Origin of the sequence: Shewanella gelidii (assembly GCF_014647855.1) — a bacterium.
Lineage (GTDB): Bacteria > Pseudomonadota > Gammaproteobacteria > Enterobacterales > Shewanellaceae > Shewanella > Shewanella gelidii.
Genome location: NZ_BMPZ01000003.1, coordinates 173,015 through 230,685, shown reverse-complemented (window position 1 = coordinate 230,685; position 57,671 = coordinate 173,015). Strand labels below are relative to the sequence as shown.

Sequence of the window (57,671 nt, the reverse complement as noted above, 5' to 3'; positions counted from 1 at the left end):
TTTAAAAGTACCTGCAATTGATAAAATTCGTTACTTAGATGCGCGTATTCAGACACTAGACGGTGCAGCAGATCGATTCGTAACGTCTGAGAAGAAAGATTTGATGGTTGATTCCTACGTGAAGTGGCGCATCAAGGATTTCGAAAAATATTACCTTTCAACGAATGGTGGTATTAAGGCGAATGCAGAAACGCTGTTACAACGAAAAATCAATAACGACCTTCGTACAGAGTTTGGTCAGCGCACGATTCGTGAAATTGTTTCCGGTAAGCGAGATGAGCTACAAATTGCCGCACTGAAGAACGCAACAGAAAGTGCTCAAGATCTGGGTATTGAAGTTGTCGATGTTCGAGTAAAGCAAATCAACTTACCTGATAACGTGAGCAGCAGTATTTATCAGCGTATGCGTGCCGAACGTCAAGCGGTTGCCAAAGAGCATCGTGCTCAAGGTAAAGAGCAGGCTGAAATTATCAAGGCAACAATTGATGCCGACGTGACTGTTAAAATCGCTGAAGCTGAAAAGCAAGCTCTGACCGTTCGTGGTGAGGGTGATGCTGAGGCTGCAAAGATTTATGCGGATGCTTACGGTAAAGACCCTGAGTTCTACGCATTTTTACGAAGCCTAGAAGCATATAAGAAAAGCTTCTCTGGTAACTCTGATGTCATGGTGCTTGAGCCTGATGGTGAGTTCTTCGAATATATTAATAATGCAGGTGTTAAATAGTAAACCTGTGGATTTGACCTAAAAAGACCTAGCATTATGCTAGGTCTTTTTGTTTTTGCGGTTAAATGGGCATATTTCTTCTTTATAATCGCTAAGCTGCTAATTTAGCGAGAGGCAAATCACATTGTTCTTTTCACTTTCCGTCTTATTTTTACGACTTTGGTGTTAAGTTAAGTCGTTTTTTTGAGCTATTTTCAAAAAAAATTCAATATCCCCACTTAAGTGATGTGTTTTCACTATGATCTGCTTCAAATTTTTAGCTATAATGGGCACCGCCTCAAAGTTCATTTCTGTGTCATGAGTCACAGTTGAACGAAAAGAGGTCTCGAACAACAAGAATTCCAACACCCTCTGGGAGAATAGTGGATGAGCAATGCGCCAGTCGATACCGGACGTCGCAGATTCCTGACAGCTGCAACCGCCGTAGTAGGTGGTGCTGGTGCCGTCGCAGTAGCGGTTCCCTTCATCAAGTCATGGAATCCGAGTGCCAAAGCGAAAGCTGCAGGCGCGCCGGTTGAAGTAAACATTAGTAAAGTTGAACCAGGTCAATTAATTCGCGTTGAATGGCGAGGAAAGCCGGTTTGGGTTGTCCGTCGGACTGAGGAAGTGCTGCAACAGCTTCCTGAGAATGACGACCAGTTGAGAGACCCGGACTCGGTTGAAATGCAACAGCCTGAATATGCAAAAAACCCTGGTCGCTCAATTAAGCCAGAATTTTTTATCGCAGTAGGTATTTGTACTCACCTCGGGTGTTCACCAACTTATTTACCAGATTCGTTTGGTGAGCAAGTTGAAGGTGTCACTTCAGGATTCTTCTGCCCTTGTCATGGTTCTAAGTTTGATATGGCTGGTCGTGTATTCCAAGGTGTACCAGCACCATTGAACCTAGTCATTCCACCTCATCAATATGTGGATGATGGAACTGTGCTAATCGGTGTCGATACAGGAGCTGCGTAATGGTTAAGAATATAGTCAGCTGGATTGATGAGCGTATTCCAATGACAGCGACCTACAATCGTCATGTCGGTAAATACGCAACGCCGACCAACTTTAACTTCTGGTACTTTTTTGGCTCATTAGCTATGTTAGTACTCGTTAACCAACTGCTCACTGGTATCTGGTTAACGATGAACTACGTTCCGACCGCTGAAGGTGCGTTTGCTTCAATTGAGTACATCATGCGTGATGTCGAATATGGTTGGTTATTACGATATATGCATTCTACCGGTGCATCGGCATTTTTTGTCGTCATCTATTTGCATATGTTCCGAGGACTGATTTACGGTTCTTATCAAAAGCCCAGAGAGCTATTGTGGCTGTTTGGTATGCTCATTTTCCTTGTGCTTATGGCTGAAGCCTTTATGGGCTACCTATTGCCGTGGGGACAGATGTCATATTGGGGTGCGCAGGTTATTATCTCTTTGTTTGGTGCGATTCCATTCATTGGTGATGATTTAACTCTATGGATCCGCGGTGACTTCGTGGTTTCTGGTGCGACGCTAAATCGATTCTTTGCATTGCATGTCATTGCGTTACCGCTTGTTCTCGTCGTGCTGGTATTTTTGCACTTAATCGCCTTGCATGAAGTTGGCTCTAACAACCCTGACGGGATTGAGATTAAGCAAAACAAAGATGAGAACGGTTGGCCAAAAGATGGTATTCCATTCCACCCTTATTACACGGTGAAAGACATCTTGGGCGTGGCAGGCTTCCTTATTGTCTTCTGCTATGTTCTGTTCTTTATGCCTGAAGGCGGTGGTTACTTCCTTGAGAAGCCAAACTTTGAAGCTGCGAACCCAATGAAGACTCCAGAGCATATTGCGCCTGTTTGGTACTTCACACCGTTTTATGCAATTCTTCGTGCAATTCCAGACAAGCTTGCTGGTGTTATTGGCATGGGTTTAGCAATTGCCGTGCTATTCGTTCTTCCTTGGTTAGATCGCTGTAAAGTGAAGTCAATTCGCTACCGTAGTACGGTCCACAAATTGAACATCACTCAGTTCGCAGTGTCTTTTGTAGTGTTGGGTTATTTAGGTGCTGTTGCGGCCACCCCGGTACTCACCATCGTAGCGCGTATCTTTACCGTGACTTACTTCGGTTTCTTCTTATTCCTGTTCATCTACAGTAAGAATGAAAAAACTAAGCCAGTTCCTGAGAGGTTGACACACTAATGAAGAAATTATTAATTGCTTTAGTCAGTTTAGTGCCAGCCCTTACTTTTGCTGCTGGTAGTAATGTTCCGCTCGAATCAGCAAACATCGACTTGCACGATAAAGCGTCGTTAGAGCGCGGTTTGGATTTATTCCAAAAGTATTGCTCGGGTTGTCATAGTACAAAATACCAGCGGTACAGTCGCGTAGCTGAAGATTTGGATATTTCTATCGATGATATGAAAGCCAAATACAAGTATAACGACAGTAAAGTCGGCTCCTTAATGGAAAATGCTATTCCAGCTAAAGATGCGGCAAAATGGTTCGGCGCTACGCCACCGGATTTAACATTGGTGGCACGTGTACGAGGTGAGGATTGGGTATACTCTTATTTAAAAGGGTTTTATAAAGATCCGAGCCGTCCATTTGGCGTCAATAACCGCGTGTTTCCTTCGGTAGGTATGCCGCATGTTTTGGAAGAGCTGCAAGGTGTCAGTGAGCCAGTATTTGAAACTCAACAAATCGACGGCGTTGAGGTTCAAACGCTGAAAGAATTAACACCTGCAACAGGTGGATCGATGACAGCCGAAGAGTATGACCAAGCCGCGAAAGATATCACGGGTTTTCTTGTGTACTCTGCAGAACCAATCCGCCTTGAGCGTGAAAGTACAGGTGTTTGGGTGATGGGATTCCTATTTATCTTCTTTATTGTGGCCTATCTCTTAAAGAAAGAGTACTGGAGAGATGTACACTAGGTAGCAATAACGGGTAAAATGTAATATCCGCATAATTTAAACGGGGGGCTTTGCCCCTCGTTTACGTTTGTTTTTTTTTGATTTTGGAGGGTACCAATGGCTGTAGCTGCCAATAAACGCTCTATCATGAGCTTGTTCTCAGGTGCTGATGATCTTTATAGCCATCAAGTGCGCATAGTACTGGCTGAAAAAGGGGTCACTGTAGATGTGCTGCAGGTGAATCCGAGTGATATGCCTGAAAACTTACTGGAAGTGAATCCATACAATTCTGTACCCACTCTAGTTGATCGTGAATTAGTACTGTATGAGTCTCGTATTATCATGGAATACCTTGATGAGCGATTCCCACATCCACCACTAATGCCTGTATATCCGGTATCTCGTGGTAAAGCGCGATTGATGATGCATCGCATCGAGAATGATTGGTACACTTTGGTGGATCGTATTCGCAAAGGTGACCGTGCAGAAGCGGCTCGTAAAGAGCTGCAAGAAAGCCTGACTTCTATTTCACCTATCTTTGGTGAAATGCCTTACTTTATGAGTGAAGAGTTTGGTTTAGCTGATTGTTATTTAGGTCCGCTACTTTGGCGCTTACCTGTCCTAGGTATTGAGCTTGATACGCGTGCAACAAAAGACATGAAAGCCTATATGACGCGTATCTTTGAACGTGAATCGTTTAAAGCGTCATTGACAGAGACTGAGCGCGAAATGCGCATGGGTATCTAATGCAAGGTTTGACTCCTAGTCGCCCGTATTTATTGCGGGCTTATTATGACTGGTTGATGGACAACCACCTGACACCACACGTCGTAGTGGATGCTTTCGTGCCCGGCACTGAAGTACCACAACAGTACGTGAAGGACGGACAAATCGTATTAAACATCACGGCAAGCGCCGTGGGTAATTTACAAATTACCAACGAGTTTGTTGAGTTTAATGCCCGGTTTGGAGGCGTGCCGCAACAGGTTGTATTACCGATGGCGGCCATCGTTGCCATTTATGCTCGTGAAAATGGTGCAGGTACAGTATTTGATGTTGAGGATGCTTATAGCCAGACGGCTAAAGATAAAAGTGCTCCTTCGATTTCAGAGACACCAACTCAAGAAAGTAAATCCATTGAAACACCAAAGTCGGCGAAAAAGACTAGCCATTTAACTTTAGTGAAGTAGATTTGCTCGTCGAAGATACCGAAAGCCAGTTGATAACTGGCTTTTTTATTGACTGCGATTCAAAATGTTATAGTTCACCCAAATCTTACATAGTTATGAACAACCGAATGCAAGCCACCACCAGAGACTCAACATGTTGTTGATGATAGATAATTACGATTCATTCACTTTTAATCTAGTGCAATACTTCCAGCAGCTAGGTCAGGAAGTTGTGGTAAAAAGAAATGACGAAGTGACCATCGCTCAGATTGAAGCTTTGCAGCCCTCCCATATCGTGATATCACCTGGGCCATGCTCGCCAAATGAAGCGGGTATTTCTATGGCCGTCATTCGTCATTTCGCTGGCAATATTCCCTTGTTAGGCGTGTGTCTTGGGCATCAAGCTATCGCACAGGTCTTTGGCGCGAAAATTGTAAAAGCCAAGCGAGTCATGCACGGTAAAACCAGTCAAATTAGCCATCACGGCGCTGGGTTATTTGAGGGCTTAAATCACCCGTTGCGCGTGACGCGCTATCATTCTTTGTTAGTCGAGCAGCTTCCTGATGGATTTGTGATGGATGCGTGGCTAGATGACCCTGAGCAGGGTCTTGAGATTATGGCAATGCGTCATCAAAAATTACCGATTTGGGGTGTGCAATTTCATCCAGAATCGATATTGACTGAGCAAGGGTTAAGTTTACTCAAGCATTTTATCGCAGAACAAGCGCTTCCTGTTACAAAGCCTTAAACTTTTTGGCCATTGGTACATTCAAAGTTATGGTATAACAAGATTCAAACAATAAAAGCTAATATAAAGGATATAGGATGAAACTCGCGTTGCGCCATGTTGCACTTGGCCTATTTTCTACGGTCATTATTGCAGGCTGCTCAACTACCCGCCTTGATAATCAAACCGCTCCACAAACCAACACTAAAGTGATGTTGCAAGCGCCATTAGATGCGCAGACATCTTTAACATTGAAGCAAATTATGGCAAACCCAGATTGGATGGGGATTTTGGCAAAAGGCGCCTATTGGAGTGATGACAGTCAATCTGTTTACTTCTATCGTCAAAAAAGCGCATCGCCGTTAAAGGATTATTACCAGCAACCGATTGATTCCGAGGCGGCAAAGAAGCTTGCAATCAATGAGCTGCATAAGGCTGATCAGCAGCGTGGAGTTATCAATAAAAGTGGTACCGAGAAGGCGTACCTATTTCAAGGAAATGTATTTGTTAAGCGCCTTTCGACGGGGGTGGTAAAGCAACTGACTCGATTCAACCGCCCTGCAAACGGCTTACAGTTTTTAGTCGATAATGACATCGCATTTTGGCAAGGGAATGCGGTGTACCGTATTCGTCGAACATCTGGGCTTATTGAACAAATCGCCGATATTAAAATGGCTCAAAAGCCTAAATCTATTCAGGCTCCCCAAAGCTATATCGCGAAACAGCAGCATCGTTTAATTGAATATGTTGCGCTGCAACAAAGTCATGCTGTTGCCCAACAAAACTATAAGCAGCAGCGCCAAGATCTGGACCCTACGGTTGCGAATATGACATGGTATCTCGGTGATACCGAGGCTGTGAACGCAATGAGTGTATCGCCAAGTGGCCGTTATATTATTTTGTCGCTGATTGATAAAAACTATAGTTGGCGAGGTGAGCATGACATCATGCCAAACTATCTAGGGACTAAGGGGTATGTTGATGCTGTCCCTGCTCGTGCTCGAGTTGCAGAAGACAATCCTCCAGGTGAGCGTTTAGTGGTGCTTGATTTAGAGCAGCGCAAAAAAGTGAATGTCACTATTGAAGGCTTAATTGGTTACGATGAGGACGTGCTGGCTTCAGTTAAGTCTGAAAATGCTAACAAGAAAAATCAAAAGTATGATTCGAAGAAACAGCCAAGAAAAATTCAATTGATGCAAGACTGGGGATGGCGCCAAAGTGCTGTTCAATGGCAGCAAGATGATGACCGCGTCGCGTTAATGATCGAAGCTGTTGATAATAAAGACCGTTGGTTAACAACTCTAAACCTCACTACAGGGCAGCTCACAACCCAACATCGGTTGCATGATGATGCTTGGGTCAACTATAACTACAATCAATTTGGTTGGGTCCCAAATAAACAGAGCTTGTACTTTTTATCGGAGCATACTGGATATTCCCAACTTTATACGAAAGCACTTGATGGCAAGCTAGAAGCTTTGACCCAAGGTCGTTACGTTGTGAGTCAGCTTGAACTGGGACCAGAACAAGAGTTTATTTATTATCGGGCCAACAAAGACCATCCCGGAATCGAGAATGTTTATCGGGTTCATCTGAATTCGGGCAAAAGTGAGCAGCTCACAAATTGGCAAGGAAAGCTTGATTATGACCTCAGTCCCGATGGTCAAAAACTATTGCTGCAAGCTTCAAAACGAATCCAGCCAAACGAACTTTACATTCAGCACATCGGCGGTGAGTTAAAGCAGTTAACTCATTATACCAGTGACGTGTTTACACAATACCCTTGGCAAGCCCCAGAAGTTGTTCGGGTACCTTCTACCCACGGCGCTAATGATGTTTATGCAAGGGTCTATTTGCCCCAAGGTTTTGACCCATCGAAGGCAGAACAATACCCAGCGGTTATTTTTAATCATGGTGCCGGCTATTTGCAAAATGCCCACTATGGTTTTTCTGGTTACTTTAGAGAGTTCATGTTCCACAATTTGTTAACGCAAAAAGGCTATGTGGTCATGGATATGGATTATCGGGGTTCAAAAGGCTACGGCAGAGATTGGCGTACTGCTATTTATCGTAATATGGGGCACCCCGAAGTCGAAGATTTGAAAGATGGTGTAAGTTGGTTGGCAACACATGCTAATGTCGATCGCCAGCGTGTGGGTACTTACGGCGGCTCGTACGGCGGTTTCTTAACCTTTATGGCGCTTTTCAACGAGCCTGATTTATTCCAAGCGGGCGCAGCACTACGACCGGTAACGGACTGGGCGCATTATAACGCGCCGTATACTTCCAATATTCTGAATACACCAGATGTAGACCCTATTGCTTATGAGAGAAGCTCTCCTATAGAGCATGCTCAAGGCTTAACGAAACCGCTTTTGATTATGAGTGGGGTGCTCGATGATAACGTATTCTTCCAAGATAGCGTCCGGCTAGTTCAGCGACTCATCGAACTTGAGAAGCCGATGTTCGAAACGGCAATTTATCCAGTTGAGCCTCACGGCTTTAAGCAGCCATCGAGTTGGCTAGATGAATATCGTCGAATTTTTAAATTGTTTGAACAAAATCTTAAAAACAACTAAAACCGAGTAAAGGCCTCCTCTAGAGGCCTTTTTATTGGTCGCAATTCAGTTATATAATTCAAAAAGATAAAGTAAGCCTAAGCGCGTCAATCGTGAGGATAACTATAACGTGGCAATCTCAGTAGCTGGTGGTCTAAAAACAGGAAAAATAGTGGATGTTGAAAAAAGACTCTACCAGCAGCTGATTGTGGGCAAGCAAAAATCAAATGCCATGTTTGATGAACTCGATGCAGAGCTAGAAGCGAGTGCAAGTAAATTAGATATTGAGCGTGAAGCGATTTTAGCGCGCCTACAAAAACAAATTGATGCTAAAGCCATTTATGAGGCGATATCCACACAGCTAACCGATACCGTGTGCAATGCTATTGAGCATCAGTTATCGCAACCTGAGCTTGTATTAAAAAGCGCTACTGTTGATCAAGCACAATTGATGTTGCTTGAGATTTTGCAAGCGAAGAATCTCGATTTAAACCGCTTACGCCCGATGATTGCTGGGCAATCTTGGATAGCTAAAGATTTGCTCACGATGGTCAATAGCCCAGCATTTCGCGCCAAACGCCCACAACGAGCAGATGTAAAAGTGACCGATATTAAGTTGGTTCTCAACTTTGTCGGCATTGAAAGCCTCAAAACCATCATTCCTTATTATTGCCTGCGACACTGGTTACCCAGCGGACATGCAAGTTTACTGTGGACAAAGCGTAAGCTGTGGCGTTATAGCGTGGTGAGTGCGATTGCGGTGAAAGCGCTTGCCAATTTACATCGCCGTAACGAGTGCTTGCTATATTGCGTATCTTTATTAAGCCAGCTAGGCACTTCAGTGATCCTAGGTAATAGTGCGCGTTTATTTGAAAAGACTTGGGGAACTTGGTTAAGAGAAGCCAGTGGTAGCCGAGATAAAGAAGTGTATGACGCAATCATTGCCACCGAATTTCCAGCACAAGCGGTTTTGGAGCAAGTGCTTAATCGTGGCTCAGAGCTAAACTGGCAGCTGCTCAATTTACTTGATTTTAAAGAAAGTAAGCTTTCCTCACTTCTCACCGAGATAGATCAAACCATGGTGTTTCGCGAGCTTTCTGAAGATGCAAAACTTATTGCCAAGGCGAGCTGTTACGCAAAAGTGATGCTGTTAGAGGAAATGCGGCAAATCGAGCCCCAAGAAAAGCGCGTCATGTTTGATTACTATGAATTTACAGAGCAAGAGCTAATTCGACTTAAAGGGCAAAATTATCGTAAATTGGAGCTGCTATAACTACTGCGCCGATGACTGGAGTGTAGTGTCTGAGCTTCAACTTTTAGCAAGGTTACGGCTTGAATTAGTGTGATTCTGTACCGTTAGTTATTCAATTATGCTGAATAACTAAAGGTAACTTCTTGAAACAGCTTTTTTTATGACTAAATATGCTGCGACACCCGCCCTTATTCGCTTGCTTAGTATTAAAACGACAAACTTTATGCAGTCCTGTGTAACTTGGTGTTAACAGGGTGTATGAAAAACTAGTATTTTGATCACAATTTCGCTATTAATGACCCCCTAATAAAAATAACTACCCTAGGCGCCACAAAGGCAAACCTAGACAGGTAGCCGCTATCGGCGCGGTTTAGCCGTGCAATACAATTGAAAGGAACCTAGATTATGAGCGTTGAGATGAACCTAACCCGAGCCCAGTTCGATGAAGTTATGGTGCCTAATTATGCGCCGTCCGCTGTGATCCCTGTTCGAGGAGAAGGCAGCCGAGCTTGGGACCAAAACGGTAAAGAGTTTATCGATTTTGCAGGTGGTATTGCGGTGAACTGCTTAGGTCACTGTCACCCAGCTCTCGTGTCGGCACTGAAAGAACAGGGTGAAAAGTTATGGCACCTTTCAAATGTGATGACCAATGAGCCTGCGCTGGAATTAGCAACTAAACTTGTTCAATCAACATTTGCAGAGAAGGTCTTTTTTGCGAACTCAGGTGCAGAAGCAAATGAAGCGGCACTGAAATTAGCGCGTCGTTATGCTCAAGATAAGTATGGTGAAGATAAAGACCAAATTATTGCGTTTACCCATGCATTCCACGGCCGTACGTTTTTCACCGTAAGTGTTGGTGGCCAGGCGAGCTATTCAGATGGTTTTGGACCAAAGCCGCAGGGGATTACCCATATTCCTTACAATGATATAGAAGCATTAGAAGCACTTATTTCTGATAAAACTTGTGCCATTATGCTTGAGCCTTTACAGGGCGAGGGTGGCATTATTGATGCGGAACCGGAATTCCTAAAGGCTGTTCGTCGTCTCGCAGATAAGCATAACGCCCTAGTTGTCTTTGATGAAGTACAGACCGGTGTTGGTCGTACTGGTGAGCTCTATGCTTATATGGACACCCCTATTGTTCCAGACATCCTCACTACCGCAAAAGCGCTGGGTGGCGGATTCCCGATCGCTGCAATGTTAACCACAACTGACATTGCCACTCACCTTAAGATTGGTACTCATGGTTCGACGTACGGTGGTAACCCACTTGCCTGTGCTGTCGGTAATGCTGTGCTAGATGTAGTGAATACGTCAGAAGTACTTGATGGTGTAAAAGCTCGTGAGCAGATTTTACGGGATGGTTTAAACGCAATTAACCAGAAATATCACGTGTTTTCTGAAGTCCGTGGTAAAGGTTTGCTTATGGGGGCTGTGTTAAACAATCAATTCCAAGGTAAAGCCAAAGACTTTCTTGTTGCTGCTGCAGAAGAGGGGCTAATGTGTCTCGTCGCTGGGGCCAATGTGATTCGCTTTACGCCATCTCTTATTATTCCTGAAGCAGATTTAGCGGAAGGTTTGGCCCGCTTTGAGCGAGCGGTAGCGAGTATCGCGTCTAACTAATTGGACGTGTGAACACAAAAGTTCACTCAAGGTTTAGTGCGCTTGAGGAGAGTCAAGCGCGCTTTGCTGTTAGAGAGGAAATATCTAGATGCTAATTATCCGTCCGATTTGCGCCAGCGATATTGATGCGCTGATGCAAATCGCCGTCGAATCAGGGCATGGGTTTACATCCTTGCCGGTAAATGAAGAGTTATTGACTAAAAAAATTGCACGCGCAGAATCTTCATTTAATAAGACGGTAACTCAGCCTGGGGATGAAGGCTATTTCATGGTGCTGGAAGACACCGAAACAGGAGAGGTTGTCGGTACCTGTGGTTTAGAAGCCGCAGTAGGCACAGCCGATGCCTTTTATCACTATAGACTCGGTACCGAAGTCTATCATTCAGGGCAGATTGGTGTTCGCAACGAAGTTGAAACCCTAAGCTTGTGCCATGACTATACGGGTGCAGCAGAGTTATGTTCTTTGTTCCTGCGTCAATCTTATCGCCAGGGAAACAACGGGCGTTTATTGTCTCGAAGCCGCTTTTTGTTTTTAGCGCAACATAAAGCGCGTTTTGGTGAACCTGTCATTGCGGAGATGCGAGGTGTAAGTGATGACCGCGGTAACTCACCATTTTATGGGTGGTTACAAGAGAACTTTATCGGTATCGATTTTGTGCAGGCGGACTATTTATCTGGCCTAGGTCAGAAGTCATTTATGGCGGAGATGATGCCTAGAGGTCCGGTCTATGTTTGCATGTTACCTAAAGAGGCACAGGAAGTGATTGGTGAGGTGCACTCAAGTACGGTGCCCGCCTTGAAACTATTGAACTCTGAAGGTTTCAGGAACCGAGGTTATGTTGATATTTTTGATGGTGGTCCAACGGTTGAGTGCCGCTTAAATGATATTCGTTCTGTGCGCGAGAGCCAATCTCTTGTGGTCGAAGTCGGTGAACAAGAATCGACGGGTGCAAGTTATATTATTGCCAACTCTGAAGTTGCGCAATACCGAGCGACAGAAGCGCAATTGGATGTAACTGACGAATCTGAGTCTGTCGTCATATCTGCAGAATTAGCTAAGGCCTTGAAGGTCAAGTCTGGTGATACGGTTCGTATCCTAGCAATGTAAGGAGCTTTAGATGACACAATTTATAAATGGCCAATGGCAAGCTGGGGCTGGACATTCAATGACGTCTAGCAATCCTGCAAATCAACAAGTAATTTGGCAAGGTTTAACGGCCACCAACGAACAAGTCCAGCAAGCCGTGATGGCTGCGCGAGAAGCGCAATTCGATTGGTTCATGTTGGGGTTTGACGCTCGCGTAGCAATTATTGAAGCCTATAAAGCACAGCTTGAGGAGTCCAAAGGCTTGATCGGCGAAACAATTGCACAAGAAACAGGGAAGCCTCAATGGGAGACTGCGACTGAAGCGGGCGCCATGATAGGAAAAATTGGTTTGTCTATTAGTGCGTATCATAAGCGTACGGGGCAAACAGAAAGTGATATACCTGCAGGGCGTGCTGTACTTCGACATAAGCCACATGGTGTTGTAGCTGTATTTGGCCCCTACAATTTTCCTGGTCATCTTCCTAATGGTCATATTGTTCCAGCCTTAATTGCTGGTAACACGGTTGTATTTAAGCCGTCAGAATTAACTCCGAAAGTTGCCGAGCTTATGGTGCAGCTTTGGGAGAAAGCCGGGTTACCCAAAGGTGTGCTTAATCTCGTTCAAGGCGAAGTCGAAACTGGTAAAGCTCTTGCGGCGCACCCTCAAATTGATGGCCTCTTTTTTACTGGGAGTTCAAGAACCGGTCACCTGCTACATCAACAGTATGCTGGTGAGCCAGGAAAAATTCTCGCGCTTGAAATGGGGGGGAATAACCCGCTGATCGTGAAAGATGTTGCAGATACTCAGGCTGCGGTTCATGACATTATTCAGTCTGCGTATATTTCAGCAGGCCAGCGTTGCACATGTGCCCGTCGTCTCTACGTTGAAAAGGGTGCAAAAGGCGATGAACTCATTTCGCAACTGGTAGAAGCGGTTAAGAAGATCCACGTGGCACCTTGGAACGCTACACCGCAACCATTTATGGGCTCTATGATCTCTGAAACTGCGGCAAAAGGAATGGTGGAAGCTCAGCGCAACTTAGTTAATTTAGGTGGCACCGCCTTGGTTGAACTCAAGCATCTTGAGCCTGCAACGGGGCTTGTCTCTCCAGGTCTCATTGATGTGACGCAAGTGATAGAGTTGCCTGATGAGGAATACTTTGGCCCGCTATTACAAGTGATTCGTTATAGTGAGTTTGATGAAGCGATTGAGCTGGCGAACAATACCCGCTATGGATTATCCGCGGGGCTTCTTGCTGATAGCCGCGATGATTACGACTATTTCCTTGCACGCATTCGTGCGGGGATTGTGAACTGGAACAAGCAGATTACAGGCGCTTCTGGTGCTGCACCGTTTGGTGGGGTGGGTGCTTCAGGGAATCACAGAGCTAGCGCATTTTATGCTGCTGACTATTGTGCGTACCCAGTCGCTTCAGTCGAAGCTGATCAAGTGAGCATGCCAGCGGCATTGAGCCCCGGATTGTCACTATAAATTGAGAAAGGGAAGTGCAAATAGCGCTTCCCTTTTTTGTATCAAACAGATTTGCGCCCTGTTGTAGGCAGAGCTTCAAGCTCAATGGCCATTGCGGTGTATTTTTTATCAAATGTAGTAAAGGAGAATACTATGCATACTGATGTAAATGCATTGTTTGACGCTCTATGGCAAGACTATATCGAAATGACGCCTTCTGCGGCGAAAGTGCATGCGTTATTAAGTGAAGGCCAGCCGATAGTGAATGATCACATTGCACTGCGAACCTTCAATATTGCTAAAGTGAACCTTGACGTGCTGGCAGCTCATTTTGAAGCACTCGGTTATAAAGCTTGTGGTGATTATCGGTTTGAAGCCAAGAAATTAGTCGCAAAACATTTTGAGCATCCAGATCCAACCCAGCCGAAAGTTTTTATTTCTGAGTTAATAGTGGAAGCATTTAGCCCTGAACTGCAGGCTACGGTTCACGCTTTAATTGAGCAAGTGGATGTTGAGGCCACTACAGCGGATAATTTCATTTATTCTGGTCCCCACTGGCAGGTCGATTATAAAACTTATCAGTCGTTACTCGCTGAAAGTGAGTATGCGGCCTGGGTTGCTGCTTTTGGTTATCGTGCGAATCATTTTACTGTATCGATAAACCATTTAGAAAAGTACGACACAATTGAAGCGGTAAATGAATCGTTAAAGCAAGCCGGTTTTGTGCTGAATAGTGCTGGTGGAGAAATTAAAGGTTCAGCGGAAGTTCTCTTGGAGCAATCGTCAACAATGGCCGACAAGATCAATCTTGAGTTTGCCGATATGTCAGCTGAGATCCCCAGTTGCTTCTATGAGTTTGCACTACGCTACCCAAAGCCCGACGGTGACATCTATACTGGTTTTGTTGCAGCGTCGGCAGACAAAATATTTGAGAGTACAAATGCTCAATAAGAGCGAATCTAATCGGTTGGTTTGTAACAGTGAAGTATTAAGGTGATGCCTTCAGCATGCACTAGCCTAATGACCGACAAATTTTCCGATTAAATCCAAAAAGCTAAGCCCTGCTTAGCTTTTTTACGTTTAACCTTGAATGATAGTGTTACGGCCTGCATGTTTTGCTTGGTACATTAATTCATCGACTGTTGATACCGTGGTTTCTACATCAATATCACCCCCTCGAAATGTGGTGATACCAATGGAAACTGTGATTTGAGTTTTCTCCCCGTTAAACTCAAACGGCGCTTCTGCAATTTTTTGTCGCAATTTTTCTGCGAGATCGTAAGTGGTTTCTTCGTGGGTTTCTGGCATTAAAACCAAGAATTCCTCTCCCCCCCAACGGCAGACCGAGTCAGATTCTCGTGTATTATGTTTTAGAATGCCCGATAGGCGCACAAGAACTTCATCACCAGCGTCATGGCCATACTTGTCATTGATATTTTTAAAGTAATCAATATCAAGCATAAATAAACTAAAGGGGCGCAAATACCGCTGCGCACGAGAAATCTCCTTGGTTAAAATTTTGGTGAATTGGCGCCGGTTATAAAGGTTTGTAAGAGAATCTTCTTGCGAGGCTGTAACGAGCTCCTCCATCAGTTTATTGCGCTCCGAGATATCTCGTATTACTGCGGTCATCTCGACACGGTCATCCACATTGATTTTAGAGATGGTGACTTCAATAGAAAACTCAGTACCATCGCGCCTTAGCCCGCGGACGGAAGCACGAGTTTGCATGGGGCGAGAGTCGACTTTTGAATTTCGAAACCCTGACACATATTGATTGTGGTTGGGCCGATATTTGTGTGGAAGCAATTCTGTGAGCGGCATGCCTATACCTTCAGATTCAGACATGCCAAAGATCTTTTGTGCTGAACTATTAATGAGCTTGATATCTTGGTTTTCATCAATGGTAATAATGCCATCATATGCTGTTTGTACGACGGCTTCATAGCGCTTCATGGTGACATCGAGCTGCTTTTCAAGCTTCTTTTTCTCTGTGATTTCAACACAGGTTTGAATAATTCGAATATTGGGGGAGTGTGGATCCACGATGGGAGAGACGATCGATCGCCACCAACGCTCAGAAGCTTTGTAATCGACAAAAAACTCAGACTCGCAAGCAGACTCTTTCGACTTACATTCTGTAAATGAGCTATACATTTGCTCGCTAATGTAGCGAGGAAACAGAGTATCAATGGGCTTGTTGATAGCGTCCTTTTTATCAAAACCTAGAATATCTTCATACAGTGTATTGCAACTGACCATAAAGAAATTATTGGACTCTGGACTGTATTCATAAACAGCAAAGCTTGCACCAATGACTTCGATTGTGGACAGTAATTCACCGTGGGTTTCTTTAAAGAACATAGCGTCCCTTAGCTAGGATTCAACATATCTAAAAGACTAGTTTAGCTATTGATATTTCGCCACAAACATTGCTGATGAAAATGACTGTGCTTTGAATCTTAAGGTGAACGAAATTTGGAGCTAAGCTTTGCGAAATACGCTAGGGTTTATTGGGCATTTGTAAGGTGATATCTAAACCACCTAATGGCCCCTTGTTGCCAAAGATAAGCTCAAATTCATACTGTTCTGCAATATCTTTGACAATGGACAAACCGAGCCCATGACCACTAACTGACTCGTCTAGTCGAATGCCCCGTGCTGTCAGTTGTTCGAGCTGTTCGTCTTCGACCCCTGGACCATCGTCTTCAATCTGCAATGAAAAAACATGATCCTTTTCAGTAATATGTACCGTGACTTGGCTATGTGCCCACTTATAAGCGTTATCAAGTAGGTTGCCGATTAGCTCCATGCCATCTTCCCGGTGGATGGGTAAACGGTTAATGTTGGGCTGTATATCCATTTGACAGCTAACGTGTCGATGCTGATGCACTTTATCGAGTGTTTGTATTAGGCTTTCAAGATCAACGGGCACACTCAATTGTGAAGCCGGCAATAGGTCTCCAGTTGCTCTTGCTGCAGCGAGCTTGCGTTCAATCATTTTATGGATGAGCGTAATTTGTTGCTGAAGTGCCTGTGCTTTTTCGGGGTCGCTCAAGCCGAGTGCTTCGACTTGTTGTTGCATCACCGCCAAAGGCGTTTTTAACCCATGACTGAGGTTGCCAAGATTGTTGCGGCTGCGGGCGATTTGTTTACTGGTGTAGTCAAGTAGCTCATTATAAGTGTCGGCAAGCGGTTTGATTTCTGGTGGAATTTTGCCCAAATCAAGTGAGCTAATTTCGCCTTCGCGTAACTTGTTCAGAGATTGTTGTACGTGGGCAAGGGGTTTGAAAGATTGTCGAAGGACCAAAAATATACCGGTTAACATCGCAAGCAGAAGCAGCAGGTTAACCATTAATTTAAAACCGTATATTTCACTGAAAACTTGGCGGCCGATACTCAGATCCTGCGCCACCGTGAGTGTGGCATCAATGTGTGCAGACTCAGATGCAAGGCCGATAGAGAGGAGTTGCATATCATGATTGAGTGGTCCTTTCGCTTGCCAAGCTCGTGTTTGACCGAGAGCTAAGGTTTTAATGTTTAGCTGACGATCCCAAAGAGATCGTGAGCGAATCACTTGGTCTGGTAGATCGAGTTGGTAGTAGCGGCCTGAATATGCCGGATTATAAAAGTCTGAGAGCTGAGATTGATCAATACTGATTTCACCTTCATGAAGGTGAGTATTATGTACGACTTGTTGTAAATCTTCTTCTAAGCGATTGATAATTGAATCATGAAAAGCATGTCGGAGCATGGTTTCGAACACAAGTAGTCCGATGACTGTACTGACTATCACCAGCGCAGATAGCCAGAGGCTCAACTTGGTACGAATCGAAATCATGACGCGTTGTTTTCGTTGAGTCCATGGAAGATATAGCCTTGACCGCGGCGAGTTTCAATTGCAGTTTTACCAAGCTTTTTACGTAAGTGCGTCACATAGACCTCGACGACATTGCTTTCTTTCTCATCGTCAAATTGATACAGCTTATCTGTGAGTTGTGCTTTCGACATCAACATTTTAGGGGACATCAAAAAAATCTTTAACAGTCTAAACTCCATGGCGGTGAGCTCATATTGCTCACCTTTGAGCTCAACCCGTTGCTGGGTCTCATCGAGTGTAATACCGGCGTAGCTTAGAAGTTTGCTGCCCTGATTGGCGCGACCATGCGCTCGACTAATCAGCGCTTGAACGCGAGCCAGTAGTTCTTGGGTATGGAATGGTTTGCCAAGATAATCATCTGCACCTGCATTGAATCCTTCAACTTTCTCATGCCATTGGCCTCTTGCAGTGAGCATGATGACAGGTGTGCTGATGCCCCTGCTGCGCCATTGAGTTACCAACTCTAAGCCGTTACCGTCAGGCAATCCTATATCTAAAATAATACAATCATATTGAGTTTCTTGAATGAGGTAGTCGGCTTCAACGGCACTCATTGTTGTATCTGTTACATAACCGGCTTGTTTGAGCTGTTTTTGCAGCTCATTAATCAGTAACGTATTATCTTCGACGAGAAGTAACTTCAATTTATAGACATCCTATCAAGATGGTTTGTGGCGAATAGAGCTCACTGGTCTTTGCATCGATTTCTAGGAAGATCGCTTCGCCAGAAAAGGTCATCAGGTGTAAATCATACCGCCATTTGCTTCCTATTTGAAATAAGGTTGCGTCCACCAAATTGCAATTGAGGTTGAGTCGCGTTAAATGGGTGTCTAAAGATGTTATATGGCCTTGATTAACCAGCTTAATGGCTTGGTAATGCTCTACTTCAGTCTCGATGGAGTTGGGTTCGTCGGCGAATAGAGGTGTACTAAACAGCAGGGTTGCAAATAGAAGCAGATGAGCGTGCGAATTATCAGCTTTGAACATTTATTGCATCCAATAAAAAAGTGGCTTGAGTCAGTACTCAAACCACTTTATAAAATTTGCATTAAAGCAAGCTTAATCGTTTAGCGAGTACCGTAAACAACGATAGTCTTACCGTGAGCTTGGATGAGGTTTTGCTCCTCTAACATCTTCAAGATGCGTCCAACGGTTTCACGAGAACAACCAACAATTTGGCCGATTTCTTGACGTGTAATCTTAATTTGCATGCCATCAGGGTGCGTCATTGCGTCAGGCTGTTTGGCAAGATGCAATAATGTTTGCGCGATGCGACCTGCAACATCAAGGAACGCAAGGTTACCTACTTTTTGGCTAGTGCTTTGTAAGCGATAAGCCATCTGAGAAGAAAGCTTCATCAGAATTTCAGGGTTTACTTGGATAAGCTGCTTAAATTTCTTATATGAGATTTCTGCAATTTCACAAGCTTGCTTGGCACGAACCCATGCACTACGTTCCGCTTGTTCTTCAAACAGTCCCAATTCACCGATAAAGTCGCCTTGGTTCAGGTAAGAGAGGATCATCTCTTTACCTTCTTCATCTTTAATCAATACAGCGACAGAACCTTTAACAATATAGTAAAGCGTGTCAGAGTCTTCGCCAGCATGGATCAAAGTGCTTTTGGCTGGGTACTTGTGAATGTGACAGTGTGATAAAAACCATTCCAGGGTCGGATCCGGTTTTGGCTTGCCAATCAGTGCCATGCCTATGTTCCTCGATTGAATAATACGAAAGTAAGAATATTCTAAATAAGCATTCTAGGTCAATCTTAATCCAAAAAACTTGATTAAGGTCCGAAATTAATAGACTAACCCAAGTCGTTATAAAATATTTCAAATTAAAGCTATTTTGATTCTTCGGTGATATAAGTCAACCACAACCCCCCAAAAGGGGTACTCTTGATGAAACTATGCTGAGTAAATCACAACTTATTAATATATGTGTTCGATGTAAAAAACAAGTGAACAAGAAAAGTGTTCATGACCACAAGCAAGGATTTGATGCTATTTATCTGTTTTGGCCCCAATTATGGTAAGCTAATAGGCTAGCTTGCATAGTTTTGTATTGAAAATGAGGTAAAGAAGTAATGTCTTATCGCTGGTTAAAGCTCGCTGGATTAAGCCTTATGATATCAGTGACTACTGATGTCGGTGCTTTTTCGATCCCGCTTCAACAAAAAGACATCGCTGCTTCTAAGCTTGCACATATCCAACTCAATGCAGCCAGTGGTGACGCGCGAGCTCAATATTTGTTGGCTTTAATGCAGTTGTCCGGCAAATATACGGTAAAAAATATGTTACAGGGCGCGCATTGGCTTGAAAAAGCAGCGGAGCAAGGTCACATAAAAGCGCAGCAAACACTCGCGGATTTAAGTTTTGAGGGGAAATTAGTCACAAGAAACCTTAAAGTTGCCGAGCGCTGGTATCTTGAGCTTGCGCAAACCGGTGAGCGATGGGCTCAGTTCCGCTTGGGGTTCATCTATGCTTCTGGTGATGCTGACGTGCCACGCCATTGTGGAAAAGCATTAGAGTATTTTTATCAAGTTGGCGATACTGTGGCAATGGGGAATGCAGCTTGGATTTTGTCCACGTGTCCTGAAGCTGAGTTTAGAGATGGTAACCGCGCGCTGAACCTTTCACTTGAGCTATTAAAAGATAACCATAACGATCCGACGTGCTTGGATAATCTTGCAGCAGCCTATGCGGAATTAGGAAAGTTTGATGATGCAGTTGCGACACAGAAAAAAGCGATCTATGCGTTAGCGGGAACAAAAGATAGCAGCAAGATTAATGGATTTAAGGCGCGACTTGAACATTATCAAGCCCGTAAAGCTTATCGAGAAGTGTTGCCTTTACATATTCAAGATTAGCATGAACAGCCTGTAGTTCAGATGTACCATTTTAATGTGCTAAACCTTATGCGACCCCCAAGAACATTGATGTGAACACACAAAAATAAGGATCTTATCGTGGTGCTTTCAACTCATCGTTAGAGCTCTTTTTACTCTCCTTCCATCGCTTTTAATTGTAATTTTTTGTCCATCAGGTTCTTGATCAGTGGCGTCAAAATGAGTTCCATTGCGAGTGACATTTTTCCACCAGGAACAACCATGGTATTAATGCGTGACATAAATGCACCATCAATCATGCTTAGATAATGTGGAAAATCGACATTGGGCACATCCCGAAAGCGAATGACAACAAAGCTTTCATCTAGGCTGGGTATATCTTTGGCGCTAAAAGGGTTTGAGGTATCTACCGTTGGGACACGCTGGAAATTAATGTGGGTACGAGAGAACTGAGGAGTCATATGATTAATATAGTCATCCATACTTCTCACAATTGAACCCATCACTTTCTCTCGGCTGTGGCCTCGATCTGAGGTATCACGCACGATCTTCTGGATCCATTCCAAGTTAACAATCGGGACCATGCCGATAAGTAAGTCTACGTGCTGTGCGACGTCGTGCTCCCCAGTCACGACCCCTCCATGTAGCCCTTCGTAGTAGAGAATGTCAGTATTTTCTGGCAAAGGGCTCCATTGTGTAAAAGTGCCAGGCATCTGGTTAAAGGGCACGGCTTCATCAAATGTATGGAGGTACTTGCGAGTTTCCCCTTGTCCTGTAGCACTGTAGTCAGCAAAGCATTTTTCTAAGCGAGCAAAGTCATTGGCTTCGGGCCCAAAGTAACTGATGTTATGGTTTTCAGTCTGCCCTTTACGGATCATGACTTCCATTTCAGCACGGGTGTAATGATGGAAACTATCCCCTTCTACAAAAGCCGCATTGATCTCTAACTGACGAAAAATGTGGGAAAAAGCTGTAGTTGTGGTCGTGGTTCCTGCTCCTGAAGAGCCGGTAACTGCGATGATGGGGTATTTGGCTGACATTTGAGTACCTAGCTTAGTAATCGCGCTAAATGTTAAGAAGGCGTATTGGAACTGTTACGCAATTCCATTTATACGGAGATGCATCCACGAGGTCAATTATTGGGGGGAAATATTGAGATCGTTTCGTTGTCGAATGGCGATTGATTCATCGTCTTCACTATACTCGACTTGTAGCTCGCCCGCTTGGAGTGCCCGATGGCATTGCGCGATAGCTGTCTCTAGCGATTGTGAATTCGTGGCATCAAAGCTGCCGTCTTCCATTTGAGAGAATAAATATTCTTTAATTAAATTGTCTACCGTTGATTGGGGGAGAGCCTTTAAAGATTCATAGGGTACTAACATGGGCTTTCTCCGGTTAAAAAGTTATAAATTCTGCGTTCTAAATAATATCGCGGTTTAAGCGGTGTGCCGCCATCAATAAAGCCGACATGACCACCTTGATGGTGAAGTTCATATTCTACGGTGTCACTTATCTGTGTCGCCGTAGGAATGACAGCGTCGGTCATAAATGGGTCATCTCTAGCATGCATGACCAAAGTCGGAACGCATATTTGTGATAAGTAAGGCAAGCCGCTTGCGCGTTGGTAGTAATCATCAACTCCGGTAAAGCCATTTAACGGTGCTGTGACTTGATGGTCAAATTTATAGAATGAGTTTAATTGCGTAACTTGCTTTGCAGTAACTGGCATGTGCTGGCCGAGTCGTGGGTGACTGACTTTTTCTCTGGTTTTGTATTGAAGCTGATTGATTAAGTGTTTTTGATAGACTTTGGAAAACCCTTTTTCGAGTTTTTCTGCACACGCATCTAACCGTAATGGTGCAGAGATGACAACTGCCCGTTCGATTAATGCTTCAGATTGCTTCTCTCCTAAATATTTCGTGAGCACATTGCCTCCCAAGCTATAACCCACCACGAGTATTGGAGAGCTAGGGAATTGACGTTTTAGTGTGATGAGGGTGTGTTGTAAATCTTGAGTATCGCCACTGTGGTAGCTACGGGCAAGTCGGTTCGCTTCTCCAGAGCAGCTTCGATGATGGTGCACAACAGCAGCTTGATGGTGTTGCTTGCAAGTTTGCAACATGCGTCGAATATAGTGCGATTTTGCGCTGCCCTCTAACCCGTGGAGCATTAACACAATGGATTGATTTTCGGTAGGCTTTCTCAGCCAATCTAAATCAATAAAATCACCATCGCTAAGCTCCAAACGCTGCCGTTCCAATGTGGGCATGGTAACCTTAGTCATGACGGGTAAAATCGTCTGCACATGGGGGCTTTTTGCCCACCAGGGTGCTTTAAAATGATGTTGTGTCACTTGCTTCAAATCTAGTGTTTCCTAGCCAATTAAGTTGTGGGAAGAGCGAATCACACCTGATGTATAAATGAATAAATCAAACGGATGACGTTGCACATGCCGCCGTTTAACAGGGCTTTAATTTTGGATAACTTTTATCAGTGTGATTTTTTTGTGCAAACTGAATGAGCCTTGTAACGCCGGTTTTTTACTGCTCAATTTACTCATTGCCAAATACGTAATGTATCATGGATTCGATCAAAGCAACTGCCTAGCCAATTTCGTTAGCTTTTTGAACCTTAGAGCCATGTTAGACTTTATTATCCGCTTGTTTCTGGCTGCAAAAGTGTTTATGAATCTGTGTTTTTCAATTTTTGATTGGTAATCGCTTCGTTTCACATTAAGCTAAGTTTTTGCTCTAAGCTCAGTTACCACACGCAAGAAGATGGCACATGTTCATAAGATGAGACTCAGGGAATAAAAGATGAAACGGCGTACATTTTTAATTTCGACTTTTACCGGTACCGCGGCATTAGCTTTGGGTACGAACCTGTATTTATCGGATGATTTGCCGTTCGAAGATAGTCACCAAAATCATCACATGATTTTTAGTGTACTTATTCCTGTGTTTCTTGCTGGCGCATTACCCAAAGTGCCAAATTTACGGGAAGAGAGTATTCAGCGCACTTTAGTTGCGATTCAAGATAGCATTAAAGTACTACCTGTACATCAAGCTGCAGAATTGCAAGAGTTGTTAGGGTTATTAGAAAGTCGACTCGGACTGCTGTTTTTAACTGGGAGTATGACGCCTTTAATGCTACGTACGCATGCTCAGCTGATTAATATGCTTGAAAGCTGGCGCTTTCATTTCACTGAACTGATGATGATTGCCTACCAAGGATTACGTGAGTTAATTATGGCGAGCTATTACAGTTGTCCTGAGCATTGGGGTGGGTTGAATTATGCAAAGCCAAACTTTTTGGAAACTTAGCGGAAGCGGCTCATATTCACATGCTAATGGGGTCATCGCTTCACTCAACCTTATCTAGCTTTTCTATTTATCAATTAGAGCGCTTGTAAAACTCGGCAATCCAAGGAACTAACCAGTGGCGATTAAAGATCCTGTTCAGGAAGGGCTAAAAGCGGGGTGGCAGCATATCGATGCGAGCCAACTGAAACAACATCAAGCTTTTGAGGCTGATGTGGTTATTGTTGGGACTGGTGCTGGTGGCGGAGTCGCGGCGGAGGTGTTAACCCAGGCCGGGCATAGTGTCATCATGGTTGAGGCTGGGGCGTTGAAGTCATCGAAAGATTTTGTCATGGAAGAGCGAAAAGCCTACCCCGAGCTTTACCAGCAAGCAGCGGCAATGAAAACCCAAGACAAAGCCATTAGTATTTTCCAAGGGCGAGCTGTGGGTGGTTCGACAACGATTAATTGGACGACATCAATTAGAACACCTGAGCCAACGTTAGATTATTGGGCAAGTGAGCATGATGTGCGAGGGCTGTCGGCAGACGAGATGTTGCCTTGGTTTGAAAAAATGGAACAGCGGCTTAACATCCATGAATGGCAATATGAACCCAATCGCAATAACTTGGCTTTACGTCAAGGCTGTAGTGCACTTGGTTGGGATTATACGGTCATAAAGCGCAATGTAAGTGGGTGCTGGAACCTAGGCTATTGTGGCATGGGGTGCCCCGTGAATGCTAAACAATCCATGTTGGTGACGACGATTCCCGAAGCTCTTGCAGGTGGAGCAACTTTAGTTAGTCAGGCGAAAGCATTTAAAGTCGAATACCAACATGAGCAAGTCCAAGCTATCAAAGCGGTGGCTCTTGATGAAAGCCAATCTAAAACAGGAATTGAGCTCACTTTTAAGGCAAAACATTTTATTCTTGCGGCGGGTGCCATTCATACCCCCAGTTTGATGATGCGTTCCAAACTGCCCGATCCGCATCAGTTGCTGGGAAAGCGAACTTTTTTACATCCTTCTGTGTTATCCGGCGCAATCTTTAAGGACCCTATCTATGGTCATAGTGGTGCGCCACAATCTATCTATAGCGATCAATTTGTCTGGCCTGATAATCCGCAGCAATTAGGTTATAAACTTGAAGTGCCACCAATCCACCCAATGTTAATTGCCTCTAAAACTATGGGGTATGGACAATCTCATGCGCAATTGATGTCAGATTTTAATCAGCTGCAAGTGACGATTGCGTTGATCCGTGATGGGTTTAGCCCTGAAAGCCTCGGAGGTCAAGTGCAGTTGACAGACAATGGAAGTGCGTTGAATTATCCGTTGACGCCGAGCTTTTGGGATGCCGCGCGCCGCGCCTATATGAGCATGGCTGAGTTGCAATTTGCTGCTGGAGCAAAGCGAGTTCTGCCTATCCATGAGGGGATGCCGTACCTGAAATCTTGGCAACAAGCGAAAACAGAAATTCCACAAATGGATTTAGCCCCACTCAAAACCGTCGTCGCTTCGGCTCACGTCATGGGAGGCTGTCCGATGAGTGAAGATGTCAACAAAGGACTCGTATCGAGTCAAGGCCGATCCCATTATATAGAAAATCTATCGGTAATGGATGGTTCGGTATTCCCCACAAGCTTAGGTGCCAATCCACAGCTGACGATTTATGGCATGACGGCTCGAAACGCGACCTTATTGGCCGAACAATTAGGAAACTAAAACGCTTCATAGTTTCTGCGTTTAATAACGGTGCTGGCGTGAACAAATCTTGAATCAGTTCACTGACGACGGCTTAATCAAATGTGGTTAAGTTCTGTTGCCAAAACTTAAAAGCTGGCTCGGGTTGAATGAGGAGTTGTAAATATTGTTTCACGTTAGAGTCAGTCGTTGCCGTTGCTTGCTGTTGATGTTGAATCGGCAGCGTAAAAGTGCGCATTGCGTTTGAAATTAGCTGCTGACTTTTGCGCTCTAGCATGAGTTCTACTTCGAGCATCTGCTGATATTGTTCGGCTGTTAATTGTGATTTCCCTGTGCGACGAATTGTTCTGTAGGGGATTAGCATGCTTGTATCCCAAGGAGTGACCGCGAGGGAAAGTTCTTGCCATTGCTCTGACGAAAGCGAGATAGGATTTGCTTCCGATTGTCTGTGGTCGTCACCATCCAAATAAACGGCCAGTAAGAACAGATTCACGTTAACGCCAAATTGATCCTGCATGGCAATAAAGCAAGCAGGGTTGTTCCGATAGAGTTGCTCACATTGCTGCCATAGATCTGGGGCGAGAGTCAGTTGCTTGGCCACCTTTTGCTCCATTGCTACCTTTCTACTTTTTTATTCGAGTTACGCTGAAGGCTATCGTTCCGCTGCGACCACTGAAGACTATAGTGTATCCGTGGTGGCCAATTTCTATTGTTGCTCTATGGCTTCAATTTGTTCTTGTAATTCAAGCCACGCCATTTCACTGTCTTCAAGTGCGCGGGTGAGTTGAGTTCGCTCAGAAAGAACCTGTGTTAGTGTCGCTTTGTTTTCTGCATCGTACAAGCTTGTATCTGCAAGCTGTTGCTCAATGCTCTCGAGCTGTTGATTGATTTTATCTTGCTCTTTTTCGAACTTAACTTGCTTTTTCTTTAACGGTGATAGCTTCACTCTAAGTTCGGCTTCTAAGCGTTTTTGTTGCTTGCGATCCACCTGAGGTTTGGTTGACTCAGTTGTATCTTCAGCAGGCTTAGCGGCTTGCTTTGCTGCATCAAGCAACCATTGATGATAATCATCCAAATCGCCGTTAAAGCCTTTTACTTGACCTTGGTCGACTAAGTAATAATCACTGCAGCTCAGACGGAGCAAATGACGGTCGTGCGATACAATGACCATCGCTCCTTCAAAGTCTTGCAATGCCATGGTTAACGCGTGGCGCATCTCTAAGTCAAGATGGTTGGTTGGTTCATCAAGTAACAGTAAATTGGGTCGTTGCCACACTAGTAGTGCTAGAACGAGACGCGCTTTCTCTCCACCTGAGAAAGGAGCAACTGCTGAGAGTGCCATATCGCCGTTGAACCCAAATCCGCCCAAAAAGTCTCTGAGCTCTTGCTCTTTATGATTGGGAGCTAGCCGAGTGAGGTGCTGTAAAGGCGTATCGTCTAATCGTAAAAATTCAATTTGATGCTGGGCAAAGTAACCAATATTCAGCCCTGGGTTGGGTTGATATAGCCCGTGCATCGGCTCGAGTTGCTTTGCCAATAATTTTATGAGTGTTGACTTACCCGCGCCATTGCGCCCAAGTAAGCCTATTCGGGCACCGGGTACTAGGTTGAGATGAACTTGTTCTAAGATGGCTTTGTCGTCATAACCAACTGCCACTTTCTCCATCGTGACCAATGGGTTTGGCAGCGCTTCTGGCTTTTTAAATGCCATTTGAAATGGATTATCGGCCTTGGAGGGGAGTAGTTCCGTCATCCGCTCGAGGGCTTTCAAGCGGCTTTGAGCTTGCTTGGCTTTGGTCGCTTTATAGCGGAATCGGTCAACAAATGACTGCATATGAGCGCGTTCTTTTTTCTGGCGTTCATAGGCAACTTGTTGTTGGGCCATGCGTTCTGCTCGGACCCGTTCGAAGGCGCTGTAATTGCCTTTGTAATAATTTAATTGTTGATGCTCTACATGAACGATTTCATCCACAATTCCGTCAATAAAGTCGCGATCGTGACTAATCAGAATCAATGTGCCTTGATAGGCTTTGATCCAACCTTCTAACCAGTACATGGTGTCGAGATCTAAGTGGTTCGTGGGTTCATCCAAGAGTAACAAATCGGAACGACATAAAAGTGCTTGTGCCAGGTTAAGGCGCATACGCCAGCCTCCGGAAAATGTCTTGACGGCTTGGCTTTGTTCTTTCTCACTAAAGCCCAGTCCTGCCAACAAGGTTCCCGCACGAGCGCGAATTGCGTAACCGCCAATCGCATCAATTAGGCCATGTAATGTGGCAATCGCATTCCCATCATCTTCGGCCTGTGCAATGGCTAATTTTGCTTCGAGTTGGCGAAACTCTGTGTCGCCATCCAGTACATACTCAAGAGCTGGTGTATCTAATGCCGGTGTTTCCTGCGCAACCGTCGCAATTTGCCAGCCACTGGGTAAGCTGAAATCTCCTTTATCCAGTGATAGCTGTCCAAGAATCAAAGCAAGTAATGATGACTTTCCGGTGCCATTGGCTCCAACTAGACCGACTTTGTGGCCTGGGTAGACGGTTAAATTTGCCTCATCCAGCAAAGTTTTGCTGCCACGGATAAGTTGAGCGGATGTGATACTAATCATCGATTACTACTGACTAAAAGTCTGTCGGAAAGTTAGGGGCAGAATGATAGCCTAGTCGGCCCTTGCTGTTAATGAAAATCAAACAGAATTACCTAAACTATGGCAAAATAGCGGGACTATTTGAAATGGATATCGTGTATTTAAAATGGCAAAAGTAAAAAAAAGATTTGTCGCTGGAGCAAAGTGTCCGAAATGCGGCGCGGTTGATACGATTCAACTCTTTAAAGAAAACAATATTGAGACCGTGACCTGCATGGATTGTGACTACCAAGAGCAGCAACCTGAAGCTCCTGTGGCAGAGAAAGCAAGTGGTGCTGTCATTGGGGTCTTTAAGCCCTAAAGCGACTTAGACAATTGGTGAAGGTGAACCGGAAGATGATAACCACAATTATTTTGTTGTTTTAATCGAAGATACAAAAGCTTGTCTTTTCTCTAACCCGACTATAATTACCTAGAATAGTAGGAGTGAAATATGAGCTTATTCGCCATCATGCCCCCAGTTGAATTTGAGCAGCAATATCCACAGTTGCATACTGAGGTGTGTGAAAAGCTGGGTCTAGGTTTCGTACCAAATATTTTCCGATGTATGGCGTTAGTCAATGAACCGCTCGCTCTATCCTCATGGCAAATGGTGAAGCAGAACCTGTGCGCCGGGAATTTACCTCGGATGGTCAAGGAGCTTTTGTTTTCATTTGTGGCGTATAAACGTCGTTGTCAATATTGCTATATCGCACATCATGCCCTTGCCATTCATCATGGTTTTTCAGAGGGGCATGTAAAAGCTCTTTTTGATGATATTGAAAGCGCGGAGCCGCCTATTTTAGGCGCCGTGCTTAAATTTGCCGATCTTGCCACGGAACCACATTTTGTTGATCCAGATTCTGCGTACAAAGATATGCAGGCATTGGGGTTATCGCAAAGTGAAACCGTTGAGGTTTTGGGAATGGTTTCGTGTGCGCTGTATATGGTCAACATTGCCGATGGCTTGGGATTGCCAGTTGATGAACGTTTCATCACCGTGATTAATCAAGAGTAGCTAAATGGCGAAGTTTATTGATGCGACAAAGGCATTCCAATGTAATGTGAGGAAAAGCCCGATTAGCTCGGCCAAACCTGGGTTCGATGAGCTTTTTCAAAATGTAGAAATTGACTCAGACTCTGCCAATCAGGTCATCAAGTCTTCTTTGAGAGCTGAAAGTTTACTTCGTTTGAGCAAGGTTATTGGTAGCTATAAATCGCTGTATGCAGATCTAGAGAATATCTACCGTACGATTCGTTTCTCTGTTGATTTAGAAAATTGTATTTTGGTGCGATCGCTGAATCACAATCAATGGGAATATCTACACTTCATTAAAGGGTATCAGTTACAAGTTGGGGCGGAATGGGTTCAGGTTGATTCCAACCAGTCTTACGGTATTGACGAATTACTCAACATGCCAAAAGAAATATTGTGTACATTCCCGACGTCAAACTTTGACAATTCAGTGCTTGATCAATTGTTGACACAGAAAAGCTCTTATTTTGAGCACTTTGTCCATAATAAAGGTGGCGTGATATACGCAACCGGGGCCGACCTAAATTATAGCCATTGTGATATGTGTTATCTCAGTCATGTCACTTCCATTATTTCTTATTGTGTTGAAAAAGAGATCTCTGATGACTTTCTAGCGCAGGTGTATCGAAATTTAGGTAGTGCAGCAGCTGTAGGGGATAGGCTCAAAAGCGAAGGTGAAAAGCAAGTTGTTATCCCCGCAATTTATATGGATACACCGACAGGGCTGCCCAATCAGCGCGGCTTTTTAAGAATTCTGCGTCAAGCCATTGAGGTAAAATCCAAAGCTATTTTTGTCGTGATCCTGTCGATCGACAATTTCAATTACTTCTGCGGCTTGTTTGATGACTCAGTGCAGCAACGCTTTATTAAAGCTGCGATTGATAAAATTAGAGAGGTGGTGACCAATGAAACTATCTCTTACCTTGGTGGAAGCAAATTTGCCTTTTTTTTGTCGGATACCCATGTGGCTGAAGTCAATATGTTATTGCAGCAGGTGGTTGATCGCTTTGCCGTCGATATCGTCGTTACAGATTACCGAGCAAACTTTAATATTTTAGCGGGTTACGTAAACTATTCCCGTGAGCAAGTGACGCAGCAAAATCCAAAAGAGCAGGCGGCTGATTTACTGTTGAAGCTTGCTGAAATCGCACTGTTCCAGGCACGAAAAAATCGTCAAATTAATTTTCTAGGTTATGAAGCCGGTATGGATGACGAACTCAAGCTCAAAATCGATTTGATGCGTAGTTTGAGCCAAGCTATTTCAAACGAAGAGTTTGAGCTTTATTTCCAGCCCATTGTTGCTGCGGATGATGCCGCCCATGGCCGATATTACTATTTTGAAGCCTTATTGCGATGGCAGCATCCCGCATACGGGCTCGTCGGGCCTGATAAGTTTATTCACATCGCTGAAAAAAGTGGGGATATTGTGGCCCTCGGTTATTGGGTCGTTGAGCGAGTGTGTCGCTATCTCGCAGAGTCAAACCTTGAGGCCAGCATTCGGGTTGCAGTCAACCTATCTCCCGTGCAGCTGCGAGAAGATAATTTGGTCAACAATTTAATTCATATTGTTGAAAGGCATGGTATTGCTGCAGAATCGATCGTCTTTGAAATTACCGAAACCGCGGCGATGCAGAATGCCGAATTATCGAAAATACAGTTTGCCAAGTTACGCGAGTATGGCTTTAAGTTGGCAGTTGATGATTTTGGTACTGGACACTCCGCACTGAGTTACTTGCTCGAGTTTTCTTTGGATATTCTTAAAATTGATAAGAGTTTCATCGACCAAACGCAGGATAATCAACGCTATGAGTTGATTGCTGAGTCAATGATTATATTGGCGCACCAGTTATCAATGACCGTAGTTTGCGAAGGCATTGAAACCCCGCAACAATTGAAAATGGTGCAAGACTGGCAATCTGACTTTATTCAAGGCTACTTTATTTGTAAGCCGAAACCTTGGCACTACTTTGTTGATAAGCTCAAGAATATCGGCAGCTCCAACAACCTCAAAGAGTTCAAGAATTAGCGGGCTGACTTTTCTTGTGATGCCCTTTCACGTTTCTGCTTCTGGATTTTGCTTGTCTTGAGCGCAAATTGCCTCAGCTTTCATGATGAAATACTGCTATGATCTCGACCTGCATATGCCCCTCGAATTTTGGGGCTTTTATTTGAAAATAGGACAACCCCGTGAATCCCAATTTGGCTGACAAAGCACAACCTTTTACTCAACTTCCATTAAAGCCTGAGTTGCTTACAAATCTTGTGACGATGGGCTTTAAGCAGATGACGCCAATTCAAGCGCAGAGTCTCCCCACGATTCTGCAAAGTAAGGATGTTATTGGCCAAGGGAAAACGGGCTCAGGTAAAACAGCGGCTTTTGGATTAGGTATTCTCAACAAGTTAAATGTGAAACGCTTTCGTATTCAATCTTTGGTGCTCTGCCCAACTCGAGAGCTTGCGGATCAAGTTGCAAAAGAGATCAGAACCTTAGCGCGCGGTATTCACAATATAAAGGTATTGACACTATGTGGCGGCGTGCCAATGGGTCCGCAAATTGGCTCACTTGAACATGGCGCGCATATTATTGTCGGCACGCCAGGGCGTATCATGGATCACTTAGACCGTGGTCGCTTAGATCTTTCCGAGGTGGACACTTTTGTTCTCGATGAAGCAGACCGAATGCTGGAAATGGGGTTTCAGGATGCGCTTGATGCAGTGATTGAGCATGTGCCAAGTCTGCGTCAGACATTGCTATTTAGCGCCACTTATCCGAAGCAGATTGAAGCGATCGCTAACCGGATCATGGTGAAGCCTAAAATGGTCAAGGTCGAGTCAACCCATGACAGTTCAAGCATTGTGCAGCATTTTTACCACACCAATAACAACAATGACCGTTTGTCCGCGTTGCGGTTGTTGCTGTTACAAGGTAAGCCCGAGAGTTCGGTTGTATTTTGTAATACCAAGCGGGAAACCAAAGATGTCGCTGCAAAACTCGCTAATGAAGGCTTTAGTGTCATTGCATTACATGGCGATCTGGAGCAGCGAGATAGAGACCAAGCATTGCTGCAATTTGCCAACAAAAGCGTTTCAGTGATGGTGGCGACTGATGTCGCTGCGCGTGGGCTGGATATCGAAGCGATAGACGCAGTATTTAACTATCATGTGGCTTACGATAGTGAAGTTCATATTCATCGCATTGGTCGAACTGGGCGAGCAGGGAGTCAGGGAGTGGCGCATACATTTTTTAATGAGCAAGATACCCCGAAAATGATCTTACTTGAAGATGAGCTTGGTTATGAGATTACCGCCACGGGTTTGCCGTCTGACGGGTTGTTGGAGCAGCGTCCGTTAGAGCCAAAGATGATGACCATTCAAATTGATGCGGGTAAAAAGCAAAAAATCCGTCCAGGCGATATTGTGGGTGCGTTAACTGGGGAGCGCGGCATCGATGGCAATCAAATCGGCAAAATTAAAGTAACGGATTTTAGATCCTATGTCGCTGTAGAGCGTCATGTCGCGAGAAAAGCACTTAATAAAATTGTTAAAGGAAAGCTTAAAGGTCGCAGTTATCGCGCATGGGAAATGCAATAGTTTGCCTTATTCTTTTAAAAAATGAGCTGAAGCACTGAGAATGTTCGTTATGAACCCTCAAATTTAAATGCCATGATTATCGATTAAAACCGACTGCTGATAGCAGTCGGTTTTGTTTTATCGGTTAGTGGTTGCGGTTCAGGCATTGGCAACGCTTGAAAAACGGGTCATGTCAGGCCTGCCACCTTTTGATACATGTTTTGTTTACACTTTTCACGAAAAGGATTTATATGTCTTCTGTTCAGGTGTGGTAAATTTAACCTATGGGATCCTCGGTTGATTGGTTGGGGTTTGATTTCACACTAAGAAGTGCAGGTAGACCACGTATCGTCGAAAGGGAGTAGCGTTTGATGAAAGCAGTGAAGCATATCGCTAGCTTAAGCCGCGACAAACAGGAACGTGCTCGTGCCATGATTAGAAATATCTTGGCGATGTCCCATCTTGCGCCGAAACATTTCAATGAACTGATCCGTCGCATCCGAAAACAAGGTCGTGTGGCACTACATTTCCACCCCGATCGGCTGGATAAGCGCGGTTTAACCGTGATTCAAGGTCTGCTCAGTGATGGTGAATACCGAAGCCAGTTTGAAACGCAAATTTCAAACGGTTTGCTGTCACCAGTCTTGGGCGGTCCGCGGGATCATTGGGAAAATGGTTTGTTTGCAGACGCCTATCATGGTGTAGAGGGGCGACCTAAGTATGGCGCCTTGGATCTCAACTTACACCCGAATGGCCCAGCCCCTCGATTTGGTAGTTGCTACCTACTCACATCGCCAGAGGTACAGCAGCGGGCCACTTTTACTTATTTAGATTCTTATCGAAATCCACCAGAAAAAGGTACCCTCGAGTTCTTTGATGATGTTCTTGCAGCATTGATGAGCGAAAGTTTTGAAAGGCATTATGCGCTTGGGATTTGTGACTGTCCGCCTTCAACATTGGTCGCACACTTGCTGACACAATTATCCCAGTCGCCGCAAGCTCGCTTCGCTCAAACTGCTTCGAAAAACTTAGATCACTACATTGAGGCGCAGGTACATGGTCGGGTTTCGCTACAGCATGATGTTGACTATTTAGTTGCTGACCCATGTTTTCAACAAACAGACGTTCATGCGGCTATGCAAGCTCTTTGCGATGAATATGAAGTGGTTTTGTTGTGGCAACCAGAGTTAAGCCTTGCGGTGTCAGATGTGCCCGACAATTTTAGAGGGCCGCTAATGCCCACAATAGCAAAGCAAGTGGCACCACAAGGAACTCTGGATGCTCGCCAGATTGGTGAAGCTGTGAAGCAGGTTAATGTGAACTTTCATCTTTGGCAGGCGTATGGAACGCGTGCCGAAGTCATACAGCAGCTGAAGTTGCTATGGCATGTATTGGTTCGTTACGGGCATTAGCTTTTGCTTACCATTGCTAGTTCTATCTCGCAGTTTGTTTATTCTATGTTCTTCGCCTGAATTACCTTGAAGTCGCATTTGATTCGACAGCTTTGCCCTTGAGTCTCAAACTGATTTTTATTCTCTTTTTAGAGCAAGCGCTTCAAAATTAATGAATGATTTAGTTATGATTGTTAGTCTGCTGCCTCTCACTACACATGCTTTCAAACAAACAGGCTTGTGTCGGCATTCATTGGAGTCTCATGGATAAGTCCCAAGAAAAAATTTTAATGGCTTGGCTCAAGCGGCAAAAAGGTGCGTGTGGACGTTATCTTTCTCTTGCAGTGATATTTGGTTTTTTAAGCGGTGTGGCGCTGATTATTCAAGCATGGTTGATTGCAACGATATTGCAAGGAGTCATCATTGAACAGTTAGCCCGTGATCATTTTCTAATGCACTTTACGATTCTTGTCGGGTTGATTTTTGTCCGAGCAGCATTGAGTTATGCGCGTGAAATCACAAGCTTTGAAGCTGGCAGTCAACTCCGGTCGACGATTCGAGAAGCTGTCCAACAAAAATTAGTCGACCTTGGGCCTGCGTTTATACAAGGCAAGCCTGCTGGTGCTTGGGCGAGCATTGTATTGGAACAAGTTGAAGATCTACACGATTACTATAGTCGCTATTTACCTCAAGTAACGCTTGCCGGAATGATTCCTTTGGTGATTCTGGTGGTTGTATTTCCAATCAATTGGGCTGGTGGCTTAGTCCTTCTGCTGACTGCACCATTGATCCCGTTGTTTATGGTTCTTGTTGGCATGGGGGCTGCGGATGCTAATCGCAAAAACTTCGCGGCATTGGCGCGGTTAAGCGGCCACTTCATGGACAGGCTGAAAGGTCTGAATCAAATTCAGCTTTTTTCGCAAGGTGAGACGGAGCTAAAAGCTATTACTCGTGCTTCTGATGAATTTCGGGAGCGTACCATGACCGTTTTGCGCATGGCTTTCTTGAGCTCGGCGGTGTTGGAGTTTTTTGCTGCAGTATCAATCGCAGTGCTTGCGGTATATTTTGGTTTTACCTATTTAGGTCATCTTGATTTTGGTCACTATGGTGAATCTGTTAGCTTATTCACTGGGTTATTCATACTGATACTTGCGCCTGAGTTTTATCAGCCTCTGCGAGATATGGGTACTCATTATCATGCGAAAGCGCAAGCGGTTGGTGCTGCTGAAGAATTGATGTCTTTGTTAAACTACCAGCCCAGCGTTGAACATTCGTCAAATGCTCCCGCGTTGGCTAAGCCGCTGGCACAAACGAATACTGCTGTGAGCGCTGGTGCCAATGTGTCCCCAAAAATTTCAAACCAAATTGGCAAAATTGACAAAAAAATAGTCGCAATCGAAGCCACGGATTTAACCGTGATGAGTTTTGATGGTCAGCCGCTTGTGGGTCCCCTAAGCTTTAAACTGCAAAGCACACAAAAAGTTGGGCTTGTTGGCCCAAGTGGCGCCGGTAAAACCAGTTTAATGAGCGCTTTATTGGGCTTTTTACCCTATGAAGGTTCGCTCGCTATTGTTGATGAGTCAGGACGACGACAGTCATTATCACAGTGCGATCTGCAAGTATGGCGTTCGCAAATTGCTTGGTTGGGGCAAAATCCTCAGTTGTTCCATGGCACGTTGCGAGATAATTTGCAGCTTGCCGGTCAAGATTATTCCGATAAACACCTCAAATCAGTGCTAGAGAAAGCGCAAATTGGCGACTTTATCGACTCACTGGAGCAAGGCTTGGATTATGAAATCCAAGATCAAGCCGCGGGACTCTCCGTTGGTCAGGCGCAAAGGATTGCGCTTGCTCGAGCCATGATGCAAGACGCCCAGTGGTATCTACTTGATGAGCCAAGTGCCAGTCTAGATAGCGTAAGCGAAGTGGCTGTGATGTCGGCCATTTCTGAAGCAACGATAGATAAGTCTTGCTTGATGATTACGCATCGACTCGATCAGCTCGCTGCTATGGATGAAATTTGGGTGCTCGCGAACGGCAAACTGGTACAGCAGGGGCATTTTGAACAATTGAGTGCTAAGGAGGGGTTATTCAAATCAATGCTAAGCGGGCATGAACAGGGGCTTGCGATTGATCTCGGTACGACCGAATTAGAATTGCAGGAGGGCAAACAATGAAGTCTTTGCTGCCATTTTTGAAGTTGTTTAAAAAGCAGTGGTTCATGATGCTGCTTGGCCTGATACTTTCTTTCATCACGCTCGCGGCGGGTATTGGTTTATTGTCACTGTCGGGTTGGTTTTTGTCAGCAAGTGCTGTTGCAGGTTTAAGTGTTGCAACAGCGCAGGCATTTAATTTTTTCACCCCTGCCGGTGGAGTTCGTTTTCTGTCGATTGCCAGAACGGCAAGCCGTTACGGCGAAAGGCTGGCTACTCATGAGGCAACTTTTCGGTTGCTCACTGATTTAAGGCGCTGGAGTTGGCGCCGTATCTTGCCGTTAAGCGCCGGTAATTTGCAGCAAATGCGTCAAGCAGATATTTTGAATCGGTTGGTTGCAGACATCGATACTTTGGACCATCTGTATTTGCGACTGATAACCCCCATGTTGGTATCTGGGGTGATGCTTGTCGGGCTCTATCTGTTTATTGCTTGGTTTGACCCAGTTTTAGCGATTTCACTTTGTGGTTTGCTACTGCTTGCCTGGCTAGGCTTACCGGTGATCTTTTATCGCTTAGGTTTACAGCCTGGGCGTCAACAGGTGGAAGCAAAGCGCCATTATCGAGTCATGCTGCTTGAAATGATTCAAGGCCTTGCAGAACTCAGCTTGTTCAATGCTGTACCTCTATATCGAGAGAAACTTCGTCAATCTGAGCTATCAATGCTGCAATCTCAACGCGCAATGGCAAAAATTGCAGGTTTAAGCCAAGCTGCATTACTGTTGATCAATGGCTTTGCAGTTGCGCTTATTTTGTATCTTGCATCTGCTGGTGTCGGTGAGCACACTCAGCCTGGCCCGCTGCTGGCTTTGGTTGTTTTTGCCACCATGGCGAGTATTGAAATGATGATGCCTGTTGCTGGTGCTTTTTCGCACCTATCTTCTTGTATTCAAGCGGCTGAACGTGTCAATGAAATTGTAGAGCAGCGACCACATATATGCTTCCCTGATTCCGAGCAAAATCTCGCTCAAGATGCAAGTATTGAACTCGCCAATGTAGCGTTTTCTTATGTGCCGCATCGTCCTGTTCTCAAGCATTTTGATTTAAGGATTGGTTCTGGTCAGCATGTAGCGCTTCTTGGAGAAACAGGCTGTGGCAAGTCCAGTGTGTTGTCGTTAATGAGCCGTCAGTGGCAAGCTCAGCAAGGGCAGCTCAGTATTGGCGGACACAATGTGGCGGATTATACAGAGCCGCAGTTACGCCAAATGATGACGGTCGTGAGTCAAAGAGTTTATATCTTTAGTGGCAGCTTACGGAATAATTTAAAAATGGCGTTGCCCCCGGGTAAAGCGGTGGATGATTTGCAACTAATGCTGGTGCTGCAACAGGTTGGATTGGATAATTTGTTGGATGCTGAAAAGCCACTAGATCAGCTTGTTGGAGAAGGTGGTCGTTCTTTGTCTGGCGGGGAGCAGCGGCGTATTGGCGTCGCTCGGGCTCTACTGAGAGACGCACCGATATTATTGTTAGATGAGCCAACAGAAGGGCTTGATAAACAAACTGAGCGTGAAGTGATGTCACTGTTACTAAATTTTGCTCAAGGAAAAACGTTGCTCATGATAAGTCATCGTTTGCTCGCAATGGCGAATATGGACGTGATCCACTTGATGGCCGACGGAAAAATTCGCGTGTCTGGCACCCATGAGCAATTGCTAGAATCCGATACCGTTTACGCCAAGTTACAACGCCGTCCACAGATATAATCGATGAAACTCCCCGCATTAGTTGTCACAGAAGACTGCGATTGATGTGGGAAGGAGCTTTCACCGGACTGTAAGTGTCTGTGCCTCTAGGCTGAATTTTCTCTCATTATCGCTATGGTTAAGAGTATTCAAGGTGCTCCCTTTATCAGCGTTCTCAATGCGATTTATCGCCTCATTTGGATCGTAATAGTCATGATAATTCATCACTAATTTCACAATGTCTTACCAACTTTTAATCTAGCTAGTTCAAAAACAAAAGCCAGATCACAGTAATTATTGTTGGCATACGCCAATAATTAGGTGGCATATGCTATTTACTGTTGATAGTAACAAGTGCCTATTCAATCGCTAAGAATTATTCCAAATGATAATGGGGAACCAAGAATGATTATTGCCATGCCCATGAGCCGAGGTCGTCTATCTGCTCATTTTACCAAAGCGCAGAGGGTGGTATTTTTTGATGAAGAAATGCAAGAGATCGCGAACTTTGAAAACCCTGCGTTGGGAGGAAGCTGCAGTGATAAAAAAGCAATGTTATCACTTATTGTGGAGCAGGGAGCCCAGACCGTCATTGTTCATCATATTGGTCAGCGCATGCTGGGTAAATTGCTGGATCGTGGTATTTGTGTGAGCAAAGGATCAACGAGCTTAACGCTAGAGAAGCAATTGTTGTTATGCCAGCAGTCCCATCGTCATCTGGTGGAGCAAAGCCAAGGGCGACCTTCTTTAAAACATGAGGCGAAAGGTGGGTGTGGTGGCGGTTGTTCCGGTCACGATAGCGACTCACATCATTGTTGTAGTGAAGACCATGGGCAAGCAGAGCAAAGTAATCATTCGCAAAATTCGACAAAATGTTGCGCAGGAAATACGGCGTGCAATAACCCCGAACGGAGAAAAAAGCGCCAAGCGCAGACGAAATCAAAAGCAAGCGCACGCTCGTCATTGCAAGCGCCGTCAGTGCTAGGATTATCTCGTCCATCTGAGCAAGTTGGATCGCAGATCACTGGTTTTAGTACTATCGATAAAACGAAGAGTTGAAGTTAGCAAGCTGCAGCGGCTTGTATTGTGTTCACCAAAGCATATAGACCGTTTGCTCTTGAAGGGCTCAATTGGCCTTCAAGACCTAGGTAATGGAAATGGTCTCGAGCATCAAATCGTTGTAATTCCTCAGTTGTCTTTCCTTGGCAAGCAAGTAAAAGAAGTGCGATGAGGCCTTTCACGATGCGTGCTTCGCTATCGGCAATAAAATAATGTTTGTTACCTAACTTTCGATGATAGACCCAGGCTTTACTTTCGCAGCCTTGCACCAAGGCGTCATCATGCTGAAGTGATGGCGCAAACTTGGTCATTTGTTTGCTGAGTTGCATCAGTTGTCGATATTTATCTTGCCAGTTTGTTGCTTGTGCAATCGACTCAGCTTGGTGCTGCTGTAACTGCAAAAACTCTTGGAAGTCTGAATCATTGAGCTTTGTTTGTGGTGGGGCGCTATTCATATTATCTATTCATTTAAATCAAAAACGGGTGAGCGTCGATTGTAACATCGCACTATTCTAGAAGCTCTTTCACTGAGTGGAGCGCCTCAATAAAGCGATCAATATCTTGTTTGGTGGTGTACACGCCAATCGATGCTCGACAGCAACCTGGGATATCAAGTGAAGCCATTAAGGGCATTGCACAGTGATGGCCACAGCGAATAGCGACATGTTGTTGGTCAAGGAGTATGCCAACATCTTGATGGTGCTCATCTGCAAGATTAAAAGCGACAACGCCCACGTTATCAGGGTGAGCGCCATAGAGGTGAATATCGTCCAAGGCTTGTAGCTGTTGCTGTAAATATTGCAGTAATGTCGCTTCATGAGCAAATATGTCTAGTGTTATCAGTGATTGCATAAACCGTACGGCAGCGCCTAGGCCGATAACTTCAGCGATAGCTGGCGTCCCGGCTTCGAGTCGATTGGGGAGCTGGCCAAAGGTGGTTCTCGAAAAACTAACCGTTTTGATCATCTCTCCACCCGTTAGCATCGGCTGGAGCCGATCAAGCTGGTGATACTTGCCATATAAGACGCCAACGCCTGTAGGGCCATACATTTTGTGACCTGAGAACACGTAGAAATCACAATCGATAGATTGCACATCGACGTTCAAATGCGCCACAGCTTGCGCGCCGTCAATGAGTGTTAGAGCTCCTGCAGCTTTCGCCTCTGCAGTCAGTTCGACGACAGGGTTTACGATTCCGAGTGCATTTGAAACATGGCTTAAAGCAACAAGCACGGGCTTCTCGGCTAATAACTGGCGAAAAGCGTCGCGATCTAATCTGCAATCTGTCGTGAGTGGAATCGCGGTTACGGTTGCACCTGTTCGCTTCGCAAGTTGTTGCCATGGAACAATATTGGCGTGATGTGCACTGCCATCAACGAGGATGAGATCGTTAGGATTTATGTGTTCGGTTAGCCCGTGTGCGACCATGTTAATCGCTTCAGTTGTGCCATGGGTAAAAATAATCTCTTCTAGGCGCGAGGCATTTAACCAGTGCATGAGCTGGGATCGAACAGACTCATATTGTTCAGTAGCTTCAGTGGATAAGCGGTGCGCTGCACGATGAACATTGGCATTGGTTTGTAGGTAAAACTGACGCATTGCCTCTGTAACTACGAGCGGTTTTTGGCTCGTTGCTGCCGTATCTAAATAGCAAAGCGCGTGGCCGTCGACCTGTTGATTCAATATTGGGAATTGGTTTCTCAACTCGGCATGCGTCATTGGGCAGTCCTACAAGGTTACGGGGTGATAGTCTGGTGGGGCGATTTTCTGGTATCGAGCGAACTTTTGCAAGCCAGCATGACTGACTTGCACGGGTATACAAGGTGTTTTTGGGATTAACTGGCGTAGCTTTCTAATTGAAAGGCTTGGCGCAGTTGCGCAATATATTGGCTGTCTACTGTCATCGATTTGCCTTTGGTATCGGAAATCTTAGCGACGGGTTTGCCGTTACATTCAATCAGTTTTAAAACAATATTCATTGGTTTCACGGCTGGAATATCACACGTTAAATTGGTTCCAATGCCAAAGCTAGTCTGGATCCGTCCGCGGAAATGTTGATGCAACTCAATGGCTTTACTAAGGTTTAAACCGTCTGAAAAAACCAGTTGCTTTTGCTGTGGGTTAATTCCTAATGCCAAGTAATGGGCGATGGCTTTTTCTCCCCAGATGAAAGGGTCACCTGAATCGTGGCGTAAACCTTGAAAGCGCTCAGCAAGCTCAAAGTCAAAATCACGTAGAAATGCATCCATAGTAATACAATCTGTTAGTGCAATGCCTAGCGCACCTTTATATTCGCTATACCATGACTCTAATGCAGCGGTTTGGCTTTGTTCTAATGGTCCGCCAAGTTGTTGGTGGGCTTGGAACCATTCATGGGCTTGGGTGCCAACCGGTGACAAATTATACTTTTGAGCGAAGTGATAATTGCTGGTCCCTACAAAGTGTTCTGGCAAATGTTGCTTAAAATATGCAATGACAAAATCTTGAACTTGGTAAGAAAAGCGTCGCCGTGTGCCAAAATCGATAAAGCTAAACTGCGCCATATCGTTTTGTTTGGCGAAGTGTTTAACAAGCTCAACTTTCTTCTCTAAAGCAGGTAATGCCTGACTGATATCAATCGTGGAAAAGCGGTTGCGATTGCGAACTTCACTGACAATAGCCAGTATTGGGATCTCCCACAAAATCACATCGAGCCAACGACCACGAATATGTATATTGAGCCTGCCGTCAATAATGCTGAACTCCACCATATCGGGTTGCAGACGAAAGTCCTTTAAAAAGTCTAAATAGTCGCTGCTGAAATGGCTAAATCCGGCTAAGAAGTTGAGTTCTTTTTCAGTAAATCTAAGATCACCCAGTGCATGAATATGGGCTTCAATTTCACCTTGGTATGGGCGAAGGTCTTCACCATCACGGCAGCGAAACTCCGCCACGACCTGAGCATCTGGATATTGATGATACACGGCTTGTTGCATATGCAATTTATAAGCATCAGTATCGGCCAAACTATTGATAATTGGCGTAATGGTATTCATAGGTTAATTCTGTTTTCCCACTTCAGCGCGCTTGCTGGCTAAGATGAACGAGCTGCCGATGGTCTTCAATCATAATTGCGCCGTGTTGCTGCATTAGCTCGATTGCGGTGGTTACACCATGCGGGTCGATACCTCTGCACGCCGCGAGGTTCACAAAGACTTGTAAACCGGCGTTGCATAATTGGATTACCGTGGTTTTGACGCAAAAATCAGTGGCCAATCCACCAACCACGATTTGAGTGACATCATGGGCACGGAGAAACTCAATGAGGCCTGTGCTCATTTGCTCTTCAATATCATGAAAGCAAGCGCCATAAGGGTGTAAATCGGGTTCAACACCTTTCCATACAAAGAAATCGTAATCTGTTGGAGCCGGTAAACCGTCAATGAGTTCAAAGCCTAAGGTGCCAGGGACACAGTGAACAGGCCAAGTGAGATCAGCGTTATCGTACGGTAATGGCTGGAAGGCTTCGTCGATATTGTTGACAGCCCATACTGCCTTTGCACTATGAGCATCTTTGCTACCAATTCGAAGATCGACGAGCTTTGCTTGGGCATTTAGCTCTTTGGCAATATCTGCGCCTTCCGGTACCGGAAGCTCCTCTGGACAAAGTGGAGTAAAGCCCTTTTGTGCATCCACATCTAAACTGGCAATCATCCTTCGATACCACCCTTTGATCTTGAATTTAGTATAAGCTTAATATACTTTGTATCTAAAAGATAATATCTTTTAGATAATAAAGAAGAACCCAGTCCTCAGAGGAGTTAGCGTCGATATGATGACCACAGTGGATGCTGTTAGTTTTCGATTGCATCAAGCCAAGTTACAGGTGTTATTTTATCGACGTCCATGTGCTCCGTTTCAACATGATCTCGCCCTACCTTCGACCCAGGTCAATAAAGCCCATGATCGCTGCCTTGCTGATGCACTGCTGCGTATTTTCATTGACTACAAACTGCCGACGCCTGCGTTCTCAGAGCAGGTGATTACAGTGGGTGGGAGTGAACGCGATCCTCGCGGTTGGTCTGCCAGTGTGGTGTATTTTTGCCTATTTAAAGATGAGCAAATGCTAGCCCAGGAGGGGTGGCACTGGCTTGATGTAGCGCCTTTGCTACAAGGTGAAGGAGAAATTGCATTCGACCATCGCCAATTGGTAACCCACGCTGTTGAGCGGCTGAAAATGAAAAGTCGTTACAGCACATTGCCAGTGTATTTGCTTGGTGAGGAGTTTACCTTAAGTGAGCTGCAACAAGCGTTTGAAGTTATTCTTGATGTGCCGTTAAATCGTGCCGCTTTTCGGCGCCGCATTTCTAGAGCAAACCTACTGGAAGAAACCGGCAACAGTCGCACCGGTAATCAACGCCCAGCCGCTCTGTATCGCCGCCGAGGCAGTGGTGAAGTCTTGTTTGACCAAGTGATGAACGGCTGTGCTCAATAACTTGTGTCATCCATGACGGCTCTGCTGTTACGTTCATGCAATAGATACTTGCCTATTAAGTCACCAGCGCTAAACCACAAGCGCTAAGTCACCAGCGCACTGGTAACTTTGAAGTAGCCTTATTAAGTTGTTGAATTTTATTCAGCGATTTTGCTCACGATTTTAGATACCAAGCTGGGATAGTTTTTACCTTGTTCGCTGAAGTGGTTAATATGTGTTCAAACATCAGAAAGTTGCTCGATAAGGAACAAAGGCATATGGAACAGGCTGCGAACAACCAACTAGATAGTGTTAGAAGGGGGCTGTCAAAAGGCATTGTTGGCGCAGTCGGTGTTGGCCTTTGGGGGCTGAATTCAACAGGCCTAATTGCAGGCGCAAGGCCTGAAGAGTTCCTATTCCCCGTCGGGTTTATCAAAGCTGATAGTGATTTATGCCGCAGATTTTTTAAAGATGTATGTAATCAAATTGATGGGAAAAGTGAACCTGGAAGAGAATTAACTCAAGCTGCGTTTGAGAAATATTTACAAAATAGTGTGCTTGAGAGATGTTTTGAACCAACAATGCAGTTTGCAATTGAGTTAGTAAAAAGAAACCTTGGATTAAACCCGTTTTATAATCAACCTAGGACTGACATAATAGCAGTAAACACGCCAATTACTTATTGCAATTCCGCAGTAAATTGGGCGTTTAGTACTAAAAAAGAAAATGATGGAGATGAATTCTTTATTAATGTTCCTAATGGGATTCAAAGAAATGCAATTGCTTCTATTTTTGATGCTGCTAAGTTTGGAGAAGCCCATTATAATAGATTGGTTAATACATTATATGTTCCAGGGGATTTAAATCCTGACGCAGATCTTGCTTTAATTGCTGAAGAATCAGGAGATAATATCTCAGAGAAATTTGGAAAATTATATACTAGAAGTTCAACTCAAGGAAAAGTTAAATTGTTGGCATATGTAGCAGATAGTATTGATAAAACAGATTATAAACTGGGAGATTTCAAAAATTTATATATGAAAAAAGAATGGTGTAAATCTGAACTAGATGAAGGAGAAGATATGAGATTGAGAGGGCCATATGATTATGTTGGGGAAATGGACTACGACAAAGAGTTAATGGAATATTATCATCAATATAGTGCCGCAATTGCAAATATGCTACTAGTTAAATTATATCATGATGAACACCAGTATAGTGGAAGTGTAGAGAGTAAAAAACTTCAAGTTGCCCACCAAGGAATATTAGCAAGAACATTAACAAAAATTTTAGGTTTTGATGTTACTCAGAGCTTGAACTTAAGTCGTATAAATAAACATAAAGCTATTGCAGGCTCTTACAGGCTGCCAAATATCTACCTACAAGACAGTAAAGTCTGAATTGGAATTAATTTAAAAGATTTTATCTAGTTTGACTTCGTAATTCTTAGAGCGATATGCTAATCAAGGCGCTAGCTTTTAAATCAGTCGCCAACGCCACAGTCTCCCCATCAAATTATGGGCAGGGGATACGGTATTCCTCGCCAATCAATTGAATTCGCGCCAACACTTCATCACTGAGACAAAGCTGTAAACTATCAATATTGTGTTGTAGCTGCTCAAGCTGGGTTGCGCCAATAATATTGGCGGCGACAAATGGCCTTGAGTTGACCCAGGCCAATGCCAATTGGGCTGGTGATAACTCAAACTCTCTCGCTAATTCGACATAGGCCTTCGTGGCGCCAAGTGCTTGCTCGCTGCTGGTATAGCGTTGAAAGCGCTTATACAGGGTTAGGCGGGCTTTTTCTGGCCATTGGTCGTCCAAATATTTGCCAGTTAATGTACCAAATGCCAAGGGGGAATAGGCGAGAAGCGGTACTTGTTCGCGATGGCTGATTTCTGCCATGCCGACTTCGAAACTGCGATTCAGCAAGTTATACGGATTTTGCACGCTGACAATTCTAGGTAAACCATGTTTTTCAGCTAGCTGAATGTACTTCATAAAGCCCCAAGGGGTTTCGTTAGAAATACCCAAGTAACGCACCTTGCCGCTTTGTACCAGCTCAGCCAATGCCTCTAACGTATCGAGAATTGGGGTCATGGGCGCTTGTTCTTGATGTTCATAACCCAATTGACCAAAAAAGTTCGTATGGCGATCTGGCCAGTGCACTTGGTACAGATCTATGGTATCGATTTGCAGGCGGCTTAAGGAATCATCAACCGCTTGATGAATATTGCGCCAATTAAGGCTCATGTCTGGGCGTATGGTGTCGCCTTTTAAGCCTGGGGCGGCGACTTTGCTGGCGATAATCAGTTGGTCTCGATTGCCCCTTTGCTGTAAATACTGACCCAGTATAGTTTCTGTATCTCCCTGGGTATCCGCCTGCGGCGGTACCGGATACATTTCTGCGGTGTCGATAAAGTTGATGCCTTGGCTGATGGCTAAATCGAGTTGGTCAAATGCTTCGCTTTGTGAGTTTTGCGCTCCCCAGGTCATGGAGCCCAAACAAAGCTGACTCACTTCTAAGCTAGAATGTCCGAGACGGTGATATTTCATATGCACTCCTTGTGAATCAACAGGCTACAACCAAAAATGCCAAGTTGGAAAGTGGAGAGAATTGGGGTTGTAGTGCTCCCAAGTTAGCAACTTTTAAAACAAATGCATAGCGAATCGTATCTTAGCTAGAGCTGCTTCAACATGGGGATTTCACAGGCATCATGACCGGTATCACCAAGGTGACGTTCAAGGGTTGCAAAGCCTAGCGCCTGATAAAGTGCAAGCGCCTCTTTCAGGCAAGCTGTGGTTTCCAAATAGATTTGCTTAAAACCGTATTGTCTTGCCTCTGTAAAACAAAGCTGGCTCATATGCCAGGCGACTCCCTGACCACGTAATTGCGGTAAGAAATACATCTTTTGTAGCTCGCACACATCTGGGTAACCAGGCAAAGGCGCAATGCCAACACCGCCTTGAACCATGCCATCTTGCTCAACTAGCCAGTATTTAGACTTGGGTGCCTGATAGACCTGATATAGGGCATCTAGGGTGGGATCGGCGACGCTAAAACCCCGATCTGGCGTGAGACCATATTCGGCTGATACTGCGCGAATAATCTGCGCCAATACCGGATTGTCTGCTTCGGTTATGGGCCGGATAGCAATATTATTGGCGAGCAGGCCGGAGTTCTTAGTCTTGCTGGTAGAGAATACATTTTTGCTAGACACAGATTAGTTTCCTTCTACGTCTGCTGTGATATACAGCTCAGGATTTAGCAAAGGCGCCATTGCTAAGATAAGTGCCTGGGTATAGCTTGATTCTCTCGTAGCTTGGTGATGGGTTAGCAGGCCAATTGCGCCGCCTTTTTGTTTGATATTTTCAGTATTAAATAGCTTGTCCATCACATTGCCAAGTTCTTCCCCAGCCTCAAGCGCCTGATAAACCTGAGCTGGCAATGGCAGTTCAGCGCTGCGGCCGACGCTCAATTGCTCGCCTTTGAGAATCGCAACATAGGCAAAGGTGGCGTAACCATGGTCAAAATGATCGACGCCGCCTTCCATTGCTACATAAAAGTCCGCCTGGCTGGTCTGTTGGCAGTATTTGGCACGGTTGATGGCGCCAAGTTTGGTTTCGGCCGTGGTCATGGGTTGCTCGGCGACCCCAGAGGGGGCATGCATGCCCTGACAATCAACTTCTGTACCTGGATAAAAACAGGCGATGGCTTGCTTGGCAGCGGCTACTTTTACTGGATTGTTGGAGCCAACACGGATAACAATTTTATTGCTCATGGTTGTCATTGCCCGTTACTTTTGTTCGTACATCAGGTACTGGCAAGGTGCCATCCCTAGTGCTTCATAGGTGGTCTGGGCGGTTTGGTTATCACGCTCGACATATAAGCGGAAGCTAGCAGCACCGCCAGCTTCGGCTGCGATTTGCTGCACTGCTTGGTAGAGGCGTTTATATATGCCCTGACGGCGGTTTTGCGGCCGTATGTATACGCTTTGGATCCAGTAATAATCTTTTGCTTGCCAGTCACTCCACTCATAGGTGACCATTAAGGAACCAAGGAGCTCTCCATCTTGCTCTGCCACCATGTAGAAGCCTCTTTCATCATTTTGCAGCAGTCGTTGCACCCCTTGGCTTAATACAGCTTGGTCGAGCTGTTTGTTTTCGGTTTCTTGGGCCATGGCTTGGTTGAAATCCACAAGGGCCTTAGCATCGGCCGCGGTTGCTTTTCTTATTTTCATCATTCACTCGTTGTTGGTAATTGTGAGGTCTATATCACCTTTTGCTAAATCTGAAGCCTGTGCTGCAAAAATAGACAAATTCTTATTAGACTAAAGTATAACTCTGCTAGACTTTAGTCTATGTGTGTTTCTCCTTTTCAATTTGAGGTTGCTTATGTCGGCGAACATCGACAACAGTGAAGCGAGTGCACAGAGTGTGAAACAGGAGTCTAAGCAGAGACAAGGAGTCAATCATACTCTGCACTTTTTTTTAACGCTAATGACTTTTGGTCTTTGGGGAGCTGTCTGGTGGTGGCTAATCCTAAAATCCCAAGGGAAAAAGAACCAGTGGCTTAGTGGCTTTGATGAAGACTACTGGAGCTATTTGATTGAGCGCGATCAGCCCCCTGCATCCCTGTACCCGATTCGATTTAACCAAGATGGCTCGCGAACAAACTTTGAAGCCTAAAATCACCTGATAGCGTATCAAGAGTGCCTGGAATCTCAGTTGCACTCTAGCGTCATTTGGCTCAAATTCGGCTTAAAGTTAACAGGGATTTTCCATCGTCGTTGCGCAAAATTAGTTTCCCTTTCAACATCTCCGCTTGGCTTATTTCTGGCAAAATCTGCAACATATTTTGCTCTTGCTGCATTAATGCGTCAACACAGGCGCGTTCTGTGTGGCCCGTGGTTTCGATAGTAAGATGCTGGTTTTTAAGTGCATATGAGCCAACAAAAGTATTGCAACTGTTGTTGCCACTGAGCTTATTGTTGGTTGCAAATGTCAGTTGTGCTGGAGAGTAGTCTATCGTAGGCTGAGACTGAATGACCTCTATATGCCAAGTGCCAAGTATATCAAGCTGTTGGTTATGTTGAGGCTTTGGCGTTGATTGGCAGCCAGCAAGCATCAATAAGAACGCACAACAAGTTATTGCTGGTTTTAGCATAAAACTTCCCTATGAATCATTCGTTGTACTTAGGGTAAAGTGTTTATCAAAAAAGGAAAGGCAAAATCGTGACAATTAACCAAAATAATAGCTTAACTTGGTTGAAGTATGCTCACTGGGTCGGCTTATTCATGCTGTTGGTGGGTTTAGTGTTATATTTTTTTACTGAGTTGAGTTTACAGGTATCCGGAATGCTATGGATTGCTTCTTTCATTGGACTTGGCCTCGTCGCAATGTCACCTTTTCCTGTGGTGTTGTTTATTCAGTGGGCGCAATCTCAAGACTCAAACTTAGATAAATAAGACAACGGGTAATCTGCATTACATCAAATAGTGGTCGCATTATTTACAACAAAAAGGAGCCGTGAAATTGTTCCTGTCGACTCCTTTTTCAATTTCTTCAAAGCCTTAAGATCGAGCCGTCGTTACTCTAGCTTTTCCGGCGTGATCGGTGGTTCTATAGGGCTGACTGAGTCAATCGCTTGAGCTGGTACTGCATGTTGAGGCTGATTCACTTCATTAGATGAGGCCGAACCCTGTTCGTAGGACTTTAACTTTGTTCTGGCTTGCTCAATCATTGGCGCGAGTTTAGCACTTGAGTCTGGGCTAAAGAAGCTATAGCTAGAATCAATGGTGATGCGCTCATTTTGTCGAGACACTTGTTTGTCGACGCGTTTGAGAATGTGTTGTAAGTCGACTTCAGAATCGATAAAAACCAACACAACAAATTGAGTCTCATTAAAGTGCGCTGCAATATCCGCAGTGCGAATCGTATCTTGAATTATGCTTCCTAGCATTCGGTGCTGGCTTTCGAGTACATCTTTGGGCTGTTGCTGATTGGTGAGTTCGAAAAACAAAATGCCCGCATGTGCACCGAAACGTCGGCCTAAGTTCAACTGTCTTGGCGCCATCATGATGAAACCATAGTGGTTGAGCATACCAGTATTACGATCTCGCATCGAAAGTGACTCAATTCGATGGCTTTGACACAGGAGTGTTAATTCTTGCTGTAATAGGATTTGAAACGGCTCAAGCATGAACGGACTGATGGGTTGGTCATCAGACGTGCTGGCGTTTAAGACACATAGGCACCCGAATATGCTGCCATCAGGCCAAAATAATGGTCTTGATAACAAGTTGCTCGTGCCGTGGAAATCGTCGGGGATCTGATCCGTTGTTGTTTTACCCAGTTCTACACTAATGCCTTCCGGTGGGCTCGCAATGAGACGATTGAATAATTTAGTTTCAGGCGGGAAAAGCACTCCTGAGTCGAATTTACGCGTGTTGTTGATAGAGCTGACAATGACTTCAAAGCCGTCGCTGACTTGCTGAACCACGAACACCACTTGTGCTTGGTAGTATCGTTTAATGAGTTCGCACTGATGCATCCAGCGAACAAGGTTTATTTGCGGATGTTCGTTTTCAAGCAAACTGACTTTAGGATCGACCGTTTCAGGGAGCATTATTTTATCATCCAACCGGTTAGATAATGGTTAAGTTTGGCGTGAAGCGTCTTAATTTGCAAACATTGCTTGTAAATTTACCTGTTACAATTCAGTGATATCAATCGCAAATCGTCATTTTGCATGTCATCGCTTGCTTCTCAATCCTGTGTTGTATGGTGTGGTCTGGCAACCGATGGCTTTGCCATAGGATAAGTGTTGCTAAAATCGAGCTCCAGCGCACCTAAGCCCAGCACGATTCAGGATATACTTAACTATTGCTTATCAGTGAGAGCGTATATGAGAGTTAGACTGGCCCAAGTTGAAGATATTAAGCAGCTTGTAGTTCTTGAACAACAGCATATCAATGATGAAGTTGGCAATGAACAAGATGCCTTGCAGGGGCACCATTTTGACGAGGAAGAGTTCAAAGTACTCGTTTCAAAATATTGGGTTGTTGTTGCTGAGAAAAATCAGCAAATTATTGGTTATGTTCTCGCGGGGGGCTGGGAATTTTTTAAGCACTGGCCCATTTATCGTGCAATGGTAAAGCGTTTACCGCGAATCGATGCCCAAGTGTCAGAGAGAAACTCTTGTCAATATGGTCCCATATGGGTTCACCCTAAGCACCGTGGTCAAGGGATCTTTCGCGAACTTGTTCGTGAAGTGTCACGGTGTGCTGCATTGCAATATGAATATCTGGTGACTTTTATTGCCGAAGACAATCAGCACTCTTATCTCGCGCATACCTCAGGTGCGAACATGCAGGTTCTCGATTTTTTTACATATGATGATAGAGATTACTTTCTGCTGTCAAAGCGAGTAAATGTATTGTGAGCCGCATTGATATGTTCATGGTGAAGGTGGGAGTTCGTGAATATGGAAACTAAATTTGAGGCTCTCTGTACGAACTTGAAGCAAGCTTTCGGTCATCAACGAATATCTGCTGCTGACAATGTGAAACTGTTGGCATCAGTGATTCAGCCGCAATATGGCGAAAGCTTTGGGTTCAAGGCATTATATTTGCCAAAAAATGATCAAGCACAGGAGATATATGGTTTTTGCTGGAAGCATGAAGCTCAAAGTTTGTGGATCCATTGTGGGGCGGTAAATTGCTATAGCTCGCATTTTGAATTGATGAATTTAAACCAAGCGGCAGATTTACAACAAATCGAAGTTATTGAGATCCCACTTTTACCGATTGAACAACTACACCTATTGTTTATGCAGTATGCTCACTTTGATCACTGTTAATACGATGCTCTGCGTATAAAGCGCAGCGTGCTATAGGAGAAAACCCATGAATAAATCAAAAATGATGGCACTTGCTGCGGTGTTGAGTACTTCATTGCTTTGCCAACCGCTTGTGGCAAAGGATTTCGGAACCCCTGTGAATACCGACCAATTAATGGCAATTTCTACTGTATTAGCTAGTCCACAGCAATATGTGGGTCAACAGGTCACCGTTGCTGGAACGATTGTTGGGGTTTGTGAAAAGCGCGGCTGCTGGATGGAACTGGCATCGGATGCCAAATTTGAGAAGCTTAGAATTAAAGTCAAAGATGGTGACATGGTGTTTCCTGTCAGTGCGAAAGGCAGCAAAGCTTATGCGACGGGAACACTGGCTGAGATCGAGCTATCATTGGAGCAAACCCAAAAGTATCTTGAGAAACTGGCTAAGCGTCGTCAAGAGCAATTTGATGTTAGTAAAGTAACGGAGTCGATGCGTATCTATCAGTTAGTGCCTACGGGTGTCAGCATCGCGGATTAGCAGTGACAAAGCGTAATCGAATCAACTGGTTTAGAATTAATCGTGGTTTGCATCGAGACATTGGTTATTTTTGTATTGGCATGACCATTGTTTTTGCAATTTCTGGAATTGCTCTAAATCATATCCATGATTGGAATTCAAATTATAAAATCGACAAACATATCTATCCGTTGAAAGTCGATGGAGAGATAGTGCGCTTATTGAGTCACCCTGCAGTGACTGATTTTGATCATCAGTTATCGCAATTGATGTTGCAGACAACGAAGTCGGTCAGTCCATTAAAAGCAACTTATTGGGAAAATGAGTGGCAATTCAAAGCATTTCTCAATGATGGCAGTACCATCACTTTAATGACGGATGCGCGGCAGTTGGTTTATGAGCATGTTTCGCCGCGAGTCGTTTTAAAAGCTTTTAACTTTTTGCATTTAAATGAAGGGCGTAATGCTTGGGTGTATTTTTCAGATTTATATGCAAGCTTATTGTTGTTTTTAGCGATTTCAGCGCTTTTTATGGTGAAAGGAAGACATAGTCCTTGGCGCCGTAAATCGCTCTATGTTGTTGCTGGTATTTTAGTACCTTTGTTTTTTATTTTGATGATTTAGCTCCTAATAAAAGGAACCCATAGTGAAAGATAACCTTGAACCTTCTGAAGCCAAAGCCGCTGAGCAAGAGCAAGTAGAAGACGCTGTTGATACTAGCGTTGAAGAAACAGAAGCAGACAAAATTCCGTTTTTTCATGTGTCGCAAAAAAAGTTTTTGGTCATGTTTGTGATGACGTTGGGCTTTTACTCTCTCTATTGGTTTTTCAAACAGTGGCAAGCGCTCAAAGAGTATTACCAACTTAGTTGTTGGCCGGTTGCTCGAGCGTTTTTCTCCGTTTTCTTTACCCATTCTTTGTTTCGATATGTTCGCGAATATATCAAAGAAATAGGTCGAGATTGTGAGTGGAAGGGGAGTAATTTAGCAACTGTATATGTCGCGCTCGTTGTGGGTGGTGGCGTTGCAGGTAACGTCGATAAAATTGTTGCATCCCTGTCCAACAATTTGCTGTTGGCATTGGTTTCAGTCGTATTTACGTTTTGCTCTGCAGTCCCTTTATATCAGGCGCAGGCGGTCATCAATGAAGCTCTGCAGCCATTGGAATTTGAGCGTAATGACAAATTTACAGGGTTTAACTGGATTTGGATTATTTTAGGCGCAATTTATTGGGGCGTAGTTGGTTTAGGGGTTGTCACAATTATGCAAACCCCTTAATTGCTGCAATCGTTGATTGTGCGATTATAAGTCTCTGAATGCAAAAGAGCGGCTGCCGAACCCATCGCTTATTACGTCCATTATAGGGCATAAAAAAACCGCCTACTGGCGGTTTTTTTATTACTTCAGAACGAAGCAATAAGCTGGTAAATATTACAGGCCGGAATCAGCACGCAGTGCATCTGCCTTGTCTGTCTGCTCCCAAGGGAACTCATTGCGACCAAAGTGGCCATATGCAGCAGTGGCTTGGTAGATTGGGCGAGCAAGGTTCAACATTTCGGTAAGGCCGTAAGGGCGTAAATCGAAGTGTTGACGAACGAGTGCGATCAACTTGTCTTCTGACAGCTTACTGGTGCCAAATGTTTCTACGTTAATCGATGTCGGTTCAGCAACACCAATAGCGTATGACACTTGAATTTCACAGCGCTCAGCTAGACCCGCAGCAACGATATTCTTCGCTACGTAACGTGCCGCATATGCGGCACTACGGTCAACTTTTGACGGGTCTTTACCTGAGAAAGCACCGCCACCGTGACGAGCCATACCACCGTACGTATCGACAATGATTTTACGACCTGTTAAACCACAGTCGCCCATTGGACCACCGATGACAAAGCGGCCTGTTGGGTTAATGAAGAACTTGGTGTCTTTGTTTAACCATTGTCCGGGTAAGACCGGTTTAATAATGGTTTCCATGACCGCTTCAACGAGATCGTTTTGGCTAATGCTATCGCAGTGTTGTGTCGACAAGACGACTGCATCGATGCCCGCAATCTTGCCGTTATCATATGCAAAAGTCACTTGGCTTTTGGCGTCAGGTCGTAACCATGGCAATGTGCCATCTTTACGAACTTGTGATTGACGTTTGACTAACGCATGGGAGTAAGTAATGGGAGCAGGCATCAACACATCGGTTTCATTGCTTGCATAGCCAAACATTAACCCTTGGTCACCAGCACCTTGATCTTTTGGATCTGCACGATCAACACCTTGATTGATGTCTGGAGACTGCTTGCCGATGGCATTGAGTACTGCACAAGAGTCAGCGTCAAAACCCATGTCTGAATGGGTATAACCAATCTCTCGTACGGTTTTACGAGTAATTTCTTCAATATCAACCCAAGCTGATGTCGTGACTTCACCACCGACCATTACCATGCCTGTTTTGACGTAAGTTTCACAGGCAACGCGTGCCTTTGGATCTTGCAGCAAGATCGCATCTAATACCGCATCAGAAATCTGATCGGCAATCTTATCTGGATGACCTTCTGAGACCGACTCAGAGGTGAACAAGTGCTTTGCCATAATAGGGGAAATCTCGTTTGAAAGAATATATACGTGTAGAAGCATCTACATCTAGACGTCTATAATAGTTGAAAAAGCGTCTCTAATCACCCCTGATGCAAAATTATTCTCCAATAATTGTGATTTACCTCGGTTTTACTGGTGCTCTGTAGGTGATATTGCCTTTGATTTGAGCTGGTTAAGAGGGCCCCTTTACAAAAGATGAGTTTTTCTTGAATCAAGGACGTCGTCTCCAAAAAGATAGAAATCTCGTCGAGGCATTGTATAAAAGTTCAAATACTGAGTTTTATTGTGGTTGTTCGGTTAATTTTCGTTTGCTTCAATTCAGTATGTGGGGGAAAATACGCCATCATTTTTGCCCCCTAAGATCTCAAGTAAAGCAGGAGAGAGCATGTCTTCCCGTAAAGAACTCGCAAACGCAATCCGTGTATTAAGTATGGATGCTGTTCAGAAAGCCAAATCTGGTCATCCAGGTGCACCAATGGGTATGGCTGATATAGCAGAAGTATTATGGCGCGATCATTTGCAACACAATCCTGCCAACCCAGACTGGGCAGACCGTGACCGTTTCATTCTATCGAATGGCCATGGCTCTATGTTGCATTACTCTTTGCTGCATCTTGCTGGTTACGAATTATCTATTGAAGATTTAAAGCAGTTCCGTCAGCTACACTCTAAAACTCCAGGTCACCCAGAATATGGTTACGCGCCGGGTATCGAAACAACGACAGGCCCGCTTGGTCAAGGGATTACTAATGCCGTTGGTATGGCGATTGCTGAGCGGTCGCTTGCGGCTCAGTTTAACCGCGATGGACATGAAGTTGTCGATCACCACACCTATACTTTCTTAGGTGATGGTTGTTTGATGGAAGGTATTTCCCATGAAGCGTGCTCTCTAGCTGGAACCTTAGGGCTAGGCAAGCTTATTGCATTTTGGGATGACAACGGTATCTCAATTGATGGCCATGTTGAAGGCTGGTTTACCGACGATACTGTGAAACGTTTTGAGTCGTACGGATGGCACGTGGTTGCAGGGGTTGATGGTCACGATAGTGATGCAATCAACGCAGCGATTGAAGCGTCTAAAGCAGATCCTCGTCCAAGCTTGATCTGTTGTAAAACAGTCATCGGTTATGGTTCGCCTAATAAATCCGGTAGTCATGACTGCCACGGTGCGCCTCTTGGTGATGCTGAAATTGCAGCAACAAGAGAATTCCTTGGTTGGGAGCATGCGCCATTTGAAATCCCTGCTGATGTGTACGCAAAGTGGGATGCCAAACCAGCGGGTGAAAAAGCTGAAGCAAACTGGAATGACAAAATGGCTGCCTATGCTGCTGCATATCCAGAACTTGCAGCTGAGTTAAAGCGCCGACTTCAAGGTGAGCTACCAGCTAACTTCAGCGCAGATGCAGATGCTTATATTAAATCGTTGCAAGCAACTCCAGCGAATATTGCTTCTCGTAAAGCATCTCAAAATGCTTTGGAAGCTTTCGGTAAGCTTTTGCCTGAATTTATGGGAGGCAGTGCTGATTTAGCGCCGTCAAACTTAACCATGTATTCTGGGTCGCAAGCGATTACTGCTGAAGATGCTTCTGGTAATTACTTGCATTATGGTGTGCGTGAATTTGGTATGTCTGCCATCATGAACGGTATTGCACTGCATGGTGGGTTTGTACCTTATGGTGCGACCTTCTTGATGTTCATGGAATACGCTCGTAATGCGTTGCGTATGGCTGCATTGATGAAGCAACGTTCAATCTTTGTTTATACCCACGACTCTATTGGTTTGGGTGAAGATGGACCGACGCACCAGCCTGTTGAGCAAATGGCTTCACTTCGTGTAACACCGAATATGAGCACGTGGCGCCCATGTGACCAAGTAGAATCTGCAGTGGCTTGGAAGTACGCAATTGAGCGTAATGACGGCCCCACGTCTTTAATTTTCTCACGCCAAAACCTGTCTCAACAGCCTCGCACTGATGCGCAACTAGAAAATGTCGTGAAAGGTGGTTATGTGCTACTTGATAGTGCAAATACACCTGAGATTATCTTAATTGCGACGGGTTCAGAAGTAGAGCTTGCAACGAAAGCTCATGAGCTGTTAACTGCTCAAGGTAAGCAAGTGCGTGTTGTGTCAATGCCTTCAACAGACGCCTTTGATAAGCAGGATATTGCTTATAAAGAGTCAGTACTTCCTAGTGAGATCACAAAACGTGTGGCAATTGAGGCGGGTATCGCTGATTACTGGTATAAGTATGTTGGCTTGAACGGCAAAATCATTGGTATGACAACCTTTGGTGAGTCTGCACCTGCTAACCAACTGTTTGAAATGTTCGGCTTTACTGTTGATAAAGTCGTTGAAGCCGCGAACGCGCTTTAAACGACGGGTAAAGTGAATACACGTGCTTGCCAAAGCAACACGTGGCAAGTAAGGGGGCCAGAGCCCCTTTACTTAAATAACAGAATAGCGGCTTGCCTTTGGGTAAGCCGTTGCTGTGTTAAGAATTCGTTCGAATGAGGTTGAATAGCTAGAATGATTAAAGTTGCTATTAATGGTTACGGGCGTATTGGCCGCTCTATCCTCAGGGCCTTATACGAACTTGGTAAAAGGCAACAAATACAAATTGTTGCGATTAATGAGCTCGCAAAACCTGAAGCTATTGTTCATTTAACACAATATGATACCACCCATGGTCGATTCCAAAACCAAGTCAAACTGGTTGATGGCTACATGCAAATTGGTGATGATCGGATTCGTTTATTGCATCAAGCTGAACCGACCGAGTTGCCATGGGCAAAAATGGGAATTGATATTGTTTATGAGGCAACGGGGGCGTTGTTAGATAGACAGAGCTGTGAAGCACACCTTAAAGCGGGTGCTAAACAAGTGTTAGTTAGCCATCCCGCTTCTGCAGATGTTGATGCGACCATTGTTTATGGTGTCAACCATGATTTACTTAGTGCAGATGACACGATCGTCTCAAATGCTTCATGCACCACCAATTGTATTGTGCCTGTGATTGATGTTCTGCATCGTCATTTCGATGTCACCAGTGGTGCAATAACAACGATTCATTCTTCAATGAATGATCAGCAAGTGATCGATGCCTACCACGATGATTTGAGAAGAACACGTGCGGCTGGGCAGTCAATTATTCCTGTTGATACCAAGTTAGCGCGGGGAATTGAGCGCATCATGCCAGTGATGAAAGATAAGTTTGAGGCTATATCTGTGCGTGTGCCAACCATCAATGTTACGGCGATTGACCTGTCGGTTACGTTGAGTAAAAAAGTCGATATTGAAGCGATTAACGACGTACTAGAAAAGGCTGCTAACGGTAGTTTTAACGGTATCTTAGGCTATACAGATGAGCCGCTTGTTTCGTGTGATTTCAACCATGATCCTAGATCATCGATTGTCGATGGTACCCAAACCCGAGTGAGTAGTGGGCATTTAGTCAAACTACTCCTGTGGTGTG

At 44.6% G+C, this 57,671-nt stretch carries 56 protein-coding genes (2 of these 56 running past the window's edge); 35 read left to right on the top strand and 21 right to left on the bottom strand.

The genetic code is table 11. The annotated features are described in order from the left end of the window. The 13 genes from hflC to IEY18_RS07905 all read left to right on the top strand — a co-directional run. Positions 1 to 724, top strand: partial view of a protease modulator HflC gene (gene hflC, locus IEY18_RS07965; protein WP_188919569.1) — the 3' portion only. 155 nt of this gene lie to the left of the window's left edge; the window shows 724 of its 879 coding nt (coding positions 156-879); its start codon lies off the left edge, out of view; it ends in the stop codon at positions 722 to 724. 366 nt (positions 725 to 1,090) lie between these two features. After that, entirely contained in the window at positions 1,091 to 1,681 is a 591-nt protein-coding gene (gene petA, locus IEY18_RS07960; protein WP_188919567.1) for a ubiquinol-cytochrome c reductase iron-sulfur subunit, read from the top strand. Then, positions 1,681 to 2,895, top strand: coding sequence for a cytochrome b (locus IEY18_RS07955; RefSeq protein ID WP_188919565.1), 1,215 nt, complete (start codon positions 1,681 to 1,683; stop codon positions 2,893 to 2,895). Before petA ends, IEY18_RS07955 begins: the two co-directional genes overlap by 1 nt. Beyond that, positions 2,895 to 3,629 (top strand): cytochrome c1, encoded by a 735-nt coding sequence (locus tag IEY18_RS07950; RefSeq protein ID WP_188919563.1) that lies wholly within the window; start codon positions 2,895 to 2,897, stop codon positions 3,627 to 3,629. Before IEY18_RS07955 ends, IEY18_RS07950 begins: the two co-directional genes overlap by 1 nt. 96 nt (positions 3,630 to 3,725) lie before the next feature. Continuing rightward, positions 3,726 to 4,355 carry a stringent starvation protein SspA gene (gene sspA / locus IEY18_RS07945; protein ID WP_188919561.1) on the top strand — a complete coding sequence of 210 codons (630 nt, stop codon included), beginning with the start codon at positions 3,726 to 3,728 and terminating at the stop codon, positions 4,353 to 4,355. Further along, positions 4,355 to 4,798, top strand: coding sequence for a ClpXP protease specificity-enhancing factor (locus IEY18_RS07940; protein ID WP_188919553.1), 444 nt, complete (start codon positions 4,355 to 4,357; stop codon positions 4,796 to 4,798). Before sspA ends, IEY18_RS07940 begins: the two co-directional genes overlap by 1 nt. 133 nt (positions 4,799 to 4,931) lie before the next feature. Further along, on the top strand, positions 4,932 to 5,525 hold the full coding sequence (locus IEY18_RS07935) for an anthranilate synthase component II (RefSeq protein ID WP_188919551.1): 594 nt from the start codon (positions 4,932 to 4,934) through the stop codon (positions 5,523 to 5,525). A 77-nt stretch (positions 5,526 to 5,602) separates the two neighbouring features. Then, complete coding sequence (locus IEY18_RS07930) at positions 5,603 to 8,083, top strand: S9 family peptidase (RefSeq protein WP_188919549.1); 2,481 nt, start codon at positions 5,603 to 5,605, stop codon at positions 8,081 to 8,083. Positions 8,084 to 8,192: 109 nt separating this feature from the next. Continuing rightward, positions 8,193 to 9,335, top strand: a complete 1,143-nt coding sequence (locus IEY18_RS07925; protein WP_188919547.1) for an HDOD domain-containing protein — start codon at positions 8,193 to 8,195, stop codon at positions 9,333 to 9,335. 384 nt (positions 9,336 to 9,719) lie between these two features. Further along, positions 9,720 to 10,937, top strand: a complete 1,218-nt coding sequence (locus IEY18_RS07920; protein WP_188919545.1) for an aspartate aminotransferase family protein — start codon at positions 9,720 to 9,722, stop codon at positions 10,935 to 10,937. A gap of 88 nt (positions 10,938 to 11,025) precedes the next feature. Then, a complete protein-coding gene (gene astA / locus IEY18_RS07915) occupies positions 11,026 to 12,045 on the top strand; it encodes an arginine N-succinyltransferase (protein WP_188919543.1) in 1,020 nt (339 codons plus the stop codon). A 10-nt stretch (positions 12,046 to 12,055) separates the two neighbouring features. Continuing rightward, positions 12,056 to 13,516: a succinylglutamate-semialdehyde dehydrogenase gene (astD, locus tag IEY18_RS07910; protein ID WP_188919542.1), complete on the top strand. Its 1,461-nt coding sequence runs from the start codon at positions 12,056 to 12,058 to the stop codon at positions 13,514 to 13,516. Between the two features lie 132 nt (positions 13,517 to 13,648). Then, on the top strand, positions 13,649 to 14,446 hold the full coding sequence (locus IEY18_RS07905) for a DUF1338 domain-containing protein (protein WP_188919540.1): 798 nt from the start codon (positions 13,649 to 13,651) through the stop codon (positions 14,444 to 14,446). A gap of 129 nt (positions 14,447 to 14,575) precedes the next feature. On the opposite strand, the gene IEY18_RS07900 is transcribed toward IEY18_RS07905, so the two are convergent. The 5 genes from IEY18_RS07900 to crp all read right to left on the bottom strand — a co-directional run bounded on the left by IEY18_RS07900 (position 14,576) and on the right by crp (position 19,078). Next, positions 14,576 to 15,859, bottom strand: a complete 1,284-nt coding sequence (locus IEY18_RS07900) for a sensor domain-containing diguanylate cyclase (RefSeq protein ID WP_188919538.1) — start codon at positions 15,857 to 15,859, stop codon at positions 14,576 to 14,578. Between the two features lie 139 nt (positions 15,860 to 15,998). Beyond that, positions 15,999 to 17,336, bottom strand: coding sequence for an ATP-binding protein (locus IEY18_RS07895; protein WP_188919536.1), 1,338 nt, complete (start codon positions 17,334 to 17,336; stop codon positions 15,999 to 16,001). Next, complete coding sequence (locus IEY18_RS07890) at positions 17,333 to 18,019, bottom strand: response regulator transcription factor (protein WP_188919533.1); 687 nt, start codon at positions 18,017 to 18,019, stop codon at positions 17,333 to 17,335. Before IEY18_RS07890 ends, IEY18_RS07895 begins: the two co-directional genes overlap by 4 nt. A gap of 1 nt (position 18,020) precedes the next feature. Then, complete coding sequence (locus IEY18_RS07885) at positions 18,021 to 18,362, bottom strand: hypothetical protein (RefSeq protein WP_188919532.1); 342 nt, start codon at positions 18,360 to 18,362, stop codon at positions 18,021 to 18,023. Positions 18,363 to 18,442: 80 nt separating this feature from the next. Then, a complete protein-coding gene (gene crp / locus IEY18_RS07880; RefSeq protein ID WP_188919530.1) occupies positions 18,443 to 19,078 on the bottom strand; it encodes a cAMP-activated global transcriptional regulator CRP in 636 nt (211 codons plus the stop codon). Positions 19,079 to 19,461: 383 nt separating this feature from the next. Here crp and IEY18_RS07875 point away from each other — a divergent pair, with 383 nt between their 5' ends. Beyond that, positions 19,462 to 20,244: a tetratricopeptide repeat protein gene (locus tag IEY18_RS07875; protein ID WP_188919528.1), complete on the top strand. Its 783-nt coding sequence runs from the start codon at positions 19,462 to 19,464 to the stop codon at positions 20,242 to 20,244. Between the two features lie 131 nt (positions 20,245 to 20,375). Here IEY18_RS07875 and IEY18_RS07870 read toward each other — a convergent pair whose 3' ends face one another. The 3 genes from IEY18_RS07870 to IEY18_RS07860 all read right to left on the bottom strand — a co-directional run bounded on the left by IEY18_RS07870 (position 20,376) and on the right by IEY18_RS07860 (position 22,576). Continuing rightward, entirely contained in the window at positions 20,376 to 21,263 is an 888-nt protein-coding gene (locus IEY18_RS07870) for a phosphoribulokinase (protein ID WP_188919526.1), read from the bottom strand. A 96-nt stretch (positions 21,264 to 21,359) separates the two neighbouring features. Next, positions 21,360 to 21,605, bottom strand: a complete 246-nt coding sequence (locus tag IEY18_RS07865; RefSeq protein ID WP_188919524.1) for a YheU family protein — start codon at positions 21,603 to 21,605, stop codon at positions 21,360 to 21,362. Continuing rightward, positions 21,599 to 22,576: a hydrolase gene (locus tag IEY18_RS07860; RefSeq protein ID WP_188920024.1), complete on the bottom strand. Its 978-nt coding sequence runs from the start codon at positions 22,574 to 22,576 to the stop codon at positions 21,599 to 21,601. Before IEY18_RS07860 ends, IEY18_RS07865 begins: the two co-directional genes overlap by 7 nt. A gap of 463 nt (positions 22,577 to 23,039) precedes the next feature. On the opposite strand from IEY18_RS07860, the gene IEY18_RS07855 reads away from it, so the two are divergent. Both IEY18_RS07855 and IEY18_RS07850 read left to right on the top strand, forming a co-directional pair. Next, complete coding sequence (locus IEY18_RS07855; RefSeq protein WP_188919523.1) at positions 23,040 to 23,546, top strand: TAT leader-containing periplasmic protein; 507 nt, start codon at positions 23,040 to 23,042, stop codon at positions 23,544 to 23,546. A gap of 115 nt (positions 23,547 to 23,661) precedes the next feature. Further along, positions 23,662 to 25,245 (top strand): GMC family oxidoreductase, encoded by a 1,584-nt coding sequence (locus IEY18_RS07850; RefSeq protein WP_188919522.1) that lies wholly within the window; start codon positions 23,662 to 23,664, stop codon positions 25,243 to 25,245. Positions 25,246 to 25,318: 73 nt separating this feature from the next. On the opposite strand, the gene IEY18_RS07845 is transcribed toward IEY18_RS07850, so the two are convergent. Together IEY18_RS07845 and IEY18_RS07840 are read right to left on the bottom strand one after the other, a co-directional pair. After that, positions 25,319 to 25,825, bottom strand: coding sequence for a DUF2390 domain-containing protein (locus IEY18_RS07845; protein ID WP_188919520.1), 507 nt, complete (start codon positions 25,823 to 25,825; stop codon positions 25,319 to 25,321). A gap of 105 nt (positions 25,826 to 25,930) precedes the next feature. After that, positions 25,931 to 27,832, bottom strand: coding sequence for an ABC transporter ATP-binding protein (locus IEY18_RS07840; RefSeq protein ID WP_188919519.1), 1,902 nt, complete (start codon positions 27,830 to 27,832; stop codon positions 25,931 to 25,933). 145 nt (positions 27,833 to 27,977) lie between these two features. Here IEY18_RS07840 and IEY18_RS07835 point away from each other — a divergent pair, with 145 nt between their 5' ends. From IEY18_RS07835 to IEY18_RS07800, 8 genes are all read left to right on the top strand, one after another. Then, on the top strand, positions 27,978 to 28,172 hold the full coding sequence (locus tag IEY18_RS07835) for a YheV family putative zinc ribbon protein (RefSeq protein ID WP_188919518.1): 195 nt from the start codon (positions 27,978 to 27,980) through the stop codon (positions 28,170 to 28,172). Between the two features lie 132 nt (positions 28,173 to 28,304). Next, a complete protein-coding gene (locus tag IEY18_RS07830; RefSeq protein ID WP_188919517.1) occupies positions 28,305 to 28,868 on the top strand; it encodes a carboxymuconolactone decarboxylase family protein in 564 nt (187 codons plus the stop codon). 4 nt (positions 28,869 to 28,872) lie between these two features. Beyond that, positions 28,873 to 30,912, top strand: a complete 2,040-nt coding sequence (locus IEY18_RS07825) for a putative bifunctional diguanylate cyclase/phosphodiesterase (protein WP_188919516.1) — start codon at positions 28,873 to 28,875, stop codon at positions 30,910 to 30,912. Between the two features lie 161 nt (positions 30,913 to 31,073). Then, positions 31,074 to 32,477, top strand: a complete 1,404-nt coding sequence (gene dbpA, locus IEY18_RS07820; RefSeq protein WP_188919515.1) for an ATP-dependent RNA helicase DbpA — start codon at positions 31,074 to 31,076, stop codon at positions 32,475 to 32,477. Between the two features lie 350 nt (positions 32,478 to 32,827). Beyond that, entirely contained in the window at positions 32,828 to 33,868 is a 1,041-nt protein-coding gene (locus IEY18_RS07815) for a DUF3626 domain-containing protein (RefSeq protein WP_188919514.1), read from the top strand. 242 nt (positions 33,869 to 34,110) lie between these two features. After that, entirely contained in the window at positions 34,111 to 36,024 is a 1,914-nt protein-coding gene (gene cydD / locus IEY18_RS07810; protein WP_188919512.1) for a heme ABC transporter permease/ATP-binding protein CydD, read from the top strand. Then, entirely contained in the window at positions 36,021 to 37,763 is a 1,743-nt protein-coding gene (gene cydC, locus IEY18_RS07805; protein ID WP_188919511.1) for a heme ABC transporter ATP-binding protein/permease CydC, read from the top strand. Before cydD ends, cydC begins: the two co-directional genes overlap by 4 nt. Positions 37,764 to 38,147: 384 nt before the next feature. Then, positions 38,148 to 38,801 carry a NifB/NifX family molybdenum-iron cluster-binding protein gene (locus tag IEY18_RS07800; RefSeq protein ID WP_188919510.1) on the top strand — a complete coding sequence of 218 codons (654 nt, stop codon included), beginning with the start codon at positions 38,148 to 38,150 and terminating at the stop codon, positions 38,799 to 38,801. 2 nt (positions 38,802 to 38,803) lie between these two features. Here IEY18_RS07800 and IEY18_RS07795 read toward each other — a convergent pair whose 3' ends face one another. The 4 genes from IEY18_RS07795 to IEY18_RS07780 form a co-directional block, all read right to left on the bottom strand. Then, positions 38,804 to 39,256 (bottom strand): SufE family protein, encoded by a 453-nt coding sequence (locus IEY18_RS07795; protein WP_188919508.1) that lies wholly within the window; start codon positions 39,254 to 39,256, stop codon positions 38,804 to 38,806. A 52-nt stretch (positions 39,257 to 39,308) separates the two neighbouring features. Beyond that, positions 39,309 to 40,520 (bottom strand): cysteine desulfurase, encoded by a 1,212-nt coding sequence (locus IEY18_RS07790; protein ID WP_188919506.1) that lies wholly within the window; start codon positions 40,518 to 40,520, stop codon positions 39,309 to 39,311. 116 nt (positions 40,521 to 40,636) lie between these two features. Beyond that, positions 40,637 to 41,836, bottom strand: coding sequence for a nicotinate phosphoribosyltransferase (gene pncB, locus IEY18_RS07785; protein WP_188919504.1), 1,200 nt, complete (start codon positions 41,834 to 41,836; stop codon positions 40,637 to 40,639). A 22-nt stretch (positions 41,837 to 41,858) separates the two neighbouring features. Continuing rightward, on the bottom strand, positions 41,859 to 42,494 hold the full coding sequence (locus tag IEY18_RS07780; protein WP_188919502.1) for a nicotinamidase: 636 nt from the start codon (positions 42,492 to 42,494) through the stop codon (positions 41,859 to 41,861). A 118-nt stretch (positions 42,495 to 42,612) separates the two neighbouring features. Between IEY18_RS07780 and IEY18_RS07775 the strand changes: the two genes are divergently transcribed. Then, positions 42,613 to 43,275 carry an NUDIX hydrolase gene (locus tag IEY18_RS07775; RefSeq protein ID WP_229779786.1) on the top strand — a complete coding sequence of 221 codons (663 nt, stop codon included), beginning with the start codon at positions 42,613 to 42,615 and terminating at the stop codon, positions 43,273 to 43,275. A 257-nt stretch (positions 43,276 to 43,532) separates the two neighbouring features. Further along, positions 43,533 to 44,654: a hypothetical protein gene (locus IEY18_RS07770; protein ID WP_188919500.1), complete on the top strand. Its 1,122-nt coding sequence runs from the start codon at positions 43,533 to 43,535 to the stop codon at positions 44,652 to 44,654. A 115-nt stretch (positions 44,655 to 44,769) separates the two neighbouring features. Here IEY18_RS07770 and IEY18_RS07765 read toward each other — a convergent pair whose 3' ends face one another. The 4 genes from IEY18_RS07765 to IEY18_RS07750 all read right to left on the bottom strand — a co-directional run bounded on the left by IEY18_RS07765 (position 44,770) and on the right by IEY18_RS07750 (position 47,495). Further along, positions 44,770 to 45,810 carry an NADP(H)-dependent aldo-keto reductase gene (locus IEY18_RS07765; RefSeq protein WP_188919498.1) on the bottom strand — a complete coding sequence of 347 codons (1,041 nt, stop codon included), beginning with the start codon at positions 45,808 to 45,810 and terminating at the stop codon, positions 44,770 to 44,772. Positions 45,811 to 45,935: 125 nt separating this feature from the next. Continuing rightward, positions 45,936 to 46,475 carry a GNAT family N-acetyltransferase gene (locus tag IEY18_RS07760; RefSeq protein ID WP_229779785.1) on the bottom strand — a complete coding sequence of 180 codons (540 nt, stop codon included), beginning with the start codon at positions 46,473 to 46,475 and terminating at the stop codon, positions 45,936 to 45,938. A 3-nt stretch (positions 46,476 to 46,478) separates the two neighbouring features. Beyond that, positions 46,479 to 47,036 carry an inosine/xanthosine triphosphatase gene (yjjX, locus tag IEY18_RS07755; protein WP_188919497.1) on the bottom strand — a complete coding sequence of 186 codons (558 nt, stop codon included), beginning with the start codon at positions 47,034 to 47,036 and terminating at the stop codon, positions 46,479 to 46,481. 15 nt (positions 47,037 to 47,051) lie between these two features. Then, positions 47,052 to 47,495 (bottom strand): GNAT family N-acetyltransferase, encoded by a 444-nt coding sequence (locus IEY18_RS07750; RefSeq protein WP_188920019.1) that lies wholly within the window; start codon positions 47,493 to 47,495, stop codon positions 47,052 to 47,054. A gap of 154 nt (positions 47,496 to 47,649) precedes the next feature. Between IEY18_RS07750 and IEY18_RS07745 the strand changes: the two genes are divergently transcribed. Next, entirely contained in the window at positions 47,650 to 47,943 is a 294-nt protein-coding gene (locus IEY18_RS07745) for a hypothetical protein (RefSeq protein WP_188919495.1), read from the top strand. Positions 47,944 to 48,004: 61 nt separating this feature from the next. Here the strand turns inward: IEY18_RS07745 and IEY18_RS07740 are convergent, their stop codons facing one another. Further along, a complete protein-coding gene (locus IEY18_RS07740) occupies positions 48,005 to 48,421 on the bottom strand; it encodes an META domain-containing protein (RefSeq protein ID WP_188919493.1) in 417 nt (138 codons plus the stop codon). A gap of 68 nt (positions 48,422 to 48,489) precedes the next feature. On the opposite strand from IEY18_RS07740, the gene IEY18_RS07735 reads away from it, so the two are divergent. Further along, a complete protein-coding gene (locus IEY18_RS07735; RefSeq protein WP_188919492.1) occupies positions 48,490 to 48,723 on the top strand; it encodes a hypothetical protein in 234 nt (77 codons plus the stop codon). 122 nt (positions 48,724 to 48,845) lie between these two features. Here the strand turns inward: IEY18_RS07735 and IEY18_RS07730 are convergent, their stop codons facing one another. Continuing rightward, positions 48,846 to 49,883, bottom strand: a complete 1,038-nt coding sequence (locus IEY18_RS07730) for a GGDEF domain-containing protein (protein WP_229779784.1) — start codon at positions 49,881 to 49,883, stop codon at positions 48,846 to 48,848. Positions 49,884 to 50,162: 279 nt separating this feature from the next. On the opposite strand from IEY18_RS07730, the gene IEY18_RS07725 reads away from it, so the two are divergent. The 5 genes from IEY18_RS07725 to IEY18_RS07705 are packed head-to-tail and all read left to right on the top strand — an operon-like array spanning position 50,163 to position 52,887. Beyond that, on the top strand, positions 50,163 to 50,699 hold the full coding sequence (locus IEY18_RS07725; protein ID WP_188919490.1) for a GNAT family N-acetyltransferase: 537 nt from the start codon (positions 50,163 to 50,165) through the stop codon (positions 50,697 to 50,699). A 42-nt stretch (positions 50,700 to 50,741) separates the two neighbouring features. Then, positions 50,742 to 51,116, top strand: a complete 375-nt coding sequence (locus IEY18_RS07720) for a hypothetical protein (protein ID WP_188919488.1) — start codon at positions 50,742 to 50,744, stop codon at positions 51,114 to 51,116. A gap of 46 nt (positions 51,117 to 51,162) precedes the next feature. Next, positions 51,163 to 51,633: a DUF4920 domain-containing protein gene (locus IEY18_RS07715; RefSeq protein ID WP_229779783.1), complete on the top strand. Its 471-nt coding sequence runs from the start codon at positions 51,163 to 51,165 to the stop codon at positions 51,631 to 51,633. Between the two features lie 2 nt (positions 51,634 to 51,635). Further along, complete coding sequence (locus IEY18_RS07710; RefSeq protein ID WP_188919486.1) at positions 51,636 to 52,235, top strand: PepSY-associated TM helix domain-containing protein; 600 nt, start codon at positions 51,636 to 51,638, stop codon at positions 52,233 to 52,235. 22 nt (positions 52,236 to 52,257) lie between these two features. Then, positions 52,258 to 52,887, top strand: a complete 630-nt coding sequence (locus IEY18_RS07705) for a hypothetical protein (protein ID WP_188919484.1) — start codon at positions 52,258 to 52,260, stop codon at positions 52,885 to 52,887. 153 nt (positions 52,888 to 53,040) lie between these two features. On the opposite strand, the gene metK is transcribed toward IEY18_RS07705, so the two are convergent. Continuing rightward, the gene (gene metK / locus IEY18_RS07700) at positions 53,041 to 54,192 is read right to left on the bottom strand and encodes a methionine adenosyltransferase (protein WP_188919482.1); all 1,152 of its coding nucleotides are present in this window, start codon (positions 54,190 to 54,192) and stop codon (positions 53,041 to 53,043) included. A gap of 391 nt (positions 54,193 to 54,583) precedes the next feature. Between metK and tkt the strand changes: the two genes are divergently transcribed. Next, positions 54,584 to 56,572, top strand: coding sequence for a transketolase (gene tkt, locus IEY18_RS07695; protein WP_188919480.1), 1,989 nt, complete (start codon positions 54,584 to 54,586; stop codon positions 56,570 to 56,572). Positions 56,573 to 56,725: 153 nt separating this feature from the next. Further along, on the top strand, positions 56,726 to 57,671 hold the 5' portion of the coding sequence (gene epd, locus IEY18_RS07690; RefSeq protein WP_188919478.1) for an erythrose-4-phosphate dehydrogenase. It continues 71 nt past the right edge of the window; only the first 946 of its 1,017 coding nucleotides appear in the window; the start codon lies at positions 56,726 to 56,728; its stop codon lies off the right edge, out of view.

Coding starts and splice junctions, on each gene's coding strand:
- IEY18_RS07775 (WP_229779786.1), top strand. CDS start 42,613: ATGATGACCACAGTGGATGCTGTTAGTTTTCGATTGCATCAAGCCAAG.
- IEY18_RS07740 (WP_188919493.1), bottom strand. CDS start 48,421: ATGCTAAAACCAGCAATAACTTGTTGTGCGTTCTTATTGATGCTTGCT.
- yjjX (WP_188919497.1), bottom strand. CDS start 47,036: ATGAGCAATAAAATTGTTATCCGTGTTGGCTCCAACAATCCAGTAAAA.
- IEY18_RS07905 (WP_188919540.1), top strand. CDS start 13,649: ATGCATACTGATGTAAATGCATTGTTTGACGCTCTATGGCAAGACTAT.
- IEY18_RS07770 (WP_188919500.1), top strand. CDS start 43,533: ATGGAACAGGCTGCGAACAACCAACTAGATAGTGTTAGAAGGGGGCTG.
- IEY18_RS07720 (WP_188919488.1), top strand. CDS start 50,742: ATGGAAACTAAATTTGAGGCTCTCTGTACGAACTTGAAGCAAGCTTTC.
- IEY18_RS07750 (WP_188920019.1), bottom strand. CDS start 47,495: ATGAAAATAAGAAAAGCAACCGCGGCCGATGCTAAGGCCCTTGTGGAT.
- IEY18_RS07730 (WP_229779784.1), bottom strand. CDS start 49,883: ATGCTCCCTGAAACGGTCGATCCTAAAGTCAGTTTGCTTGAAAACGAA.
- cydD (WP_188919512.1), top strand. CDS start 34,111: ATGGATAAGTCCCAAGAAAAAATTTTAATGGCTTGGCTCAAGCGGCAA.
- IEY18_RS07715 (WP_229779783.1), top strand. CDS start 51,163: ATGAATAAATCAAAAATGATGGCACTTGCTGCGGTGTTGAGTACTTCA.
- metK (WP_188919482.1), bottom strand. CDS start 54,192: ATGGCAAAGCACTTGTTCACCTCTGAGTCGGTCTCAGAAGGTCATCCA.
- IEY18_RS07935 (WP_188919551.1), top strand. CDS start 4,932: ATGTTGTTGATGATAGATAATTACGATTCATTCACTTTTAATCTAGTG.
- IEY18_RS07895 (WP_188919536.1), bottom strand. CDS start 17,336: ATGATTTCGATTCGTACCAAGTTGAGCCTCTGGCTATCTGCGCTGGTG.
- tkt (WP_188919480.1), top strand. CDS start 54,584: ATGTCTTCCCGTAAAGAACTCGCAAACGCAATCCGTGTATTAAGTATG.
- astA (WP_188919543.1), top strand. CDS start 11,026: ATGCTAATTATCCGTCCGATTTGCGCCAGCGATATTGATGCGCTGATG.
- IEY18_RS07870 (WP_188919526.1), bottom strand. CDS start 21,263: ATGTCAGCCAAATACCCCATCATCGCAGTTACCGGCTCTTCAGGAGCA.
- sspA (WP_188919561.1), top strand. CDS start 3,726: ATGGCTGTAGCTGCCAATAAACGCTCTATCATGAGCTTGTTCTCAGGT.
- IEY18_RS07825 (WP_188919516.1), top strand. CDS start 28,873: ATGGCGAAGTTTATTGATGCGACAAAGGCATTCCAATGTAATGTGAGG.
- IEY18_RS07855 (WP_188919523.1), top strand. CDS start 23,040: ATGAAACGGCGTACATTTTTAATTTCGACTTTTACCGGTACCGCGGCA.
- IEY18_RS07835 (WP_188919518.1), top strand. CDS start 27,978: ATGGCAAAAGTAAAAAAAAGATTTGTCGCTGGAGCAAAGTGTCCGAAA.
- astD (WP_188919542.1), top strand. CDS start 12,056: ATGACACAATTTATAAATGGCCAATGGCAAGCTGGGGCTGGACATTCA.
- IEY18_RS07780 (WP_188919502.1), bottom strand. CDS start 42,494: ATGATTGCCAGTTTAGATGTGGATGCACAAAAGGGCTTTACTCCACTT.
- IEY18_RS07765 (WP_188919498.1), bottom strand. CDS start 45,810: ATGAAATATCACCGTCTCGGACATTCTAGCTTAGAAGTGAGTCAGCTT.
- IEY18_RS07930 (WP_188919549.1), top strand. CDS start 5,603: ATGAAACTCGCGTTGCGCCATGTTGCACTTGGCCTATTTTCTACGGTC.
- IEY18_RS07940 (WP_188919553.1), top strand. CDS start 4,355: ATGCAAGGTTTGACTCCTAGTCGCCCGTATTTATTGCGGGCTTATTAT.
- IEY18_RS07815 (WP_188919514.1), top strand. CDS start 32,828: ATGAAAGCAGTGAAGCATATCGCTAGCTTAAGCCGCGACAAACAGGAA.
- IEY18_RS07920 (WP_188919545.1), top strand. CDS start 9,720: ATGAGCGTTGAGATGAACCTAACCCGAGCCCAGTTCGATGAAGTTATG.
- IEY18_RS07830 (WP_188919517.1), top strand. CDS start 28,305: ATGAGCTTATTCGCCATCATGCCCCCAGTTGAATTTGAGCAGCAATAT.
- pncB (WP_188919504.1), bottom strand. CDS start 41,836: ATGAATACCATTACGCCAATTATCAATAGTTTGGCCGATACTGATGCT.
- IEY18_RS07840 (WP_188919519.1), bottom strand. CDS start 27,832: ATGATTAGTATCACATCCGCTCAACTTATCCGTGGCAGCAAAACTTTG.
- IEY18_RS07950 (WP_188919563.1), top strand. CDS start 2,895: ATGAAGAAATTATTAATTGCTTTAGTCAGTTTAGTGCCAGCCCTTACT.
- IEY18_RS07955 (WP_188919565.1), top strand. CDS start 1,681: ATGGTTAAGAATATAGTCAGCTGGATTGATGAGCGTATTCCAATGACA.
- crp (WP_188919530.1), bottom strand. CDS start 19,078: ATGGCACTGATTGGCAAGCCAAAACCGGATCCGACCCTGGAATGGTTT.
- IEY18_RS07800 (WP_188919510.1), top strand. CDS start 38,148: ATGATTATTGCCATGCCCATGAGCCGAGGTCGTCTATCTGCTCATTTT.
- IEY18_RS07745 (WP_188919495.1), top strand. CDS start 47,650: ATGTCGGCGAACATCGACAACAGTGAAGCGAGTGCACAGAGTGTGAAA.
- cydC (WP_188919511.1), top strand. CDS start 36,021: ATGAAGTCTTTGCTGCCATTTTTGAAGTTGTTTAAAAAGCAGTGGTTC.
- IEY18_RS07865 (WP_188919524.1), bottom strand. CDS start 21,605: ATGTTAGTACCCTATGAATCTTTAAAGGCTCTCCCCCAATCAACGGTA.
- IEY18_RS07725 (WP_188919490.1), top strand. CDS start 50,163: ATGAGAGTTAGACTGGCCCAAGTTGAAGATATTAAGCAGCTTGTAGTT.
- petA (WP_188919567.1), top strand. CDS start 1,091: ATGAGCAATGCGCCAGTCGATACCGGACGTCGCAGATTCCTGACAGCT.
- IEY18_RS07875 (WP_188919528.1), top strand. CDS start 19,462: ATGTCTTATCGCTGGTTAAAGCTCGCTGGATTAAGCCTTATGATATCA.
- IEY18_RS07900 (WP_188919538.1), bottom strand. CDS start 15,859: ATGTTCTTTAAAGAAACCCACGGTGAATTACTGTCCACAATCGAAGTC.
- IEY18_RS07795 (WP_188919508.1), bottom strand. CDS start 39,256: ATGAATAGCGCCCCACCACAAACAAAGCTCAATGATTCAGACTTCCAA.
- IEY18_RS07790 (WP_188919506.1), bottom strand. CDS start 40,520: ATGACGCATGCCGAGTTGAGAAACCAATTCCCAATATTGAATCAACAG.
- IEY18_RS07885 (WP_188919532.1), bottom strand. CDS start 18,362: ATGTTCAAAGCTGATAATTCGCACGCTCATCTGCTTCTATTTGCAACC.